47 protein-coding genes, 10 tRNA genes and 1 rRNA gene (1 of these 58 running past the window's edge) are annotated in these 57,671 nt (G+C 38.7%); 46 read left to right on the forward strand and 12 right to left on the reverse strand.

Annotated elements, in window-relative coordinates:
* Positions 1 to 99 precede the first annotated feature (99 nt).
* From rrf to GJU41_RS21345, 23 genes are all read left to right on the forward strand, one after another.
* A 5S ribosomal RNA gene (gene rrf, locus GJU41_RS21235) occupies positions 100 to 215 on the forward strand.
* 9 nt (positions 216 to 224) lie between these two features.
* A tRNA-Asn gene (locus GJU41_RS21240) sits at positions 225 to 296 on the forward strand.
* 4 nt (positions 297 to 300) lie between these two features.
* Positions 301 to 373 (forward strand) — tRNA-Thr (locus GJU41_RS21245).
* A 19-nt stretch (positions 374 to 392) separates the two neighbouring features.
* Positions 393 to 467, forward strand: a tRNA-Glu gene (locus GJU41_RS21250).
* 47 nt (positions 468 to 514) lie between these two features.
* Positions 515 to 590 (forward strand) — tRNA-Val (locus GJU41_RS21255).
* 57 nt (positions 591 to 647) lie between these two features.
* A tRNA-Thr gene (locus tag GJU41_RS21260) sits at positions 648 to 723 on the forward strand.
* Positions 724 to 732: 9 nt separating this feature from the next.
* Positions 733 to 817: transfer RNA gene (locus GJU41_RS21265), tRNA-Tyr, on the forward strand.
* 116 nt (positions 818 to 933) lie between these two features.
* Positions 934 to 1,008 (forward strand) — tRNA-Gln (locus GJU41_RS21270).
* Between the two features lie 29 nt (positions 1,009 to 1,037).
* Positions 1,038 to 1,113, forward strand: a tRNA-Lys gene (locus GJU41_RS21275).
* A gap of 5 nt (positions 1,114 to 1,118) precedes the next feature.
* Positions 1,119 to 1,193 (forward strand) — tRNA-Gly (locus GJU41_RS21280).
* A gap of 19 nt (positions 1,194 to 1,212) precedes the next feature.
* Positions 1,213 to 1,285: transfer RNA gene (locus tag GJU41_RS21285), tRNA-Ala, on the forward strand.
* Between the two features lie 647 nt (positions 1,286 to 1,932).
* Entirely contained in the window at positions 1,933 to 2,838 is a 906-nt protein-coding gene (rocF, locus tag GJU41_RS21290; RefSeq protein ID WP_154319506.1) for an arginase, read from the forward strand.
* A 188-nt stretch (positions 2,839 to 3,026) separates the two neighbouring features.
* Positions 3,027 to 3,590: an RNA polymerase sigma factor SigW gene (gene sigW, locus GJU41_RS21295; RefSeq protein ID WP_070878623.1), complete on the forward strand. Its 564-nt coding sequence runs from the start codon at positions 3,027 to 3,029 to the stop codon at positions 3,588 to 3,590.
* Between the two features lie 33 nt (positions 3,591 to 3,623).
* Complete coding sequence (rsiW, locus tag GJU41_RS21300; RefSeq protein WP_396653230.1) at positions 3,624 to 4,217, forward strand: anti-sigma-W factor RsiW; 594 nt, start codon at positions 3,624 to 3,626, stop codon at positions 4,215 to 4,217.
* A 204-nt stretch (positions 4,218 to 4,421) separates the two neighbouring features.
* The gene (gene cdaA / locus GJU41_RS21305; protein ID WP_070878627.1) at positions 4,422 to 5,243 is read left to right on the forward strand and encodes a diadenylate cyclase CdaA; all 822 of its coding nucleotides are present in this window, start codon (positions 4,422 to 4,424) and stop codon (positions 5,241 to 5,243) included.
* Positions 5,236 to 6,501, forward strand: coding sequence for a CdaR family protein (locus GJU41_RS21310; protein ID WP_154319507.1), 1,266 nt, complete (start codon positions 5,236 to 5,238; stop codon positions 6,499 to 6,501). Before cdaA ends, GJU41_RS21310 begins: the two co-directional genes overlap by 8 nt.
* A 32-nt stretch (positions 6,502 to 6,533) precedes the next feature.
* Entirely contained in the window at positions 6,534 to 7,880 is a 1,347-nt protein-coding gene (gene glmM / locus GJU41_RS21315; RefSeq protein WP_154319508.1) for a phosphoglucosamine mutase, read from the forward strand.
* Between the two features lie 592 nt (positions 7,881 to 8,472).
* Complete coding sequence (gene glmS, locus GJU41_RS21320; RefSeq protein WP_154319509.1) at positions 8,473 to 10,275, forward strand: glutamine--fructose-6-phosphate transaminase (isomerizing); 1,803 nt, start codon at positions 8,473 to 8,475, stop codon at positions 10,273 to 10,275.
* Positions 10,276 to 10,451: 176 nt separating this feature from the next.
* The gene (locus GJU41_RS21325; RefSeq protein WP_154319510.1) at positions 10,452 to 11,270 is read left to right on the forward strand and encodes a TnsA endonuclease N-terminal domain-containing protein; all 819 of its coding nucleotides are present in this window, start codon (positions 10,452 to 10,454) and stop codon (positions 11,268 to 11,270) included.
* Positions 11,267 to 13,420, forward strand: a complete 2,154-nt coding sequence (locus GJU41_RS21330; protein ID WP_154319511.1) for a Mu transposase C-terminal domain-containing protein — start codon at positions 11,267 to 11,269, stop codon at positions 13,418 to 13,420. Before GJU41_RS21325 ends, GJU41_RS21330 begins: the two co-directional genes overlap by 4 nt.
* On the forward strand, positions 13,413 to 15,017 hold the full coding sequence (locus tag GJU41_RS21335; RefSeq protein WP_154319512.1) for an ATP-binding protein: 1,605 nt from the start codon (positions 13,413 to 13,415) through the stop codon (positions 15,015 to 15,017). The genes GJU41_RS21330 and GJU41_RS21335 overlap by 8 nt, the downstream gene beginning before the upstream one ends.
* A gap of 11 nt (positions 15,018 to 15,028) precedes the next feature.
* Positions 15,029 to 16,885 (forward strand): TnsD family Tn7-like transposition protein, encoded by a 1,857-nt coding sequence (locus GJU41_RS21340; RefSeq protein WP_154319513.1) that lies wholly within the window; start codon positions 15,029 to 15,031, stop codon positions 16,883 to 16,885.
* A 12-nt stretch (positions 16,886 to 16,897) separates the two neighbouring features.
* Positions 16,898 to 18,310, forward strand: a complete 1,413-nt coding sequence (locus GJU41_RS21345) for a TnsD family Tn7-like transposition protein (RefSeq protein ID WP_154319514.1) — start codon at positions 16,898 to 16,900, stop codon at positions 18,308 to 18,310.
* Positions 18,311 to 18,755: 445 nt separating this feature from the next.
* Here GJU41_RS21345 and GJU41_RS21350 read toward each other — a convergent pair whose 3' ends face one another.
* Positions 18,756 to 20,255 carry a protein kinase domain-containing protein gene (locus GJU41_RS21350; protein ID WP_154319515.1) on the reverse strand — a complete coding sequence of 500 codons (1,500 nt, stop codon included), beginning with the start codon at positions 20,253 to 20,255 and terminating at the stop codon, positions 18,756 to 18,758.
* A 10-nt stretch (positions 20,256 to 20,265) separates the two neighbouring features.
* Positions 20,266 to 20,886: a YecA family protein gene (locus GJU41_RS21355; protein ID WP_154319516.1), complete on the reverse strand. Its 621-nt coding sequence runs from the start codon at positions 20,884 to 20,886 to the stop codon at positions 20,266 to 20,268.
* A gap of 536 nt (positions 20,887 to 21,422) precedes the next feature.
* Between GJU41_RS21355 and GJU41_RS21360 the strand changes: the two genes are divergently transcribed.
* The 6 genes from GJU41_RS21360 to mle all read left to right on the forward strand — a co-directional run bounded on the left by GJU41_RS21360 (position 21,423) and on the right by mle (position 29,013).
* Positions 21,423 to 21,977 (forward strand): recombinase family protein, encoded by a 555-nt coding sequence (locus GJU41_RS21360; protein WP_170292878.1) that lies wholly within the window; start codon positions 21,423 to 21,425, stop codon positions 21,975 to 21,977.
* Positions 21,978 to 22,395: 418 nt separating this feature from the next.
* The gene (locus tag GJU41_RS21365) at positions 22,396 to 24,129 is read left to right on the forward strand and encodes a trypsin-like peptidase domain-containing protein (RefSeq protein WP_154319518.1); all 1,734 of its coding nucleotides are present in this window, start codon (positions 22,396 to 22,398) and stop codon (positions 24,127 to 24,129) included.
* A 322-nt stretch (positions 24,130 to 24,451) separates the two neighbouring features.
* Complete coding sequence (locus GJU41_RS21370) at positions 24,452 to 25,159, forward strand: type II toxin-antitoxin system PemK/MazF family toxin (protein ID WP_154319519.1); 708 nt, start codon at positions 24,452 to 24,454, stop codon at positions 25,157 to 25,159.
* A gap of 206 nt (positions 25,160 to 25,365) precedes the next feature.
* Entirely contained in the window at positions 25,366 to 26,595 is a 1,230-nt protein-coding gene (locus GJU41_RS21375) for a hypothetical protein (protein ID WP_154319520.1), read from the forward strand.
* Positions 26,588 to 27,613: a hypothetical protein gene (locus GJU41_RS21380; RefSeq protein ID WP_154319521.1), complete on the forward strand. Its 1,026-nt coding sequence runs from the start codon at positions 26,588 to 26,590 to the stop codon at positions 27,611 to 27,613. The genes GJU41_RS21375 and GJU41_RS21380 overlap by 8 nt, the downstream gene beginning before the upstream one ends.
* A gap of 554 nt (positions 27,614 to 28,167) precedes the next feature.
* Entirely contained in the window at positions 28,168 to 29,013 is an 846-nt protein-coding gene (gene mle / locus GJU41_RS21385) for an alpha/beta fold macrolide esterase (protein WP_154319522.1), read from the forward strand.
* A 186-nt stretch (positions 29,014 to 29,199) separates the two neighbouring features.
* Here the strand turns inward: mle and guaC are convergent, their stop codons facing one another.
* Positions 29,200 to 30,183: a GMP reductase gene (gene guaC, locus GJU41_RS21390; protein ID WP_070878636.1), complete on the reverse strand. Its 984-nt coding sequence runs from the start codon at positions 30,181 to 30,183 to the stop codon at positions 29,200 to 29,202.
* A gap of 256 nt (positions 30,184 to 30,439) precedes the next feature.
* Here guaC and safA point away from each other — a divergent pair, with 256 nt between their 5' ends.
* The 3 genes from safA (at position 30,440) to GJU41_RS21405 (ending at position 33,204) form a co-directional block, all read left to right on the forward strand.
* The gene (gene safA / locus GJU41_RS21395) at positions 30,440 to 31,060 is read left to right on the forward strand and encodes a SafA/ExsA family spore coat assembly protein (protein WP_083328334.1); all 621 of its coding nucleotides are present in this window, start codon (positions 30,440 to 30,442) and stop codon (positions 31,058 to 31,060) included.
* Between the two features lie 439 nt (positions 31,061 to 31,499).
* Entirely contained in the window at positions 31,500 to 32,648 is a 1,149-nt protein-coding gene (locus GJU41_RS21400) for an AI-2E family transporter (protein ID WP_070878639.1), read from the forward strand.
* A 130-nt stretch (positions 32,649 to 32,778) separates the two neighbouring features.
* Positions 32,779 to 33,204 (forward strand): organic hydroperoxide resistance protein, encoded by a 426-nt coding sequence (locus GJU41_RS21405; protein ID WP_070878641.1) that lies wholly within the window; start codon positions 32,779 to 32,781, stop codon positions 33,202 to 33,204.
* Positions 33,205 to 33,251: 47 nt separating this feature from the next.
* Here the strand turns inward: GJU41_RS21405 and GJU41_RS21410 are convergent, their stop codons facing one another.
* Both GJU41_RS21410 and GJU41_RS21415 read right to left on the reverse strand, forming a co-directional pair.
* Positions 33,252 to 34,259, reverse strand: a complete 1,008-nt coding sequence (locus tag GJU41_RS21410) for an HAAS signaling domain-containing protein (RefSeq protein WP_070878643.1) — start codon at positions 34,257 to 34,259, stop codon at positions 33,252 to 33,254.
* Between the two features lie 4 nt (positions 34,260 to 34,263).
* Positions 34,264 to 34,593 carry a PadR family transcriptional regulator gene (locus tag GJU41_RS21415; RefSeq protein WP_070878645.1) on the reverse strand — a complete coding sequence of 110 codons (330 nt, stop codon included), beginning with the start codon at positions 34,591 to 34,593 and terminating at the stop codon, positions 34,264 to 34,266.
* Positions 34,594 to 34,789: 196 nt separating this feature from the next.
* On the opposite strand from GJU41_RS21415, the gene GJU41_RS21420 reads away from it, so the two are divergent.
* Complete coding sequence (locus tag GJU41_RS21420) at positions 34,790 to 35,719, forward strand: ring-cleaving dioxygenase (RefSeq protein WP_070878647.1); 930 nt, start codon at positions 34,790 to 34,792, stop codon at positions 35,717 to 35,719.
* A gap of 12 nt (positions 35,720 to 35,731) precedes the next feature.
* Complete coding sequence (locus GJU41_RS21425; RefSeq protein ID WP_070878648.1) at positions 35,732 to 36,340, forward strand: flavin reductase family protein; 609 nt, start codon at positions 35,732 to 35,734, stop codon at positions 36,338 to 36,340.
* A 76-nt stretch (positions 36,341 to 36,416) separates the two neighbouring features.
* On the opposite strand, the gene GJU41_RS21430 is transcribed toward GJU41_RS21425, so the two are convergent.
* Positions 36,417 to 36,914: a GNAT family N-acetyltransferase gene (locus GJU41_RS21430; protein WP_070878650.1), complete on the reverse strand. Its 498-nt coding sequence runs from the start codon at positions 36,912 to 36,914 to the stop codon at positions 36,417 to 36,419.
* 184 nt (positions 36,915 to 37,098) lie between these two features.
* On the opposite strand from GJU41_RS21430, the gene GJU41_RS21435 reads away from it, so the two are divergent.
* From GJU41_RS21435 to GJU41_RS21450, 4 genes are read left to right on the forward strand one after another with little or no spacing between them, the layout of a single operon-like run.
* Positions 37,099 to 38,847 (forward strand): PTS mannitol transporter subunit IIBC, encoded by a 1,749-nt coding sequence (locus GJU41_RS21435; RefSeq protein ID WP_154319524.1) that lies wholly within the window; start codon positions 37,099 to 37,101, stop codon positions 38,845 to 38,847.
* Positions 38,848 to 38,876: 29 nt separating this feature from the next.
* Positions 38,877 to 40,958, forward strand: a complete 2,082-nt coding sequence (locus tag GJU41_RS21440) for a BglG family transcription antiterminator (protein ID WP_170292879.1) — start codon at positions 38,877 to 38,879, stop codon at positions 40,956 to 40,958.
* Positions 40,959 to 40,970: 12 nt separating this feature from the next.
* On the forward strand, positions 40,971 to 41,405 hold the full coding sequence (locus GJU41_RS21445; RefSeq protein ID WP_070878655.1) for a PTS mannitol transporter subunit IIA: 435 nt from the start codon (positions 40,971 to 40,973) through the stop codon (positions 41,403 to 41,405).
* A 1-nt stretch (position 41,406) separates the two neighbouring features.
* Positions 41,407 to 42,537 (forward strand): mannitol-1-phosphate 5-dehydrogenase, encoded by a 1,131-nt coding sequence (locus GJU41_RS21450; protein ID WP_154319526.1) that lies wholly within the window; start codon positions 41,407 to 41,409, stop codon positions 42,535 to 42,537.
* A gap of 39 nt (positions 42,538 to 42,576) precedes the next feature.
* Here GJU41_RS21450 and GJU41_RS21455 read toward each other — a convergent pair whose 3' ends face one another.
* From GJU41_RS21455 to GJU41_RS21465, 3 genes are all read right to left on the reverse strand, one after another.
* Positions 42,577 to 43,023, reverse strand: coding sequence for a DUF4385 domain-containing protein (locus GJU41_RS21455; protein WP_170292880.1), 447 nt, complete (start codon positions 43,021 to 43,023; stop codon positions 42,577 to 42,579).
* Positions 43,024 to 43,098: 75 nt separating this feature from the next.
* Positions 43,099 to 44,064 carry a tetratricopeptide repeat protein gene (locus tag GJU41_RS21460; RefSeq protein ID WP_154319527.1) on the reverse strand — a complete coding sequence of 322 codons (966 nt, stop codon included), beginning with the start codon at positions 44,062 to 44,064 and terminating at the stop codon, positions 43,099 to 43,101.
* 3 nt (positions 44,065 to 44,067) lie between these two features.
* Positions 44,068 to 45,015, reverse strand: a complete 948-nt coding sequence (locus tag GJU41_RS21465) for an ATP-binding protein (protein WP_154319528.1) — start codon at positions 45,013 to 45,015, stop codon at positions 44,068 to 44,070.
* Positions 45,016 to 45,203: 188 nt separating this feature from the next.
* Here GJU41_RS21465 and GJU41_RS21470 point away from each other — a divergent pair, with 188 nt between their 5' ends.
* Positions 45,204 to 46,181, forward strand: a complete 978-nt coding sequence (locus tag GJU41_RS21470; RefSeq protein ID WP_154319529.1) for a ring-cleaving dioxygenase — start codon at positions 45,204 to 45,206, stop codon at positions 46,179 to 46,181.
* A gap of 217 nt (positions 46,182 to 46,398) precedes the next feature.
* Here GJU41_RS21470 and GJU41_RS21475 read toward each other — a convergent pair whose 3' ends face one another.
* Positions 46,399 to 48,114, reverse strand: a complete 1,716-nt coding sequence (locus GJU41_RS21475; protein WP_154319530.1) for an ABC transporter ATP-binding protein — start codon at positions 48,112 to 48,114, stop codon at positions 46,399 to 46,401.
* A 198-nt stretch (positions 48,115 to 48,312) separates the two neighbouring features.
* On the opposite strand from GJU41_RS21475, the gene GJU41_RS21480 reads away from it, so the two are divergent.
* A complete protein-coding gene (locus GJU41_RS21480; protein ID WP_154319531.1) occupies positions 48,313 to 49,050 on the forward strand; it encodes a YqcI/YcgG family protein in 738 nt (245 codons plus the stop codon).
* Between the two features lie 201 nt (positions 49,051 to 49,251).
* On the opposite strand, the gene GJU41_RS21485 is transcribed toward GJU41_RS21480, so the two are convergent.
* On the reverse strand, positions 49,252 to 50,502 hold the full coding sequence (locus GJU41_RS21485; protein WP_070878670.1) for an MFS transporter: 1,251 nt from the start codon (positions 50,500 to 50,502) through the stop codon (positions 49,252 to 49,254).
* A gap of 206 nt (positions 50,503 to 50,708) precedes the next feature.
* On the opposite strand from GJU41_RS21485, the gene GJU41_RS21490 reads away from it, so the two are divergent.
* The 6 genes from GJU41_RS21490 to GJU41_RS21515 all read left to right on the forward strand — a co-directional run bounded on the left by GJU41_RS21490 (position 50,709) and on the right by GJU41_RS21515 (position 56,272).
* Positions 50,709 to 51,323, forward strand: a complete 615-nt coding sequence (locus GJU41_RS21490; RefSeq protein WP_154319532.1) for a class I SAM-dependent methyltransferase — start codon at positions 50,709 to 50,711, stop codon at positions 51,321 to 51,323.
* A 252-nt stretch (positions 51,324 to 51,575) separates the two neighbouring features.
* The gene (locus GJU41_RS21495) at positions 51,576 to 52,064 is read left to right on the forward strand and encodes a cupin domain-containing protein (RefSeq protein ID WP_224771309.1); all 489 of its coding nucleotides are present in this window, start codon (positions 51,576 to 51,578) and stop codon (positions 52,062 to 52,064) included.
* 117 nt (positions 52,065 to 52,181) lie between these two features.
* Positions 52,182 to 53,561: an aldehyde dehydrogenase gene (locus GJU41_RS21500; protein ID WP_070878674.1), complete on the forward strand. Its 1,380-nt coding sequence runs from the start codon at positions 52,182 to 52,184 to the stop codon at positions 53,559 to 53,561.
* 133 nt (positions 53,562 to 53,694) lie between these two features.
* Positions 53,695 to 54,420, forward strand: coding sequence for an ABC transporter ATP-binding protein (locus tag GJU41_RS21505; protein WP_154319533.1), 726 nt, complete (start codon positions 53,695 to 53,697; stop codon positions 54,418 to 54,420).
* Positions 54,417 to 55,430: an ABC transporter permease gene (locus GJU41_RS21510; protein WP_154319534.1), complete on the forward strand. Its 1,014-nt coding sequence runs from the start codon at positions 54,417 to 54,419 to the stop codon at positions 55,428 to 55,430. The genes GJU41_RS21505 and GJU41_RS21510 overlap by 4 nt, the downstream gene beginning before the upstream one ends.
* Positions 55,431 to 55,615: 185 nt before the next feature.
* Positions 55,616 to 56,272 (forward strand): TetR/AcrR family transcriptional regulator, encoded by a 657-nt coding sequence (locus GJU41_RS21515; protein ID WP_154319535.1) that lies wholly within the window; start codon positions 55,616 to 55,618, stop codon positions 56,270 to 56,272.
* Positions 56,273 to 56,549: 277 nt separating this feature from the next.
* On the opposite strand, the gene GJU41_RS21520 is transcribed toward GJU41_RS21515, so the two are convergent.
* Positions 56,550 to 57,671, reverse strand: partial view of a Na+/H+ antiporter NhaC family protein gene (locus GJU41_RS21520; protein WP_070878681.1) — the 3' portion only. The gene runs 168 nt beyond the window's last position; the window shows 1,122 of its 1,290 coding nt (coding positions 169–1,290); its start codon lies off the right edge, out of view; it ends in the stop codon at positions 56,550 to 56,552.

Below are 57,671 nucleotides of genomic sequence, written 5' to 3' on the forward strand. Positions count from 1 at the left end.
CTTGTTATCATACGTTATTTAGTTTTGAAAGAATAACTTCTTTCGAAAAAAAAGCTTGAAATCTTCGGATTTCATAGTATAATAATTTTTGTCATTATGTCTGGTGATGATGGCGAAGAGGTCACACCCGTTCCCATGCCGAACACGGAAGTTAAGCTCTTCAGCGCCGATGGTAGTTGGGGGTTTCCCCCTGCAAGAGTAGGACGTCGCCAGGCTAGCATTATTCCGCAGTAGCTCAGTGGTAGAGCTATCGGCTGTTAACCGATCGGTCGTAGGTTCGAGTCCTACCTGCGGAGCCTTGCTTCCATAGCTCAGTCGGTAGAGCACTTCCATGGTAAGGAAGAGGTCATCGGTTCAAGCCCGGTTGGGAGCTTACATTAAACTAATAAAACGGCCCGTTGGTCAAGCGGTTAAGACACCGCCCTTTCACGGCGGTAACACGGGTTCGAATCCCGTACGGGTCACCATCTATACTTAAGTCTTAATATGTGAAACATTATACAATCTTTTATGCGGAGGATTAGCTCAGCTGGGAGAGCATCTGCCTTACAAGCAGAGGGTCGGCGGTTCGAGCCCGTCATCCTCCACCATTAAGACTTTGCAGCAATTAGCAGTTAAATAAAAGTTGTACTTCATACTATTAAAATGCCGGTGTAGCTCAATTGGTAGAGCAACTGACTTGTAATCAGTAGGTTGGGGGTTCAAGTCCTCTTGCCGGCACCACTTATGTGTGGAGGGGTAGCGAAGTGGCTAAACGCGGCGGACTGTAAATCCGCTCCCTCCGGGTTCGGCGGTTCGAATCCGTCCCCCTCCACCACTTTCATTTAGACAAACTTAACTGAATAGTTCTTGTCTAGACTGTAAATAATATGTTTAGTTAACATAAACCATTTTACGGTCAATTAGAATTTTATAGATTACATACATAATTGATGGGCTATAGCCAAGCGGTAAGGCAACGGACTTTGACTCCGTCATGCGCTGGTTCGAATCCAGCTAGCCCAGCCATTTTTATTTTAATATGCGAAAATCACTAAGTGCCATTAGCTCAGTCGGTAGAGCATCTGACTTTTAATCAGAGGGTCGAAGGTTCGAGTCCTTCATGGCACACCATTTTTGCGGAAGTAGTTCAGTGGTAGAACACCACCTTGCCAAGGTGGGGGTCGCGGGTTCGAATCCCGTCTTCCGCTCCAGAACTTCTTTTTTTATATCGGGGCCTTAGCTCAGCTGGGAGAGCGCCTGCCTTGCACGCAGGAGGTCAGCGGTTCGATCCCGCTAGGCTCCATCATAAGTACCAGTAAAAGCCGTCAGACTTCATGTCTGACGGCTTTTTTGTTGCTTGCGAATTGAAGCCAAGTCGCAAGTATTGAATCATGATTCGTTCGGGTTGCCCTAGCCTGATCAGATTTAAAATTGCCCTACAATTCAAAACAGAATAATCTAAACATGCTGCTTTTTATATTCAACCATTTTTGTTCCACAATTATGGTTATTGCGCAGAAAACTGGAATCAGCCGCATGCTATAATTCCATAATTTTAATTTTTGCGGATAAAAGTGAAATCAAAAGCACGCTATGGTTCCTCAAATCTGGCTCATGAGCTGAAAAGAGGAGTCAAACCCCCGCTATGATTCCACAATTTTGGTTATTGTGCAGAAAAGAGGAGTCAAACCCCCCGCTATGATTCCACATTTTGGTTATTACGTAGAAAAGTGGAATCAAACGCCCGCTATGATTCCCCTATTTTGGTTATCGCGCAGAAAACTCGATTCAGCTGCAACCAATGCGTATCCTATTAAAAGCTATCACCATACGACACAAATTATTTTACTGAAAACTCTGTATATATATACACGATTTTGTCGAGTTGAGTCATCACCCTTTTTATCAGTACAATAGAGACAGAGTTACTTATTAAGGGGGATGATTTACATGAAAGAGAGAATATCAATTATCGGGGTACCAATGGATTTAGGACAAATGCGCCGCGGTGTGGACATGGGGCCAAGTGCTATCAGATATGCAGGGGTTGTAGAGCGTCTTGAAGGGCTGCATTATGAGATTGAAGATAAAGGCGACATAAAAATCGGACGTCCAAATCGTGAAGAGGAGAGCTCTTCATTAAATAATTTAAGAAACTTGAAAGCGGTATCAGAAGGCAATTTGAAGCTTTCTGAACAAGTTGATGAAGTGATTAAATCAGGTTCGTTTCCACTGGTGCTTGGCGGAGACCACAGTATTGCCATCGGAACACTTGCAGGGGTATCAAAGCATTATAAAGAGCTTGGGGTAATCTGGTATGATGCACATGGAGATCTTAATACGGGTGACACTTCGCCTTCAGGCAATATTCATGGAATGCCGCTTGCTGTGAGCATTGGACTCGGCGATGAGACGTTAACGAGAATTGGCGGCTATACTCCTAAAGTAAAGCCTGAAAATATTGTGATTATCGGTGCCCGCTCTCTTGATGAGGGTGAAAAGGAATTAATCAAGGAAAAAGGAATTAAAGTATATACGATGCATGAGATTGATCGTCTTGGCATGACAAAGGTAATGGAAGAGACGATTCAATATTTGAAAGAGCGTACTGACGGTGTTCACTTGTCTCTCGATTTAGATGGACTTGACCCGCATGATGCTCCTGGAGTGGGCACGCCGGTTATTGGCGGCATCAGCTACAGAGAGAGTCATTTAGCTATGGAGATGCTTGCTGAATCAGATATCATCACTTCTGCTGAATTTGTTGAAGTAAATCCTATATTAGATGAAAAGAATAAAACAGCTACTGTAGCAGTAGCATTGATGGGATCTTTGTTTGGCGAAAAGCTTCTGTAATTTTACAAAAAGACACAGTTTTTAAACTGTGTCTTTTATTTAAGAAAAATTTAAGGTAAACATGTTGAAAAGCCATCTACAGACAACCTAAAATTTGTTAAAATATTTTTATGCGAAAAAAATGAAACCTTTTATACGGCTTATACGTAATAAGGGGAACCCGCACTTGCGCGGGGGTAAGGGGTATCATGGAGACGATCGTAAAAAATAGGATTAAACAAGTTAAAAAAGGCGACCAGAATGCATTTGCCGAAATCGTAGATATATATAAAGACAAAATTTATCAGCTTTGCTACCGTATGCTCGGGAACTCCCATGAGGCGGAAGATATAGCTCAGGAAGCGTTTATCCGGGCCTATGTGAATATTAACAGCTATGACATGGATAAGAAGTTCTCTACGTGGCTGTACCGCATTGCGACAAATTTAACGATTGATCGAATCAGAAAGAAAAAACCTGATTATTACCTTGATGCCGAAGTGACAGGAACGGAAGGGTTAACCATGTATTCTCAAGTAGCAGCTGATGTAGCTCTGCCCGAGGATCAAGTGGAAACAATGGAGCTTCAGCAAATGATTCAAAAAGAAATTTTAAAGCTCCCCGATAAATACCGTTCTGTCATCGTATTAAAGTATATTGATGAGCTTTCTTTAATTGAAATCAGTGAGATTCTTGATATGCCGATCGGTACGGTCAAAACAAGAATTCACAGAGGGCGGGAAGCACTGAGGAAGCAATTAAGGCATTTATGATTTGAGGTGATAAGGTTGAAATGTTCAGAACAAATGAAAGAACGGATCCATCACTATTTGGATAACGATATAAAGCAGGAAGATGAGCGGATCTTGAGAGATCATCTTCAGTCATGCACGGACTGCACGCAGCATTTGCATGAGCTTGAGAAGTCGATCGCCCTTGTGCAGAGCACATCTCACATTGAGGCCCCGATGGATTTTACACAAGCCATCATGGGGCGTCTGCCTAAAGAAAAGAAAACGGTTGGGGTCAACAGATGGCTGAAGGGTCATCCAATGCTTGCTGCTGCTTCTCTTTTCGTGTTATTGATGACAGGCAGTTTATTCTCTTCCTGGTCAACTGATTCTGATTTCAGTGTTTCAAAGCAGCCTAATTTGGTTGTTGAGAATAATACAGTTACCGTGCCTAAAGGTGAGACTGTTCAGGGAGATGTAACGGTAAAAGGCGGAACAATCAATATTGAAGGAAAAGTTGAGGGAAATGTCACGGTGATCAACGGAGAGAAGTATATGGCTTCTGCAGGTCAGGTGACAGGCGACGTTGAGGAAATCAATGAGGCTTTTGAATGGATCTGGTATCAAATGAAATCTCTTTCTAAAGAGGTCGTCGACATATTTAAGTAAAAGGTCGCCTTTTATTCTAAGGCGGCCTTTTTGTTCTTTCACGTGCCGCACAATGGCTTTTAAAATGATAAACCGATATGTACCCTTATATGAAGGCCTGCGCTTTGCTTATATGACTACAATACGTTTTAATTGCAGAATATATGGTATAATATCGTAGTTATAGTCCTATGCAAATGACTAAAACTGATGGAGGAAGAGAATATGGCATTTGAGGATTTCCCATTACTGCATTACCTCGGCATCGCCGTTGATATTCTCCTCGTTTGGTTCGTTATATATAAGTTGATTATGGTGATACGGGGAACGAAGGCCGTTCAGCTGCTGAAAGGCATCATCGTTATTATTCTCGTTCGTACACTCAGCCAGTATTTAGGGCTGCAGACCTTGCAATGGCTCATGGACCAAGCATTAACATGGGGTTTTCTTGCGATCATTATTATTTTCCAGCCTGAGTTGCGAAGGGCGCTAGAGCAACTTGGAAGAGGGAAATTATTCTCAAGAAGCGGAGCTCCAGAGGAGGAAGAACAACAAAAGATTATCGATGCTATCATAAAGGCGACAGACTACATGGCAAAACGAAGAATCGGCGCATTAGTTACGATTGAGAAAGAAACAGGGATGAGTGATTACATAGAAACGGGCATACCGCTTCATTCAGCTCTTTCTTCTGAGCTTTTAATTAATATCTTTATCCCAAATACACCTCTTCACGATGGAGCTGTTATTCTCCAGAAAAACCAGATTGCTGCGGCCGCATGTTATCTGCCTCTATCCGAAAGCCCTTTTATTTCGAAGGAATTAGGGACAAGGCACCGGGCAGCAGTTGGAATCAGTGAAGTAACCGATAGCATTACAATCGTTGTATCTGAAGAAACAGGCAGTATTTCTGTTACCAGAAACGGGGAGCTTCACAGGAATCTCACTGTTGAGGCTTTAAGTGAAATTTTGGTTTCTGAATTTGGAAAGCAGGCAAAGGCCACTTCCTCAAACCTATGGCAGTGGAGGGGGAAGAAAAATGGATAAGATGATTAATAATCATTGGGTAATGAGGATTATTGCTCTTTTAATGGCGCTCATGCTTTATGTATCTGTTAATATCGAAACGCCCGCTCCGAAAAAACAGCCGGGGCCAGTAACATCCGTATTTCCATCTGCGCCGTCTGAATCTGCAAAAGACACGGAAACAATTCCTGATGTTGAAGTGAAAACGTATTTGGATCAAGAAAATGTTGTGGTGACAGGAGTGCCTGAAACGGCAGATGTCACGCTGAGCGGGCCGACTAATTCATTATTGAAGGCAAAGCAGCTCAAAGATTTTGAAATTTATGCTGAACTCTCGGATTTGTCTATCGGCTCACACAGGGTTCAACTGAAGCATAAGAATATAGCGGACAATCTTGAAGTGAATTTGAACCCTTCCATTATCACTGTAAATGTGGAGGAAAAAGTTACCCGGGATTTCCCGGTTCAAGTGGATTTTATCAATAAAAACCAAATTGAAACAGGATATACCGCACAGGATCCGATTGTAAAACCGAGTGTAGTAAGAATAACCGGCTCCAAAACACTTATCGACAGTATTGCTCTCATCAAGTCGAGGGTGAATCTGCAAAATGCAAATGAAACAATTGAGCAAGAATCAAAGGTGACAGTATATGACGACGAAGGAAATATTCTGCCTGTAGAAGTCTATCCTTCGGTTGTTGATGTGACAGTGCCGATTACAAGTCCAAGCAAGAAGCTTCCTTTTAAACTTAAGAATGAAGGCGAGCTTGGAGAAGGATTAAGCATCTCAAACATTGAAGCCGTGCCGAACGAAGTGACGATATACGGACCAATGGATGTCATTGATCCGCTTGAATTTATAGATGGCGTAACGGTGGATTTGAGCAAAATCAAAGATGATACCGTACTGGATGTAGATATCCCTGTACCTGACGGAGTGACAAAAGTAAGTCCCGAAAAAATCCAAATTAAAGTTGACGTTGAAAAAGAAGAAGAAAAAGTTCTTGAGAATCTGCCTGTCAATATACGCGGTTTAGGTGATGGGAAGATTATTCAGTTCCTTGAGCCCGAATCCGAAGAGCTCGATTTAAGCGTTGTTGGAGCACCGAGTGTACTGACGAATATCAAACCGTCTGATCTTGAATTATTTGTGAATGTGACAGATCTGTCGGATGGTGAGCATGATGTTAAGGTAGAGGTGAATGGGCCCCAGGATATTAAATGGACCCTTCCTGAAGATGAAGTAAAAGTGAAAATTTCTTCTAAGCAATCATGATGATTGAAACTGTCTAAAGGAGCGATAAAAGAATGGGTAAGTATTTTGGAACAGATGGAGTAAGAGGCGTTGCGAATAGTGAATTAACACCTGAATTAGCGTTTAAAATCGGTCGTTTTGGAGGTTACGTGTTAACAAAAGATGCGAACCGTCCAAAAGTGTTAATCGGACGGGATACACGTATTTCAGGTCATATGCTGGAAGGTGCGCTAGTTGCAGGGCTTCTCTCTATCGGTGCTGAGGTTATGCGTTTAGGCGTTATTTCAACACCTGGCGTTTCATATTTAACGAAGGCACTTGGAGCACAAGCGGGTGTTATGATTTCAGCCTCACATAATCCTGTTCAAGATAACGGAATTAAATTCTTTGGTCCTGACGGCTTTAAATTGTCAGATGAGCAGGAATTTGAAATAGAAGGCTTAATGGATCAGGAGGAAGACTCACTGCCAAGACCTGTTGGATCTGATTTAGGTCAAGTAAATGACTATTTCGAGGGCGGACAGAAATATCTTCAATTCCTGAAACAAACAGTAGACGAAGATTTCACCGGCATCCACGTTGCACTTGATTGTGCACATGGTGCAACATCTTCTCTTGCAACACATTTGTTTGCGGATCTTGATGCCGATGTATCAACTATGGGTACAACTCCTAACGGATTGAATATTAATGATGGCGTAGGTTCTACACATCCTGAAGCGTTAGCCGGATTTCTTATGGAAAAAGGCGCCGATGTCGGGCTTGCTTTTGATGGTGACGGAGACCGCCTGATTGCTGTAGATGAAAAAGGTCAAATCGTTGATGGCGATCAAATTATGTTCATTTGTGCGAAATTCCTGAATGAGCACGGAAGATTGAAAAAAGAAACAGTTGTCTCTACCATTATGAGCAACCTTGGTTTTTATAAAGCGATTGAAGCAAACAACATGAAGAGTTCTCAAACAGCTGTAGGAGACCGTTATGTTGTGGAAGAAATGAAAAAAGGGGATTATAACCTTGGCGGCGAGCAGTCTGGCCATATTATCTTCCTGGATCACAATACAACGGGTGATGGTCTGCTGACAGCTATTCAATTAGTGAATATCATGAAAGTGACGGGCAAACCGTTATCTGAGCTTGCAGCTGAAATGAAGAAGTTCCCTCAATTGCTTATCAATGTAAGGGTAACAGATAAGCATAAAGTAACGGACAACATGAAAGTGAAGCAAGTGATTGCAGAAGTAGAAAGTGAAATGAATGGCGACGGTCGCATTCTTGTCCGCCCTTCAGGCACAGAGCCGCTTGTGCGCGTAATGGCAGAAGCGCCAACAGCAGAATTATGCGAGAAGTATGTTACGCGCATCGTCGCTGTTGTGAAAGAAGAAATGGGAACAGAATAAAGGAAATGAGGGGTCTGCCAATAAGGCAGGCCCTTTTTTTGACTGAAATTCACAGACATAAACGTGAGGGGAGCAAACGAATACTATAAACATACCTCATTGTTTCTTGTCTTTTTTTATCTGAATCGCAGCGAGGCAGCTGCTTGGCTGCACGATGTTTGGAAGCTGATAAAATAGGGTAACTCAGTCAAGAACAATCTTTTCAAAAAAACATATACTGAAGAGTGCATCTTTCTGTCCACATTTGCAAAGTACTGAATTGACGATTTGAAGGTTGGTATAGTATGATTACTTTTGTGTTTTTATTTTAGAATGGAAAGGGGCATTGTGAGGTTGTATTATTTATGAAAAGCGCCTGAACTAAGCGGACCGAAAACAGCTTAGTTGACGAGGATGGAGGATTATCGAAAGTTCGGCGGATGCCTCCCGGTTGATGATTATAGCCGTAAGCTCTCTCCTTAAAACAAAGAGGCAACTTTTTGCACAAAGGGAAGAACGTAATCAAACTAAAAATATAGACATGTGTGAGGGGACAGAAGAAAGTCCCCGTGGCTTGACCTGTCCCCCGCCTATTTGGGAGGATACTTTAATTATGTGCGGAATCGTAGGATATATTGGACAACAGGATACAAAAGAAATCTTATTGCGTGGACTTGAAAAGCTTGAATACCGCGGATATGACTCAGCGGGCATTGCCGTTATCAATGAAGACGGAGTGCACGTTTTCAAAGAAAAAGGACGCATTGCCATTCTTCGTGAAGAAGTGGATGCTAATGTAATGGCTACAGCAGGGATTGGACATACTCGCTGGGCGACTCATGGCGCACCAAGCAAACGCAATTCACATCCTCATCAAAGTGCATCAAGCCGTTTTACACTTGTGCACAATGGTGTTATTGAAAACTATTCAAGCCTGAAACGCGAATATCTTCAGGATGTTGCGCTTGTCAGTGATACAGATACAGAAGTAGTTGTTCAGGTTATTGAACAATTCGTTAATAAAGGAGCGGACGTGGAAGAAGCGTTCAGCCAGACTCTTTCCATTTTAAAAGGTTCTTATGCAATCGCGCTTTTAGACAATCAAAATCCGTATACGATTTTTGTTGCTAAGAATAAAAGCCCATTGCTTGTTGGTCTTGGAGAAGGCTTCAACGTTGTTGCATCTGATGCAATGGCAATGCTGCAGGTAACAGATCAATATGTAGAATTGATGGATAAAGAAATCGTCATTGTGAAACGTGAAGCTGTGACAATCAAAAACCTTCAAGGTGAAACAATTGACCGTGCTCCTTATACAGCTGAATTAGATGCCAGTGATATAGAAAAAGGAACATACCCTCACTACATGTTAAAAGAAGTGGATGAGCAGCCGCTTGTTATGCGCAAAATCATCCAAAAATATCAAAACGACCAAGGCAAGCTGACAATGGACCCAGCAATTGTGGATGCTATCAATGCTTCAGACCGCCTCTATATTGTAGCGTGCGGAACAAGCTACCATGCAGGTCTTGTCGGCAAGCAGTTCATTGAAAGATGGGCTAAAAAACCAGTAGAAGTTCACGTTGCAAGTGAATTCTCATACAACATGCCGATTTTATCAGAAAAGCCATTATTCATCTTTATCTCACAAAGCGGTGAGACTGCGGACAGCCGTGCTGTTCTTGTACAAATTAAAGAGCTTGGCTACCAGTCATTAACCATCACTAACGTACCTGGTTCAACACTTTCACGTGAAGCGAACCACACGTTATTGCTGCATGCTGGTCCTGAAATTGCGGTTGCTTCAACAAAAGCTTATACAGCACAATTAGGTGTTCTTGCTATTCTTGCAGCTGTAACAGCTGAAGCAAGAGGCGTTGAGTTAAGCTTTGACCTTGTAAAAGAGCTTGGCATCGTGGCAAATGCAATGGAAGTCCTTTGCGATCAAAAAGACGAAATGGAATACATTGCCCGCGAATACCTTTCAACAACACGCAACTGCTTCTTCATCGGCCGTTCGGTTGACTACTATGTAGGACTTGAAGGTGCGCTTAAACTGAAAGAAATCTCTTACATCCAGGCAGAAGGATTTGCCGGAGGAGAGCTTAAGCATGGTACAATCGCGCTGATTGAAAACGGCACGCCTGTTATCGCGCTTGCAACACAAGAGCACGTAAACTTAAGCATCCGCGGAAACGTGAAAGAAGTAGCAGCACGCGGAGCAAACCCATGCATCATCTCGCTTAAAGGTCTAGAAGAAGAAGATGACCGTTTCGTTCTTCCTGCTATCCATGAGGAACTGACACCACTTGCTTCAGTCATTCCTTTGCAGCTGATTGCTTACTATGCAGCTCTTCACAGAGGCTGTGACGTTGATAAGCCGCGTAACCTTGCTAAGAGTGTTACGGTTGAATAAAAAGGTAAAAACCCCTGTTCAGAAATGTTAATAAAAAATAAAGTTGTTTAAGACAAAATAAAGTTGTTTATAAAAAATAAAGTTCTTTAATTAAAAAAATAAAGTTGTTTAATTAACGCCACCTATGGATATGCTGAATTTGCATGTATAGGTGGCTTTTTTTTGGAGGGATATTAATGGGAAAAAGAAATTACTCATGGACTGAAGAAAAAATACAACGTTATTTAAAAGAAGGGCGAGGACAAGGGGAATTATCAAATTATAAACCCTGGATTACTGTTCAGGATTTTTCTTCTAAAGGAAGAGCACATCGAATAAAAGGTTGGACAACAAATCGTATGCATCAATTTTTTTCAGATCACGAAAGAAACTGTTTCTATTTGTTAGATTGGGCTGAAGATGTAATTGATATTAGAGAACAATTTCCTTTGGACAGAGAAATAACCACCCAAATAGCAGAAGAATTTAGGATAAATCATTCACATGATAATATTACAAAGGTCCCATATGTAATGACTACGGACTTTTTAGTAACTGTAAGAAAAGGGAATAAAATAATCGATGTTGCAAGGACAGTAAAGCCTTCCAAAGAATTAGAGAAAGAATCAGTAATCTGCAAGTTTGAAATTGAAAGAGAGTATTGGAGACAGCAAAATATTGATTGGAAGATTGTTACTGAAAAAGAAATGGATAATAAGATTGTGAATAATATTAAGTGGGTTCATTCATCATTCTTTCCCTATGAGGGCATAAATGATAGAGAAATTTATCTTTTGAGCGAATATTTAAAAAAACACAACGCTCCAATTATTAACTTGCTTGTTCAGTTTGATGAAATATATAACTTAGACAAAGGAAATTCTCTTTCCATTTTAAAGTATCTAATTTCGAAAAAAATTATTCAAATAGATTTAAAAGAAAAATTTGAACTGACATCTATTTCTAGTCAATTAGTCTTTAATAATGATGACAAAAGTAGAAGGTTTGCAACATGAATTTTTATATAAATGAATTATTAGAAGATATCGAACTTAAAACATGTTATAGGATTTTATGGATAGATGAAGCCAATATCATAGCTTATTTAATTGATATATACAGTCCCAACGCTATTCCGTTTAAAAGAAGTATTTCAGAGTTAAGAGGAGATATGCTGCAAGACACTCTGATGAAGACAAAAGATGACCCTTTTCACAATTATATATCTGAAAATTTAGAAGATAAACACAAAATGATTCGAGATACAGCATGGGATGTAATAAATAGCATGGTAAAGGATGTTCCTGGAATATTTGATAAAAAATTAAGAACAAAATATATTGAAGAAGCTATTGCTAAACATAACATATCCTACCCTACCGTAAGAAAATACTTAAAGAAATATTGGCAACGTGGAATGACTATCAATGCTTTACTTCCAGATTATAATAATTCAGGTGCTAAGGGAAAAGAAAGACAAGCTGGAGACAAAAAAAGAGGAAGGCCAAGAAAATATAATACTGTTGGAATAAATGTTGATGAGAGAACTAAAAAAATATTTAGGTTAGCATTAGAAAAATATTATTTAACATCAAAAGAAAATAGTCTTACTGATGCTTTTAAAATGATGATTAGAGAGTTCTATGCTGTAAATCATTACTACGAGGAGGGGGTTAGAAAAGTAATAATTGATGATGAGAATAAGCTACCTACAATAGGACAATTCCTTTATTGGCACAACAAAGAATACAATGTTGTTGAATCTACAATTGCTAGAAAAGGACGTAAAAAGTATGAAAAAGATTTTAGGGCTGTATTGAATAATTCTTTATCAGAAGTAGACGGTCCTGGATCACGTTTTCAAATTGATGCTACTGTTGGAGATATCTTTTTGGTTTCAAAGCATAATCCAGATTGGATTATAGGAAGGCCAGTAATTTATTGGGTAATGGATGTCTTTAGCAGAATGATAACAGGTATGTACATTGGATTAGAAGGTCCTTCGTGGTTGGGTGCCACCATGGCCATTGCTAATACAGTATCAGACAAGCAGAAATTCTGTGCCGAATATGGAATAAATATAAATAAGGAGCAGTGGCCAACAGAACATTTACCTGAGGTTATATTGGCAGATAACGGAGAATTTAAGGGATATAATGTAGAACGCTTAATATATGCATTTAATCTACATGTTGAAAATGCTGCGCCATATAGAGCTGATTGGAAAGGATTAATAGAAAAAAATTTTAATACTACTCAAAAACAAGTAAAACCTTTAGTGCCTGGATATGTTGATAAAGACTATCAAGAAAGAGGAGCAAGGGATTATAGAGAAGATGCGACATTAACACTAAAAGATTTTACAAAAATTATGATTAAATTAGCCTTAAAGTATAATCAAGAACATTATTTGGGTGGATATATTCGAAACGAGCAGATGATAAAGGAGAATGTAGTTCCAAAACCTCTTAATATTTGGAATTGGGGTATTCAAAATGCTTCTGGAAAACTTCGATATTATCCTGAAGACGTAATTAAAGTCCATTTACTACCTAAAGAAAAAGCTACTGTAACCTTTAAAGGATTAAACTTTAAAAACATTTATTATAGTTGCGAATTAGCAATCAGAGAAATGTGGTTTGAATTAGCAAGGCAAAAAGGATCGTGGAAGGTTAATATATCATATGATCCAAGAAACATGTCAAAAATATACTTAATTCATGATAATCAAAAAGAGATTGAAGAATGTTATATATTGCAACCTTATGAGCGTCTTAAAAATATTAGTTTAGAGGAAATAGTATATCTTATAGAACAAGAAAAATTTATGAGAAGCAAAGAAACTCACAACCAGTTACAAGCTGATATTGATTATATTTCAGATGTACAAGATATTGTAGAATCTGCTAAACGGGAAAAGAAGGAAAAGAGTGATAAAACATTAAGTAAGGGGGAAAAAGTTGGAACAATTAAATTAAATAGAATGTATGAGCGAGAAGAAAATAGAAAAGAGGAGGCATTTAAATTTGGACGAGAAAAAATTCAGGATACCAACATAAATAGTAATGTTATTTCAATCACGAATACAGAAAAAAAAGACGAGAATGAACAGGGCTCTATTCGAGAGTTGTATAAAAAAAGAAAGGAGTTAAATAAAGATGAATAAAGGAACTGGAGAGAAGATGCCTTATCCAGCAGTTTATAAAAAACAAGTAGTGTTTGATTTTCAAGATAATCCCTTGATAGAAGCACTTCCTGAAATCTTATCACAAGAAGAAGCATTTAATAGCATGACGTATTATCCTAATTTCATCGAAAATGAACGTGAATTGCCAGATCATATAAGGTTTCACTCTATATCAAGATTAAATAGATTTTTTCAACCAGTAACACAGCATTTAGACTTGGAACAGCGATTTTCTAGGTTACTGAGGTTTGGCTACGTTAGTAGAAACCCCGAAAAACCTGAATTTAAAAAAGGGTTATCATTTGCATATGAAAAATTAAATGGAAATAAAATACTTTGCAATCACCATACAACTGCTTCAAGTTTTACGTTAATGGGGTTTTCAGGTATTGGAAAAACGACTGCAATAGAGAGAGTGTTATCTTTATATCCACAATCTATTTTACATAAATCACCGTATAATTTAACTCAAATTGTTTGGATGAAATTAAATTGTCCACATGATGGTTCAATCAAAACACTTTGTATAAATTTCTTCTTAGAAATGGATAGGTTGCTGGGGACTAAGTATTACGAAAGGTATGGTCAAAAACGCAATTCAATAAGTTCAATGGTCATTCAAATGGGCCAAATTGCAAGGGTACATTGTTTAGGTGCTCTAATAATAGATGAAATCCAGCATCTTTTAGCTACTAGAGATAATAATTCAGAGAAGATGATGAATTTTTTTGTCACATTGGTCAACGAAATTGGTGTACCTGTTTTAATGATAGGAACGATGAGAGCAAAAAGTATTTTGCAAAGAGATTTTAGGCAAGCAAGGCGAGGTAGCGGTCAAGGTGATATGGTATGGCAACAGATGGAGTTAAATGATGATTGGGATGTCTTGATAGAGAGTATGTGGGATTATCAATGGACCAAGCATAAAGCTCAACTTTCTGATGAACTAAGAGAAACAATATTTTTTGAAAGTCAGGGAATAGTCGATATAGCTATTAAGTTATTTGCGTTGTCCCAAGGAAGAGCAATTTCAGAAGGGAGTGAAAAGATCTCAAAGCAGTTAATACAGAAAGTAGCAGAACATGACTTGAAGCTTGTCCAACCAATGTTGAAAGCTCTAAAAAACGGTCGCATGTCTGAGCTTGAGAGATATGAGGATATTATGCCTATTAGCATGGAAGAGTACATGCAAAAAAGTCAATCTACAATTGATCTTAGAGGCACTATTCAGAAGAAAAAAGAACTTCAAGCAGCAAAAAAAAATGAAATGACTAATTCAAAACTTACTAAACTGATGTTAGTTCTAATTGAGGTGGATATTGAATCTGTACTTGCAGAACGTATTGCAAAAAAAATTATTAATGACTATCCAGACGAGGATCAAACTTTTCTAACAGAAGCAGCCCTTAAGTTATATAGAGAAGAAAAAGGAAAACCTAAAAGGATTGAACAAATAAGAAAGCCTATTATATTAAAAGAGATTATCTCAAAGGGATTTAAACGTAAACAATCAGCCTATGAGTCATTGCTACAAGAAAATTATATTCTTTCACCTGTAAAAGAATTTAATATTTAGGAGTTGATTGGATGCAGCATGCTTACTTTCCAAAATTATATAATGATGAATTATTATATAGTTGGTTCGCGCGATATCATGAGCTTACATGTAATTTTAATAATAAACAAACTCAAAGGGATCTTTTTAATAGTAACTCTTCATTGGCTGTACCCGATCTTCCTACTAATTTAGATTATTTCTATGGGACTATCAAGCACTTTAATGGATCGTCATTAACAACCTTAATTCACGAACATACTTTATTTAGATACTATACAGCTTTTACATCAGATGCGGTTAGAAAGATAGTATTTGAAGCTATGAAAACTAGAAAATATCCACGATTAATACATAATATTACAGGAATAATGGCAAGCTCAATTAAAGAGTGGACTTACTTTAGGTATTGTCCAAGATGTGTTGAAGAGAATATGAGTTTAAGTGGCGAAATTTATTGGAAATGTTCTCAACAGTTGCCAGGAGTATATGTATGCATAAAACATAAGGCATTTCTATTAGACTCAACTGTGAGGTTTCGAAATCAAAGACGAAATGAATTTAGAGCTGCCAAATATACGACTTTTTCTAAATTAGAGAAAATTCAAGATTACTCATTAAAAACGAACGATTTTTTTTATATTTTGGCTAGAGAATCCAATGATTTAATAGAAAATAATTATTATTTCTCTCTAGAACAAGTCAAATCCCTCTACAAAGACCTGATTATGGAAAATGGGTATGCAACAATTTTTGGAACTATTAATCAACAATCATTAGGTGGCGAATTCATTCATTATTATGGAGAAGAATTTTTAAAAGCCGTTCAATCAATGGTATATCCAGAAAACCAAAACTGTTGGTTAAAAGAAATCACTCGTAAGCACCGAAAGGTCTTTCATCCAATTAGACATCTGTTATTACTGCATTTTTTTGGTATCAAGGCAAATAGCATTTCATCAACAAAAAAAAGAGAAGTGTATGCGCCCTTTGGAAAAAGTCCTTTTGTTTGTTTGAATAAAGCCTCAGATCATTATAAGAAAAGTGTAGTAAAAAATGTTGAAGTTAAAATGTGTAAAGAAACCAAGAGACCATTGGGGATATTTCAGTGCGATTGTGGATTTGTATACTCCAGAAAAGGACCAGATCCCCACAAGTATAATCAGCACGAGATAGGACAAGTAAGAAAATTTGGTGATGTCTGGATAGAAAAACTAAAGCTCTGTATTTTTACTGAAAAAATGACTTTTGCTGAAACAGCAAGAGTATTAAATTGTGATGTTGGAACTGTTAAAAAGTATATTAATTTGGATGATAATCAGAAAGCAGCTCCAAAAAAGCTGGATGATATAGAAAGAAAGAAACAAGAATGGCAATTTTTGATGAATTCAAATGTAGAATTATCTATTACAGAAATCAGAAAGGAAAATCCAGCATTATATGCCTACTTATATAGAAATGATAGAGCATGGCTAATGTCGAAATCACCCAAAAAAAGTTATAAGAGACAAATACGAAACAGAATTAATTGGGAATATAGGGATGCAGAAATAGTCGGTTTGATTAATGAAGCAATTAAGTCTCTATTAAAAAACAATAAACCTGTGTACATAAGTATATCTCGTATAGGGAAAGAAATAAGTAAATTGGCCTTACTGCAAAAGCATTTAGACAAACTTCCAGATACGAAACAACTTTTATCAGAAATAATAGAAACTCGTGATGAATTTCAAGTTAGAAGAGTGCAATGGGCTTGTAATCAAATTATAGATAAAGGAGATAAGCTAATTGAATGGAAAATTAGAAGAATTGCTGGGCTTAATGATAAAACCTCTAAAAAAGTAAATCAAGCAATTTTGAATCAAATCAATCAACAAAATACTTATTAAGGGGGTATCCTATTGGTTACTTTTTTTCCAACACCGTATAAGGATGAACTTTTGTATAGTGTCATTGCTAGGTATCAACGTTGGTCATGTAATAAAGATGAACATACAATATCCGATTTATATGGTGATACTGAAAGTATTAACCAAGGATATTTTTTTTTAATGAATTCTTGCCTTAGCAAGTTATCGAATAAACTCAAGAAATTTGAATATCCCTCTAAAAATATTCTTCTGAACAACCATACTATGTTTAAATATTATAATGCTTTTTATATTATAGAAAATCAACAATTACTTAAAGAGGTTATATATGGTAAGAATTCATTCAGTATAAAACAGTTTATTAAAAATAATGAAATCGACATTTTAGGGGGTTACAGAATAAAATATTGTAATTTATGTTTTGAAGAGGAAAGAGGTAAAGGTGAAGCTTATTGGCATATTAGCCACAATCTTCCTGGTGTGTATTTTTGCTTAAGACACAATGAAATTCTTTGCTACGGTCCTGTATTCAGTAATTTACATCGGTATGTAGCTGCTAGTAACGAAAACTGCTTTCCGTATGAAAAAATTGATCTTCAAAACAATCAAGATTTGTTATTAAAGGTTGCAAAAGAATCTATTTTGCTTATGAATATTGAAATTGATCAAAAGTCAATAACAGATAACTATATACAATTACTTTGGAATAGGGGTTATTTTAAAAAAAATGGTAAGTTAAAAATAAAAATATTGAGAAGGGATTTTAAAGATTATTTAGGCGAAGAATTAATTCTGTTATTAAATATTCCTTTGAGGAAGTTGGAAACTAATATAAAAAACATATTAGAGAGATCAAAACCTGTACATACTTTATATCATATATTGTTTTTGCTATTTTTAGATTCGTCCGTTCAACATCTAAAAAATATAAGCCGTGTTCCACTCAAAAAGATATTGTTTAATTGTTTAAACACTAATTGTTATAGGAATACTCATGAAATCACAAAAGATATCAAATGGAACCTGGTAAGGTATGGTGATATTCATCAAATATTATTACTAGAAGGTTCATATTGCTGTATATGTGAGTGTGAATATTTAATAACTCTAGATTTAGAAGTGGTTGAAATTTCAAAGTACAGCGAAACTTTGAGGGATAAACTATATCATTTAGCTTATATCGATGATTACTCATTATTAGAAATTTCAAGTGTTTTGAATATCGACTATTTAACAATTAGAAGTCAGTTATCAATCCCTTTTAAATGCGAACTAGTTAATATGAGTGATATAAAAAAGCACCGTCAACAGTATAAAGGAGAAACCGAAGACATTTACGTCAATGATAATATGGAAAAAGTTAGATCTTGGTTAGAAAGAAATGATAAAGAATTTTTTAGATCTAATCAATTATGTCACTTTCAATCATACAGTCTCATTTAGACCAAGAGTAGGATAGTATAATACTAGAGTTCTGTTTAAGAGAAAGATAGGTAAAACTTTAATTTTGGAAAGGAATTTTTAAAAAAGGAAATCAGAAAGTGAAAATTAATAGCCTCTATCTTATGTATGCAAAAGTAAAAATGCTATTGATTAATCTATCTTTCAAAAAATCATCTTGAGATACTATTCTGTCACTTTGACCGATAATTTGTACTTATTTTAAGTGTTATTTTGCGCATTAACCTTAAGACCCAGCTACCTTCAGATAGAAGAATACCTGGGCTTCTTATTTATATCCAATAATTTATAAAATCGTTAAAATATGGTTACTAAAAAGGTTACTGCTCATTGTTCAGCAATCTGCGCCAGATTGTTGAACATCACAATAGGTAAGAAAAATATTTAAATCCTATATATAGTGGCTTATAATGATCCCTCGACTTCACTATATCAACATGTCCTCGATAGTAGGGTCTACTCCTGCGTCTATCAGTTTATCAACTAACCGTTTCATATTAAAACGATTCTTGTTATACGATACCTCATACAGTATTTTTGCTGATATTTCTTGTGAAACATATGTAAGGTTGTCACTAATTACATTGTACGCAACCTCTCCAAAATTATCATAATCATCCCAATGACGACATACGTTTAAGTATTCATTCTCTATCATCTTGAGAGTCTCAATTGCCCTTTTCTCATCAGTTTTTATGAATGTTATTATTGCAGATACCATGTTTGGAATTTCAAGAATTGCTTGACAAAGATTAATCGCATTCAGTCCATAAATATAGTTTTCTACATCATCATCATAAACTCTATTATTAATTTTTGTAGATACTAATTCCTTACGTTCCTTGTTTTGATGATAGTCAATTGCTTTTTCAATACCTTGTAGTAAATGCCCTGCATCTGAATAACGTACACTAGGATTTTCATTTTTCGCTTTTTCCACAGGATTCCTTAAGAAATGCTTACTATCTCTTGGATCCCCAGTCATAAGGAAGTTAATCAGACTACCAAGTGAGTATACATCACTTCTCTTATCTCCCTCTTTTAGCTGCATGAATTGCTCAGGTGCACAGTAATAGTATTGTCCCATTGAATGAGTTCTCATAGTCCTATGCGAGTGAAACATATCCAAATCTTTACCTAAACCAAAGTCTGAAATTTTAAGTTGTCCATGGAACAACAAGACATTATTGGGACTGATATCACGATGAATGATATTGCGGTCATGAACTGTCTTCATAATGTATAATATCTGACGAATCATTACCAACTTTGTATTTTCGTTATGTTGATTATTTATTACAAATTCTTCTAAAGTTGATTCAGCTTCTTCCATAGTGTAGGAATAGTCAGACTCATTGAATTCATTTACTTCAATCACACCTACTAAATCTGATAAACTTCTTGTCAAATCAAACTCTCGCTTAAATCTATGTCTAATTCCAATAAAAGCCTTAAAATCATCTTTCAATTTTTTTACAATTAGTCCTGTTGAACGAGACTTGTATACGTTTGCAAAACCGCCTTCACCTATAAATTTCAAGTCGTTATCCTCAGAAATTAAAATATATTCATTTCCACGCTTATGAAGTTTATATCCCTCAACACTTAACTCATTGTTTAGGTAGGTGACTATTTCATTTATTTTCTCAAGCGCCTGAACTTCATTTAATCCATTATCAACCATTACAAAGCGCTTTGAAAGGATTAAGTTTAGGAACTCATCTAACCTATTATTATTCCATAGAATCTTTAAATTCTCTACTGTATGGAACCATCGGGATGGAAATCCCTGACGGTAGACATCAGTAAAACCAAAATTTGTATTAAAAAAATGAACTATCTTTCCACCTGACTTATACGAGTAATAACCTGGAATGTCACCAATCAGTACTTCTGCTAGAGTTCTAATTCCTGCTTCACTTAGCATATAGCCCTCCTTATACTGATTGGGCAACAGACTGAAGTCTGTATGTATTAAAATATTTACTAACAATATAATCAATATTATCAAGCACAACTCCTGAGTATTCAGCAATCAATTTCATTATCTCAAGCGTGCCATGTGATTCACCTTCCATAATATATTGACCGATAGATTGACCCATAACTAACTGAGCAGTAGCATCTAAATATTGTGATACCCCGTATTGATATTCGACTTGCTTTCCTGTCACTACCGACTTGCCATATAGTACAGGTGGGAATTTAAAACCATCTTGTAGTGTGTTCATAATTGCAACATCTATTACCTCACCATCTAACTCAATCCATGAATGGTCAAATACATAGTCACCAACTTGAACTTCACCAAGTCTCACAACTGGATTATAACCCTTCTCAGTTAGTAGGATATGCACAATTGCAGATACTAAATGACAACCCCCTTGATAATCATGCTTTGCTATAAAATCAAAAGTACCTCTAATTATGTCTTTAACTTGTTGCTCACACTCATGATTATCGATACCTACTGCCCAGTTCTTGCGCCAATTCAAACAGCACTTTTTATATTTCTTTCCACTTCCACATGTACAAAGGTCGTTTCTACTTACCCTCATATATCTCATCTACCTTTCTAATTTAAATCCTCTTTAAATATAGAAGCATATTCTAGCTTATGTAGTACATCTATCTTTTCCGCTAACCTAAATCATGCTATTGAAAGTATCATTAGGTTTTAATTTGGACCAGCCAATCATGGATATTCTCCAGATTATTATACTATGATTTTATCATTTTTATTTTGAAGAATTAGAAATTAAAAGGAAATAATTACATTTTTTATAATAGTTTCAATATACAGGTCGTTTATGAAATAAGGTTTATGCAACAATCTGGCCTAAATGCTGAACAAAATTAAAATACACAGATTAGCTATCTGTTATTTTAGTTCATGATTCTTATTTTAAAAGGTATTATTATTTGTTCCAAAACTCGTCCTATTCTGAACACGCATCTTTTTGATTTGAATGAGACGTTTTTTATTGTTATAAATGAAATAAAACCCTGTTCATTATTCTATGTTCATTAACCCGTTTGGATTTATGTTATGTTACAATTATATCAGTTTGAAAAATAGAAAGAGTGATAATTGGTGTTAATTGGATATGCGCGTGTGTCGACAGGCTTGCAAAATTTAGATTTGCAAACAGATGCGTTAATGCAACATGGTTGTACGAAAATTTTTCACGATAAGATGAGTGGGACAAAAAAACAACGTCCTGGTTTAGAGGAAGCACTTCAGTATGCACGTGAAGGAGATACAATTGTCGTTTGGCGATTGGATCGACTAGGACGTAACATGCAAGATTTGATTCAAATTGTGAACAGCTTAAATGAACACGGTGTTGGCTTTCATAGTCTTCAAGAAAACTTAACTATGGATAAAAGCAATGCAACGGGGCAATTGATGTTTCACTTATTCGCAGCGTTTGCTGAATTTGAAAGTAACCTGATCGAGGAACGCTCGGTTGCAGGACGAGCAGCTGCAAAAGCGCGTGGACGTCTAGGAGGGCGCCCGGAGAAGTATGGACCAAAAGATATTGAAATGATGAAAGCTTTAATTGAAAGTGGTACACCTATTAAAGATGTTGCGGAAAAGTGGGGCATATCTCGCACGACGATTTATCGCTATTTAGAAAAACTGTAAATCGGAAGAAATAAAGAAACCCAGCTAATCTTTTACTAAAAGATATCTGGGTTTAAAAGTTGGATGTGCAAAATAACACTTAAAATTAGAGTAAAATATCTTCGAAAAAATCACATTTTAAGTAATAAACAGAAGAACTAGAAGAATGTTGAGATTTCTATGTTTTTTAAACTATTTAATAGAGATTTTAAATGAATGTTGCAAGAATATATATTATAATAAATATTGGAAAAGTAGGTTGTAATTGTTTTTTCGTGGTGAAATCGCTGCGATAATATTACAAAGTATAATATAGGCGCTCTGTTGCCTCTGCTCATCTACTATTATTATTTTCACGTTATTTATCGTCTCTTTGCGCTTAATTAAAGAGGTAGAATTACACCTGCTTTTCCAACGTTAAAATAGAGGGAAGTTAACAATGCTTAATAGAATGAAACCTGAATTGGTTTGTGAAGACGATGCTATAAAAAGGAAATTTAAAAATTTAGAAAATTTTGAAGATGTCGCCCGCATGTTGGAGATACCTGTAAAAAAATTGAGGGAAATTATAGTCCTCTCAAAAAAAAATAATTATATAACATTTAAGATAAAGAAAAAAAACGGGAATGATAGAACAATTCATGCTCCGAATAAGAACTTATCGATTTTACAAAAGAAATTTTCTTACATTTTATCCTTGGTCTATAATAATCATTTAAGTGCACATGGTTTTATCAAAGATCGTAGTATTGTATCTAATGCTACTCAACATATAAAACAAAGATATGTATTGAATTTCGACTTAGAAGACTATTTCGAAAACATAAACTTTGGTCGTGTAAGGGCAATGTTTATTCATTATTTCGGTTTCAATGAAGCTGTTGCTTCTACTTTATCAAATATATGTTGCCACCATGATGGTTTTTTACCTCAAGGTGCAGCAACTTCTCCGGCAATATCTAATATTTTATCATTTAAATTAGATAAAGATCTTACTAAGTTGGCGAGAAAGCATCACTGCATTTATAGTAGATATGCAGATGATATTACTTTTTCGACTAAAAAGAATCAGTTTCCAAAGGATATTGCATTTATTGAAAACTCTTCAGTCCAACTTTCAAATGAAGTAATCAAAATTGTCAAAGGCAATGGTTTTTTCATAAATGAGAATAAAACTAGATTAAATAATAATAAAGAACATCTATCTGTTACTGGAATTACAGTTAATGAAAAATTAAACGTTGAGAGAACATACATAAGAAAAATAAGGTCTATATTGCACTGTATTGAGAAAAACATTGATGATATCGAAGTAGCCAAAACAATGTTTAATGAAAAGTATAAGTTCCGCCAAAGGAAAGAAAATAAGAATCCTGATATGTTTGATGTTTTACGAGGAATGATCTCATATGTAGGTCAAGTAAAAGGAAAAGAAGATGAAGTTTTTTTGAAGTTAGCAAATAGGTATAATCGAGCAATAGAATTTTTTGATTTACCTTTAATAAAAATACCAGTTCCGAAGAAGAAATTTCAGGAAGATAACACTTACGTTATTGAATCTTTAAATTATGATTATACATTTGGTGGAGAACGTCATTACTCTCTTGTTTCACAAGGGACAGGATTTATTTTAAAGGGTATTGGATTAATAACAAATGAACATGTCTTGAAAGAATATATTGAAATGTTAGAATTGGGAGTTCAATATGACTCATCTGAAAACATTGTAATTCACAGATCAAAATATTCTCACGAAAAACAGTATGCTAAATTGCTTTGTTATGACAAAATCAAAGACATTGCGATATTAAGCATAAAAGGTTTGGATATAAAAAAAGTTGGATTTGATTACAATGTATCAATTGAACCAGATCAAGAGATTCAATTAGTGGGTTATCCGAATTTTAGAGAGAATATGGATATTAGTATAAAAAACGGAGTTATACTTGGAGAAAGATATACTGATAAGACTGGGTTTGTTAGCGAAAAACGTTTTGAGACAAGTGCTCACATATATGGCGGTAACAGTGGAGGCCCAGTTGTTAATATGGCAAATGAAGTAATAGCTGTTGCAGTAAAAGGCGCCACTGAAAATGGTGTTGTACCAAATGAAGTAATACCAATAAAAGAAGTTATTGATTTAGCAAAAAAGAACAAAATAATTACCACATAAATTCAAAACAATAATTAAAAGCGTACGATAAAATCAAATGAATTAAATGTTTAATACTGAGATAAATATCAATCGAAAAAAGGTGGTTTTCTTCCACTTTTTTTTATGTTCAAATTTCGAGTTTATAATTGGAAAACTATTATAATACTTATTCTTGGAATATTCTAGCGATATAAGAGAAAAGGAATATTAACTCAGTAAAAAATTAAAATGCTTGTTAGCGTTACTAGGAAATTCTAAATATATGATAATTTCCCTAATATTGTATTCATATCATATACATTAAGATAAAATAGAATAATATTAATAAGGGGGAGCAGGAATGAAGAAATTAAATAAAAAAGAATATAAGATACAGTTGGATGAAATAAAAGATATTAGTCCTATTCCACAGCTTAAAAGTGATCCAAATAGATTATTAGAATTTAAATTGTTATTAGATCAATTATTTAAAATAATGGTAGATTACAAATTAGATTATGGTATGAAATGGTTACTAGGATTGGAAAGCTATATTCATGATAAAGAGAATAGGCCAACAAAATTCAATAAACATTTGGAAAGAGGTCATGTAATTCTAGTTGAGTTATTTGGTCATTATAATAGAGAGCTCACTTTTGAGCATCCTGCGGTTGTTTTATATGATGAAATGACAGATGAGGGAAAAGGAGAAGGGTGGATTCTAATAGCACCCATTTCAACTCCATCATATGGTAATAATAATCCTTTACATATCGATTTAGATGAAAACGATGGCTTAAAACATGAATGTGCAGCTAGAGTTGATTCAATTAAAGTAATTGATAAAAGAAGAGTTCTATATCAATATTCTAAAGATGAGCAGAATGTGAAGATAAGACATAATAAATTAGATGAGATTGATCAAGCAATATTAGAGAATTATTTACCGAATACATTCACCAAAAATAAAGATTTAAAAATTGCATTAGAAAATGAAAGGAACAATCATAACAAAACTAAAGCTGAGCTAGAATTGTTAAAACAACAAGTTAGAGTACCAACCACTTAAAAATACTTGATTTTTAGTGTTAAAAGATGTATAATTTAGCCAATAAGTCATATAATTACTTTGGGCCATAGCGCCCCGCGCAACTGAGCGCAGCTTCAAGCGAAAAGAGTTTTGGGTTGTAAACGCCCCGCGCAACTGAGCGCACATAAAAGTCCTCACTACTAAAGTGGGGACTTTTATTTTACTATTTAGGAGTTGAGAACACCTTGCACAATTGGAAGTCTAGAGATAAGGTTTTTGGATACTTAGAAGATTATACAAATGTTGTTAAGGATCAAATTGATTCAGGTAAAACCCAAAATACTCTATTGAAGTCTTATGTATTTGAGAATTTTAATGAGAACTTAACTGAGCCTAATAAGAATGAAAATAAAAATAACTTATTTATAGATAATTTCGTTTTATCTAATTATATTGAGCATGAACAAATTGATGAAAACTTATATTCATTATCGAGATTAAAAGAAACTATTGGTTTCGTTGAAAAAATAGATAGTAGATTTTCTGTGATTTATTCAATAGATAATGCACGTAAATCTGATGCACTTGCAAATTCTTTAATCAAAAAAAACCCATCATTAGATTCTCTTTGGATTTCTGGAAGAATGTTCGATTCGTTTTTAAATAAAATTAGAACGATGCACTCACCTAATCGATACATAAAAATGAAATTTGAATTTGATGCTTTTTTTGAAATTCCTCAGTTAAATAATATAACAAATGACAATATTTTGTTGGACGATGCTTTCTTTGATGAAAAAAGAGTTACTACTATTACGATTAATAAAGAAGCACGTGAAATGGACGTTAATATAAAAAAAATAAGAGATATTTTCCCTGAATTTTACTCTGTTTCTCTTTTAAAGCTTCCAAGTTTAATAGGAAAAGGTGGTCATGAATTTTATCAAAATGGAAAAGTTACTAACCGATCAAATAGCTTTAAGGATCACCGTACTCAAATTATAGATGTAGTAAGAGATTACAAAAATGTAACTGAAATTTTAGAAGATAATGTTTGGATAAATTTTGAAACAATTAAGACTATAGATTCAAAACAATCCATAGGGTTTCAAGGAACTCCAGTTGTTTTTAAATTTAGCAATCCATTAAAAATAACTACTTTTTCTAATTTTGTGAATTATACTTTTGAAAAAGGAAAACCTCCATTTAGGATATTAGGTAATCCTATCTGGATAAATGAACAAAGAGTTCACATATACGGTTTAGATTTACATATCTGGCAAGAAGTTATGTTAGATATGTCACCTGATGAATTTACAGTATTTATCCCTAGAGGAACTTGTGGAAATACGATACACCGTTTAGTTACTAATATACAAAGGTTTTTAGATCCAGGTGTGCAAGTGTTTGTTGGAAATAAAAAATACGACGATTTTATTTCAGATGTTATACAAGGAAGTGGTTTAAATGAGTGATCATATCCTTACACCTTTGCAGCAACTGAATCTATTTATTCATATGAGTTTAGATTACCCTGACGATTCTTTATTTTATCCTTATCTGCAAAGAAAAGGTATTAAAATTAAAGTGATTGGACAGCAAGTGCCTGTACCATCATTAGTACGAACAAAATTTAAAGAAAAATATAATACTAAGATAAATCAAATTGTAGAACCTGAAATTATATTCGAGAATACAACAACGGGTGACATTATTCTTTTAGAGTGTAAGACATCTTCATTTTCTAACAATTTAGAAGACAGAGGTGCAAAACAAGCATTAGGTTACCTAAGTCTCGAAAATAATACTTTGAGACAATATTTGGGTTTAAGTACGGAATCAACTAAAGTTAATGATTTAAAGGTCTTGTATTCAACAAATAATAAATATATTGAAGAATTAGATATTGTCCTTGATAATTTAAATCAAAAATTAATAGGGATTACTGGTAATCTGGATTATGAAGTAATAGGTATAGAAACAAATAGTAATGGTATTTATATAAATCTCAATGAGAACCAAGGAAGTAAGAAAATAAAAATTTCTAAAATTGCACCTGGAAACATAAATGGTTCTGTAATGTATATTATTCCATTAGATCCAAGTATAAATTTTAAAGATGAATACGGACTAAAGGTTATTGAGGAGAAGATAAAAACTACTCTTCTAATATCAATGGGGAGAATGGCTGGTATAAAGGATTATCAATTTTCAGTGTCTGATGTATGTAATAGAATTATACCAGTGTGGGATATTTGGTCACCAAAAGCTAAAAAAAAGGTTAAAAGGCTAGTAATTAGATTTCTTAAACGAATAATTGGTGAAATGAAGGAAAAAAAGTTAAATGTTGATTTTGATGGAGTATATGTAAAGGTATATAAATGTGATCAAAATACAGCAGATAAATTAAGAATATATTTAAAGTCAATCCAATTCAATGATGTCTTTAACGAAACTGAACAAATAGAGATGGGAGAATTTATTGATTTATAGTTTTTTATTTCTTTTAATAATTACACTATGTTTTTAAAAGTGTGAAAAATATCAAGTGAAAAAAGTAAAATAGGAAATCAAACATCTTTGTTTTTAAAATTAAACATCTTTATTTTTAAAAGGTCGAGTTATGTGCTACAAATCTTTGTGGGAATTAAACGACTTTATATAATCGAAATAGTAAATTGGAACGTTGTTATGTTGTATTGCGCAACTATTTTTAAACATCTTTATTTTTTTTACTCAAGAAATGAATAGGGGTTTTTTGTAACCTTCCTAAGAGTGGGGGAGCTGAGTATGAAGGAGGATAGATAACCATCTCGCATAGTAAAATACCTCCGACTAAGGATTCATGTAAAATTAAGGAAAAAATCGTAAAATTAATGTGTGGGTAATGCCATAAATCAATGATGAAAAGGAGGCCGTCACGCCATGATTATCAAATGGATCAAACAAAGATAATTCAAGGTGCAGGCCAAAACTCCGTTGAGAGGTTATTGATCTGCGCCTCACAAAGCGCTAAGTAAAAATAAAAATAACGGAGGATTTAAAACATGAACGAACAATTGTTGAATATAAACCAGGTCGAAATTTATACAGAAAGCTTTGGAAACCCCGGTGACCCTGCGGTACTTTTGATTATGGGGGCTATGTCCTCACTGGACTGGTGGGATGAGGAATTTTGTCAGCTTCTTGCTGAAGAGGGGAGATTCGTCATCCGATACGATCATCGTGATCTTGGAAGATCAACGGTTTACGAACCAGGGACGTCCCATTATACGATCACAGATCTGGCAGATGATGCCATTGGTATCCTGGATGCCTATTCGATCGAAAAGGCTCATATCACAGGCATGTCTCTAGGCGGGATGATTGGCCAGATTATGGCTGTAAAGAATCCGGAACGTGTCCGGACTCTGACGATCATCGCATCAAGTGTATTCGGAACAGAACAAGCGGAACTTCCGCAGATGGATCAGCGCATTTTGGATTATCATGCAAAAAGTGCATCAATCGACTGGTCAAACCGGGAATCATCCATCTCTTATCTCGCAGAAGGATGGAAGGTACTCTCTGGTGCCAAGTCTTTTGAAAAAGAAAGAATGTATCTTCTGGCGGAAAGAGAGTACAGCCGCGCGAAACAAATACAAAGCCGTTTCAATTATGTTCTCCTTGGCGGCGGTGAGGATTACTTGGATCGTATGGGAGAGATAGACGTACCGTCTGTTATCATTCATGGAACAGATGACCCGGCCCTTCCATTTGAACATGGCCTGGCTCTTGCAAAAGCCATTCCACATGCAGAAATTGTGACGCTTGAAGGAACAGGGCATGAAATTCATACGGAAGACTGGGGCAAAATCATTGAGTCAGTCATAAAGGTCAGTTCCACCCAATAAAAGAATGAAGGAAATGAAGCAGCCGTAGTGGAAAGATGACGTCTGCTGCTTTTTTTTTGCACGCATGAATTTTAATAAAGCTTTTCCATCCGGTCTTTGTATAAGGAAATCGCAAGAAAAACGTGTAACTGAGATACCCGGCTAACAGAAAAAGGAGCAAGGCTTCGAAGCCTTGCTCCTTTACTATTAATAAACCTTGTCCCCATTAAAAATCGAGTTCTTAACTACTACATAATCAACTGTACGGATAGCATCGAGTTTGTTTCCGCCTGCATAAGAGATGGATGATTGAAGATCCTGCTCCATTTCAGTCAGTGTATCTTTTAAAGCGCCTTTATGTTCCACGTACATTTTCTTGCCTTCTACGTTTTTCTTTTCGCCTTTTTGGAACTCGGAAGCTGATCCGAAGTATTCTTTGTAAAGCTTTCCGTCCATTTCAATTGTTTCACCAGGAGATTCCTCGTGGCCTGCGAACAGGGAACCGATCATCACCATTGATGCTCCGAATCGAACAGACTTCGCAATATCTCCATGAGTGCGGATGCCGCCGTCAGCAATGATTGGTTTCGTTGCTGCTTTTGCACACCAGCGAAGTGCAGCTAATTGCCAGCCGCCTGTACCAAAGCCAGTTTTTATTTTCGTGATGCATACTTTACCAGGTCCAATGCCTACTTTTGTTGCATCTGCACCGGCATGCTCAAGCTCTCTTACCGCTTCTGGAGTGCCGACGTTTCCAGCAATAACAAAGCTTTCAGGAAGATGTTTCTTGATGTGCTTGATCATTTCAATAACCGCATTTGAGTGGCCGTGGGCAATGTCGATCGTAATATAGTCCGGCACTAGGTTTTCAGCAGCTAATTCCTCTATAAAACCATACTCTTCTTCTTTTACACCAACACTGATCGAAGCGATTAAGCCGCGTGATTTCATATCTTGAATAAATGAGCTTCTTTTCTCCGGCTGGAAGCGGTGCATGATATAGAAATAACCATTTTCCGCTAAGTTCACAGCAATTCTTTCATCTATAATCGTCTGCATATTGGCAGGTACAACTGGCAGCTTGAATGTATGTTTTCCTAAAGCAATCGTTGTGTCACACTCTGAACGGCTGTTTACTACACATTTTGCAGGTATTAACTGAATATCTTCATAATCAAATACGTTTTCCATCTAAAATACACCCCTAAATACGAATGTTATTGTTAAATACTAATTTAATTGTTCGTCCATTTGGTACTTTACATCATTTGTATATGAATGTCAAAGATTTTTGCAGAAAAAAACGAAGAATAGTGATTTATCTTTTTCTTTTTAAGAAAGCCTTTTCAAAAAACAGACAGATCTATTTTGGAGAAAAAGTCAAACGCTTTTTTTCGGTAAATACTACCGCTATTCTTCTAATCTAGTATTCGTATAAAATAAAACTATGAAAACATTAAAATCTTTTTCAGTTATGTTGTTGGTTGTCGCTCTAGCCTTTGGATTCAGCAGTCAAGCAAGTGCTGCAAGTACATATACCGTTAAAAGCGGTGACACGATGTGGAAAATTGCATCGAAATATCAGGTTGGCGTTCCTGAATTGATTAAAGCCAATCCAAATGTTAAGAATGCTAATATGATCTATCCTGGCCAATCTCTTAACATCCCTTCTGGAAGCGCTTATCAAAGTATGGAAAGCGAAGTGGTCACGCTTGTCAATAAAGAGCGTGCGAAATACGGTTTAAAGCCGCTTACCGCTAACTGGGAAGTTGCCCGTGTTGCAAGATACAAGTCAGAAGATATGCGTGACAAAAACTACTTCAGTCACACATCGCCTACATACGGTTCTCCATTTGATATGATGAAGAGCTTTGGCATTCAGTACAGCTATGCCGGAGAAAATATCGCAGCCGGTCAAACAACTGCACAAAGCGTTGTAACAGCCTGGATGAACAGTGAAGGACACCGCAAGAACATTCTGTCTTCTAATTTCAAAGAAATTGGCGTAGGCTACGCTAAAGGCGGATCTTACGGCCATTACTGGACGCAAATGTTTATCAGCAAATAATAAGAAGGAGGATCAGGGACAATCCGGACTGGATTGTCCTTTTTGCTGTCTTTGAAAAGTGCTCTGAGTATAATTTGGGGCTGTCTTGGTGATCAAAAGTGAGCGTCGATATGGAGTTTGGAGTTTGCAGCAGCAAGAAAGCAGACACGCTGCAGGGAAGTGCGACAAAATAGAGTTTGCAGCAGCAAGAAGGCTCACCCACTGCAGAGAAGTGCGACAAAATAGTGTTTGCAGCACCAAAAGACCCTTCCGCTGTAAAGAAGTTGAGTGAACGATCAGATATTATGGATCAAAGGAGCCCAATAAGTCCTCAAAATCAGTAAAAGATCGGTTTTATGGAATCAACCGCTGGTCCTATTTTCATTTTTCAAAAAAAGCCTCTATAATAAGCTTAGATAGTGTTTCTATCTGAGTGCATAGAGAGAAAAGGAGGACACTCATGAAACCGGTAAATCCCAGAGTAGGGACGTTTAAAAGGTTTATCCTTAATAATAGATTTGTTCTGTTTCTTCTGATTTTGCTTCTGATCGGATTGAACATTCTTGTCTTTATGAAAGTATCTTTTATTTTCACACCGATTGAGGTATTAATTAAAACGATTCTGCTGCCGATTATTCTTGCAGCCATTGTTTATTATCTATTAAATCCGGTTGTCGATTTTTTTGAAAGAAGAGGCATTAGAAGAATCTATACAATCCTGGTCCTTTTCATTGTGATTATTGGATTGCTGACCATTCTGATTGTGTCAGTTATCCCGTTTCTTAAGGAACAGGTAATGAGTCTGATAAAAAGCTTTCCGCAATATACAAGCGATGTTGAGCAGCTGGTGAAAGATGTTGTCGGAAGTGACTTTGTAAATCAGGCGCAGAAGACACTGAACATCAACGTTGCAGATCTATCCAAGCAAATTTCTGATCAGGCCTCAACCATTATAGATAATATGTTTGCTGGCATCGGGAATATCGTTGGAATCGTAAAGGATTTTATTCTTGCGCTTGTCACGCTGCCATTTATTTTGTTTTATCTTTTGAAAGACGGCAAAAAGATTGGACCGTATGTTCTTAAGTTTATGCCGGTTACATTCCGGGGCTCAACATATAAGGTCATGCATGAAATGAATAATCAAATCAGTTCTTATATTAGAGGACAGATCATTGTGAGTTTTTGCATCGGTGCCCTGATGTACATAGGGTTTCTGATTATTGGCATGGAGTATGCCTCGCTTCTAGCTCTAATTGCAGCTTTTACAAGCGTTGTTCCATACTTAGGACCGGCGATTGCAATCACACCTGCATTCATCATTGCGCTTGTTACATCACCATTTATGGTGCTCAAATTGATAATTGTGTGGACAATTGTCCAATTAGTAGAAGGTAAGTTTATTTCCCCTCAAATCATGGGACGGAATCTGCATATTCACCCGATTACCATCATTTTCGTGATTCTGACAGCAGGAAATTTATTCGGAGTAGTCGGCATTATTCTTGCTGTGCCGGGCTATGCGGTATTGAAAGTGATCGTGACTCATCTTTTCGAATGGATGAAGATCCGCAGCAACATGTATGAACAAAGAGATCAAAAAAGCTGATGGACAGGCATTTCTTCATGAAGAAGGAGTGCTTTTTTAGTTCATAAACCCATTTAGACGCATATTAAGGTGAAAACAGGGTAAATAAAATAGAGCAAGAAAAATTTACATATGAAAGGGAGTATGGACCATGTCAGAAGCATTATTTACTACATCTGTTACAGCAGTAGGCGGAAGAGAAGGGAAAGTCCACTCATCAAATGACGTCATCAACATGGATATTGCTATGCCGGGTTCGCCGCGAGCGGAAAAAATGCCTCAAGCTACAAATCCGGAGCAGCTGTTCGCAGCTGGATATGCCGCATGTTTTGATGGGGCCCTGCAGCTTATGGCCAGAAATGAAAAAGTGAAATTTGAATCTGAGGTAACGGCTAATGTAAGCTTTCTAAAAGATGAGGCTGACGGCGGCTTCAAATTAGCCGTAAAACTAGACGTAAAAGGGACAGGCATTGAAAAAGGTCAATTAGAAGACCTTGTTCACAAGGCTCACGAGTTCTGCCCTTATTCTAAAGCAACAAGAGGGAATATTGATGTGACGCTTGAGGCGATTGTTTAAATAAGAGGTAAAAAGGTGTTTACCACAGGGTAAACACCTTTTGCTTGTTAAAGAATATTCTTTCGGCTGTTTCTGAACCCTTTTGCCACATCCACTATTGAATAGAGAATGACGATGGCAGCTGAAGCCCAGATCCATTGGGACCAAACCTCATCGTAATTATCAGGCTGTACTCCAATTAAACCCATCGACAGGCTGATAAAATCTTGATTGAAAAGCTCTGGATTCAGGAGCATGATGCAGTAAAAGCTGCAGAAAACGAGATTGCTGAGAGCATTGATCCAAGAGAGCCCTTTGTTCCATCTGCCTGAATAAAGCTTGTAGATTGCTATAAACATTTCTATTGCAAATATGACAGCAATGCCGGGGAGATACATTTTAAGAATATCTGCTTGAAATAGAGGGGCTGCAAGTTTAAGGTCTTCAAGACCTGTTCCCGCCTTTGTATACCAGCCAAGCAGATTCGATGCGTTCAAAAAGATTGAAGCCCACAGTACCGTAAAAAACAATTCGAAAATGGGTTCAGACCTGGGAATCGTTCTTTTAGGAGTATGGGTCAAAGCAAGTAAATCGTCAGGTGTCCATTTATTGCTTTTTACATGATCACATTTAGTTACAGCGCGTTCCATAAAGGCGTAGGTCAGAGTTACCCATGTAAAAACTTGAAAGCTTACCAGAAGGGAGCCGATAAGAATGTCCAGGAAAATAGTCAGCATGAGAGAAAAAATGGATACTTCACTCTGATGCTGGATGATGCCATCAAAAAATCTGGATAAAAAGGTGATGCACAATGCAGCAACAAGGGAGATTTTCATGACGTACAGATAGGAATTATACAAAACAGGGCCGATTAAATAATTAGGTTTATCTGAGTATTTTTGTGCCATGTCAGAGGGATTTCCAAGTTTAGTCAGTACCTTTTTTACATCTTCTTCGGAATAGTCCTCCGGTAGCATATCTTCAATATTTGAGCGCAGCTCAAGGGCAATATCTTCTTGAGACTTAGCGGGAAGCCTTCTTGTAACCTCATTAATATATAGATGAATCAGATTCACTGAATCATTCCTCCTCTAAAAGCTTTTTCATTTGAGTGGAAGTTCTTAGCCATTCCTCTTTTAGCTGTTCGTACACCTCTCTTCCAAAATCGCTCAGTTTGTAATACTTTCTTGGCCGAGTCTCTGTCAGTTCCCATTCACTTATAAGGAGTTCTTGTTTTTCCAGTCTGCGGAGTAAGGGGTAGAGAGTGCTTTGATCGATGATAATGTTATTTTTTTCAAGAAGCTGGACGAGAGAATATCCGTATTGAGGTGATTGAAGCTTGCTGAGGACTGCGATTGTAAGGGTTCCTCTTCTTAGTTCAGTGGTTAACGAGTTCAGTAATTCATTCATATGACACCTCCAATATTATAATAGTGTGCGACGTACAGTATTGTTAATAAATTAGTATAAAATTTTGGAAAATGGGCAATTCATTGACATGTGTAATCAAATGAATTAAAATTATCTTGAATTCGAGATATTTATGAGCATAGGTTTTATATAGATGATTTGTGAGAAGATACAACTTAAAAAGGAGAGATTTTCAATGACTATGAAAACAGCAGGCATTCACCATATTACGGCAATCGTTGGTCATCCCCAGGAAAATGCGGACTTTTATGCAGGAATTCTTGGCTTGAGACTGGTAAAGCAAACAATCAATTTTGATGATCCCGGCACGTATCATCTTTATTTTGGAGACGAAGCTGGTAAACCTGGAACGATTATTACGTTTTTTCCTTGGCCTGATGCATATCAGGGGAAAATCGGTGACGGTCAGGTTGGAGTCACTTCATATGTTGTTCCAAAAGGTGCATTGAGCTTTTGGGAAGCAAGACTTGAAAAGATGAATGTATCATTTTCAAAAATGGAACGGTTCGGTGAGCAGTATCTGCTGTTTGATGATCCGCATGGTCTGCACCTTGAAATTGTTGAGCGGGAAGAGGGAGAACCAAACACGTGGGAGTTTGGCGGGGTTACATCTGATGTTGCGATAAAAGGGTTTGGTGGAGCAACTCTCTTATCTGCCCAGCCTGAGAAAACGGCGGAACTGCTGGAAACCATCATGGGATTTGAAAAAATCGGCCAGGAAGGAGATTTTACCCGTTTTCGCTCAACAGGTGAGATTGGAAATGTGATTGATTTAAAAATGAGTCCAATCGGCCGCGGGAAAATGGGAGTCGGAACGGTGCATCATATTGCGTTCCGCGCAAAAAATGATGAGGATCAGCTTCAGTGGCAAAAGCATGTAGCTAACGGCGGATATCAAGTCACTCCTGTACAGGACCGTCAATATTTTAATGCGATCTATTTCAGAGAACACGGCGAAATCCTGTTTGAAATTGCGACAGATCCTCCGGGTTTTGCACATGATGAAGAGACGCTTGGAGAAAAGCTGATGCTGCCAGAATGGTATGAGGCGCAAAGAGAAAAAATTAAAAAAGTACTTGCTCCATTTACAATTAGAGAGCTGTAAGGAGGAATGACAGTGCTGAGCATTGATCCAGCTGCCAATACAGAGAGGGAAAATTATAAACTTTTAACCGGAAGCATTATTCCAAGACCGATTGCATTTATCACTTCACTTGCAGAAGACGGAACATTAAACGGAGCACCGTTCAGCTACTTTAATATTGTTTCCGCCAATCCTCCGATGATTTCAGTATCTGTTCAAAGGAGCGGGGGAATTCAAAAGGATACTGCCAGAAATATCAGAAGCCTGAAAGAATTTGCCGTTCACATTGTGGATGACGGCAATGTTGAAAAAATCAATATCACGGCAGCCAGCCTCAAGCCGGACCAAAGTGAGGTAGAGTTAGCGCAATTAACGCCTGTTGAAAGCAGCAGGATTGCTGTACCCGGTATCAAAGAAGCCAAAGTGCGCATGGAATGTGTACTCGAACAAGTGATTGAGCTCGGCGGGGACGATTTGCCAGGATGCGATTTGATCATCGGGAAAATTGTTCAATTTCATGTTGAAGACAGCATCTATGAAAAAGGAAGAATTGATCCTGAGGGACTTAGAGCTGTCAGCAGACTTGCGGGAAATGACTATGCAAGAGTCGGAGAAGTATTTTCAATTGAACGGCCAATATGAAAAACGGACCAAATACTGGTCCGTTTTTGTGTTGGCAAATACCTTGATTTAGGCGGAGAAACAGAAAAAAGCCCGTTCATAAAAATAAAACCATATGATCCTCATCATAATAAATGCCATCAGCTTTCAGCGCTCTTTTTTCATGCCCATAAACCGTGAAGCCAAATGAAATGTACAGCTGCTTGGCTGACTGATTTGTGCTCACTACAGATAACTGAAGCTGCTCTGTATCCTCAAGCGCCTGTGCTTTTATTACCACTTCAGACATCAGCTTTTTTCCGATGCCGCTTCCGCGATATGGAGGAGAGACATACATCGCAAAAATTGAAGCTTTATGCTTAAGCTTGACCTTCATTTCTTTTACTAATGAGACGACACCGGCAAGTTCGTCATTTTCAAAAGCGCCAAATGTAAAGGCAGTATCTGATTCAAGTCTCGATTTGAAAAGATCAATCGGATAAAGATGTTCTTCCTCATAGCTTGATCCAAATGCTTCAGGATTGTTTTTTAAGCCTTCCAGACGAATGTTCCGGTAAAGGTTTGCATCATGTCTGTTCAGGAGTCGGATGTTCATGGGCACCTCCAGAATTGTTTTCTTATAGTTTACTAGTCAGTAAGCGTTTGTACCAATCTTTTTATTGTTGGCAACAGTACATATGACAAAGTTGGGTTTTCTTTAAATTGTAGGGAGAAGGGATGAGTCGTAAGATAGAGATATAAAGTTTAAACGCTTTCAATTCAGCGGGGAGGTTAACGATATGTCAAACCAAAACAATTCAGATATAAAGGTTCGCATTCAGCGCTTTGGAAGTCACTTAAGCGGAATGATTATGCCGAACATTGCAGCATTCATCGCTTGGGGGCTGATCACAGCTCTATTTATTCCAACAGGCTGGTGGCCGAATAAGGAATTGGCAGAGCTTGTAGGACCGATGATCACTTATCTCCTGCCATTGCTGATCGGATTTACCGGCGGTCGCATGGTTTATGATCTGCGCGGGGGTGTCGTTGGTGCAACGGCAACTATGGGGGTAATCGTAGGTTCAGAAATCCCGATGTTCTTGGGAGCCATGATTATGGGTCCTCTTGGCGGGTATTTAATTAAGAAAGTGGACCAGATGTTCAAGGACAAGGTCAGATCTGGTTTTGAAATGCTTTACAATAACTTTTCAGCAGGGATTTTAGCCGGTCTGTTAACAATTGTGGCTTTTAAAGCCGTTGGACCGCTGGTTTCTGGATTAACGAATATTCTTATCGGCGGAGTAGAAGCAATCGTTTCGGCCGGTCTTCTGCCGCTTGCAAGTGTTTTTGTAGAACCGGCAAAGGTATTGTTCTTAAACAACGCCATCAATCACGGTATTTTCAGCCCGATTGGCATTGAGCAGGCATCCAAAGCAGGCAAATCAATCTTATTCCTGATTGAATCCAACCCTGGACCAGGACTTGGCATTCTGCTTGCCTATATGGTATTTGGAAAAGGCAATGCGAAACAGTCTTCACCTGGTGCAGCGATCATCCATTTCTTTGGGGGAATTCACGAAATCTACTTCCCATACATTTTGATGAAGCCATTGTTAATCTTAGCGGCTATTGCCGGAGGAGCAAGCGGTGTCATGACGTTCATGCTGTTTGATGCAGGACTTGTAGCCACTCCTTCTCCAGGAAGCATCTTTGCTCTATTGGCAATGACACCAAGAGGGAACTTTGCAGGGGTGATTTTAGGGGTAGTGGTTGCTACAGCGATTTCATTCTTAGTAGCGAGTGTTATTTTAAAATCATCAAAATCATCTGATGACGAGAGCATTGAAGCAGCAACAGAGAAAATGCAGCAAATGAAAGGCAAGAAAAGCAGTGTTGCAGACTCACTAGTTGCTGAAAAGAAACCAACTGCAGTAAACGATTATCAAAATGTGCAAAAAGTTGTCTTCGCATGTGATGCAGGCATGGGTTCAAGTGCAATGGGTGCCTCTGTTCTGAAAAATAAAATGAAAAAAGCAGAGCTTGATGTTGATGTTACAAATACAGCAATTGCCCAGCTGCCAAATGATGCAGATGTGGTCATTACTCATAAGGATTTAACAAGCCGTGCAAAAGAAAAATTGCCTAATGCGATTCACCTTTCAGTAGAAAATTTCTTAAACAGTCCGGTTTATGAAAAATTGGTTGGGGATCTGAAGGAAGCCAAGCAGCCGGAGACAGCATCATCTCAAACCGTACAAACACCTGGTATAAATATTGAGAAGGTCATCTTCGCATGTGATGCAGGAATGGGATCGAGTGCAATGGGAGCTTCTGTATTAAAAAATAAGTTCAAAAAAGCAGATCTTGATATTCATGTGACAAACTCGGCGATAAATAATTTGCCAAGTGATGCGGATATTATTATTACGCATAAAGACTTAACGGACCGTGCAAAGGCTAAAGTTCCTCAAGCTGAACATCTTTCAGTTGATAACTTTTTAAACAGCCCTAAATATGATGAACTGGTTCAGCGATTAAAGAAGTAATCCGTTTGCTTAGATAAGCAGGGATGGTGATGAATGTGTATATTACGGCCAGAGAACGGGATATTTTAAAGCAGCTTTTTGAACATCCTGACTTCATTACGGTTCACAAGATTGCTCTGGATGTCGGGGTGAGTTCAAGAACCATTCACCGAGAAATGAAAAAGCTTGAAGATACGCTTGCGAATTACCGGATTGTGATCGAGAAGAAGACAGGGCAAGGAGTGAAGCTGACTGGTCTAAAGGAAGATATAGACCGGCTGCGGAGTGACTTGTCCTCGCAGTCTTCCTATGACTATCTTCAAGATGAGCGGGTGTATTTGCTGATAAGCGAATTGATTCAATCCAGGGAGCAAATGAAGCTCTATGCGCTTGCGTCAAAGCTGCTTGTTTCTGCAGCAACCATCAGTCATGATTTAGACCGGGTGGAGGAAAAAATCAAACCTTATCAGCTTGAATTAGTAAGAAAAAGAGGATTCGGGGTTCAGCTTACAGGGGAAGAAACAGCAAAAAGAAGATTGCTTGAAGCGCTGTTGCTTGAGACGATTGATGAGCAGGAGTTCATTCAGGTTATTGAGAAGGATCCTTTAAGGGAGCCTGAAAGCCAGACGTATTTAGGCTTTTTAAACAGCTGTGATCTTAATAAGGCAGATGATGCATTGAAGCCGATCATCGAAATGATGCCCTATGAAATGGCGGATAACGCTTATTTTTCCCTATTGATTCATTTAAGTGTTGCAGTGAAAAGGCTGACGCAGCAAGAACCAGTGTCGTTCGTAAAAAGTGATGTGCAGGATGTGCTTCAATCTGATGAATTTCAAATGGCAGCACGGATCGGGGAGCAATTAACGAAAGAGTTCAGCGTCTCTATTCCAGAAGAGGAAATCACGCAGATTGCCGTTCATCTTCGAAGAGCGAGAAGACAGAATGAAGATTTCAACTTTGAACAAAGGAATTCTTTAATCTCCCTGCATGTGAAGCAGCTGATTGAATATGTTGCGGATGAACTCGGCACTCCGCTTAGAAACAATCAATCTCTTTACAATGGACTGATTTCACATCTTGAACCGGCATATTACCGGATGAAAGACGGGATCTACACACATAACCCGTTTGCCAAAGAGACAAAGGAGAACTATCCGAAGCTCTATGAGGCTGTAAAAAAAGGACTGGAGCTCGTTTTTCCTTCGCTTGTCTTTCCAGATGATGAAACGGCTTTTGTCGTTCTGCACTTTGGTTCAAGCCTTGAGGAAAGACGACAGGTCTTTTCATATAAAGTATTAATCGTCTGTTCAAGCGGAATTGGCTCCTCCAAGATGCTTGCAACAAGGATACACAAAGAAATACCTGAAATTACGGAAACAGCTTTATCATCGCTGATTGGCTTAAAAAAACTGAATTTGGAAGACTTTGATTTAATCATTTCAACCGTCAGTCTGCCGCTTGATTCTTCTGATTATATTCAGGTCGGACCGCTGCTCTCGGATCATGAAGCTGAAAAAATCCGCGAACGATTAAAAAGCACGCCCAAATCTAAAAAGATGACCAGACATCCAAGCTATGCAGAGGCTTTAGGCGACGTCAACCTGCTTGAAAAAATTGAAGTCTTTGATGAAGCAGCAAAAACCGTTAAAGAGATTCTCAGACATTTCAGAGTCTACCATTTTTCGAATCATGGCAGCCACCGGGACGTTTTATTTTCAGCAGCAGAGGTATTGAAGGAACAAGGTCTCATTACAGATTCGGAAACACTGACATCCGAGCTTTTAAAGAGAGAGGAGCTTGGGGGACTCGGTATTCCGGACTCTTCGGTGGCACTTTATCATTGCCGGGATGCCTGCAATGTTAAGCCGGTTTTCGTTATTTTTAACCTTGAACATCCTTATAAAGTTCCTGGAATGGATAACGGAGAAATTGACATGAAGACCCTTGCGCTGCTGCTTGCACCAAATGATTTTTCTCATACAGGGCTTGAGGTTTTAAGCCTGATCAGTGCGACATTGATCGAAACAGAAGAAAACCTTCAGCTTTTTCAATCAGGCAATGGAACAAAAATGACAGCCGTATTAAATGAAACTTTTCACAAATGGCTTGCACAAAAATTTATAAAATAGGAGAGTGCGACAATGAAAAAAATACTGGACGAGGCAAATATCCTCCTAAATCAAACAATTGGATCAAAAGAAGAAGCGATTCGTTTAACTGGAAAACTGCTGGTTGAGAACGGATATGTAAATGAAGACTATATAGAGAAAATGCTTCATCGTGAAGAGTTATCAACAACTTATATGGGAAATGGCGTTGCGATTCCGCATGGCACGGAAGATGCTAAAAAAGAAGTCAATTACTCTGGAATCTCGATTGTTCAAGTTCCTGAAGGCGTAGACTTCGGTACTGGAGAAGATGCGAAAATTCTGTTTGGAATTGCCGGCAAGGACGGAGAGCATCTAGAGCTTCTTTCTCAAATTGCGATTCTGTGCTCAGAAGAAGAAAATGTTCACAAAATGCTTGAAGTTACCTCAAAACAAGAGCTGATCGCTTTATTTGAAGAGGGGAATTAAGATGATTGCCGTACATTTTGGAGCAGGAAACATCGGCCGCGGATTTATTGGAGCTTTGCTAAGCGGAGCAGGGTATGAAGTTTATTTTGCTGATATCAATAAAGAAGTTATTGACGCTTTAAATGAAAAAGGAAAGTACGAGGTCAGATTAGCTTCTGATGAAAATGAATCCTTTATTGTTTCAGGCGTAAAAGGAATCAACAGCAATGAGAATGCAGAAGAAATCATTGCGAAGATTGCAGAAGCAGACTTGATTACCACGGCAGTGGGACCAAACATACTGAAGTTTGTTGCAAAAACAATCGCTCTTGGCCTCAAAGAGAAAAAGACAGAAGCCAATGTGATTGCCTGTGAAAATATGATTGGCGGTACGGATCATTTGAAGAGTGAAATCTTTAAACATCTAAATGAAGAAGAGCAGCATTCCATTTCAGAATGGATTGGCTTTCCTAATTCTGCCGTTGACCGTATCGTGCCTATTCAGGAAAACGCGGATATTCTAAGTGTATCAGTGGAACCTTTCTTTGAATGGGTGATTGAGCAATCAAAGGTAAAGGGAAGTATGCCTTCCATTCAAGGAGTTACTTACGTTGATGATTTGATTCCTTATATTGAGCGCAAGCTTTTCACTGTAAATACAGGTCATGCTGTGACAGCATATGCCGGGTATCAAAAGGGACTGGCTACCGTTAAGGAAGCCATTGAAGATGCAGAGGTTCGAAGTCTTGTTGAAGGTGCTCTGAGTGAGACAAGCACGCTGCTTGTAAAAGAGTATGGCTTTGACGAGGGAGAGCATTTGAACTATGTGAAAAAAATCATCGCCAGATTTGAAAATAAACACATTTCCGATGAAGTCACTCGAGTCGGACGATCACCTAAACGCAAGTTAGGCTTTGATGACCGTCTTGTAGCACCTGCAAGAAGGCTGCTTGAAAAAGGAATCACACCTGATGATCTTGCGGCTGGAATTGCAGCAGGTCTGAAATATGACTTTGACAAAGATGAAGAAGCGGTTGAAATTCAGCAGCTGATTCAGGAAAAGGGCATTTCGGGTGCATTGCAGGAAGTTTCACAGCTTCCTGAAAATCATCCGCTGATCGGCCTGGTTGAAGAGAAATATCATAAGCTCTAAAGTAAAAAGCCTATCATTGTCTGACAATGATAGGCTTTTTTATCCATACTTTTTCTGGTGCTCTTTCTTTAATTCCAAATATTCCTCGTCTTCTCTGACGGCAATCCACATTTCTTTAAAGATGGCAGCAGACTTTGCTTTTTCCTCGTCAATTTCCCGTTTATGGATGTTTCCATCTTCTTTATACTTACGTCCGCCTTTATAATTGGCATATCTTCTTGCGCGTGTATATCCCATTTGAAGAAACTTCCGCGCCATGTCCATACCGACAAAGTCATCATTATCTTTGTATTCCAGAAACAGATGATAAATCTTTTCCGAGGATTCCTTTGCGATCTCAGGCGTCTTAAAGCGCCAATGAGGCAAGATTTCGCTTTTGTAGGGCTCTACAAGCAGGACACCCTGTTCGCCTCTGCCTACGCGGTATTTTTCTGGATTCTTTCGGAAATCCGTGTTTTCAAAGTCTTCATCATAATTAAATGCCACACGAATCACCTCTCTTTTTTTACCATACCCTGATTCACAAAAAAGTGAAACGGCTGAATGTGCTGAAAAAGGTACTTATTTCATGAAGAATGATACGGCTCCCATTCCAGCCAATACAATGAATAATCCAGTTAGAATGGCAGTTGAAATGCTGGCCTTCTGTTTCCTTCGGGTAATGCCGAGCTTCCGTCTGACAAGCAGTCCTGTTATGAAATTGCTGAAATAATAAGGACACAGTACGCATAACAGGTACAGCCAGAAGAGCGGGTTTAAGACAAAAAAGATAAACATCATAACAATCCATAATAAGACCGCTGATTTTCTTCTCAAAAAGGAATTAACCTGTACAATACGCAGGAAGAATGTATGAATCGGATAGGCTGTTTTCAATAATTCCACGTATTGCTCTCTGTATGCTTCTCCCTCAGGCTCTATTTCGGCAGCAAGACGGCTCAGCTCTCTGGCCTGCTTGTAGTCCCCGCGATTAAAAGCAGTACCAGCCAAGGAATAGAAGACGTGCGGATCATTCTCATTTTTTTCTAAGGCAATGCGTTCGATTTCCCTGGATTCTTTTTTCTTGTTGGCAAGGAGAAGGAAGTCACTGTAAGCTGCAAGGTAAACAGGATCTTCACTCTCATACGCAAGAGCGTTCTCCATCAGCTTAAGTGACTCCTTGACCTTGTTTTTTTGAAAAGCTCTCATGGCTTTTAAATAATAATAATGTGCTGTGTCCGGATACAATCGCAATCCGTCTTCAACCGCAAGATCGAAGGCCTTCATATTACCGGTCTGATAATAAGAACTGACGAGCAGGAAGTTGCCGGTGTAGTCCTCAGGGTCTTTTTTTAATGCTTCTTTTGAAAAGTAAATCGCTGATTCAAAGTCTTCTTTATGAGAATAAACGTGTGCAAGGATTGAATAAGATTGGGCAATTTCAGGGTCTAATGAGATGAGATTCTGAGCTTCTTCAATCGCTTCATCGTATCTTCTCCAGTCTCGGAGCTTTTGAATGCGCTCGATATGAAGATGGAAATTTATCATATCCTACCGGATTCCGTGTGTCTTCATATAGTGAAGCACATTCTTGTAATCTTTATTTGTATCGCTGAAAGTAGCGTAATTTTTTGCGGTGGCAAACCATTCAAGGGTTGTGGGACTCCGATCTTTGGCTGATTTCATCAAATCGGTATTGGACATTGGCTGAAGGGATCCCTGTTCAAGAGAACGCTCAATCGCTTTGGATATGGCATCATCGATTACCTGCGTTAAATCAGCCCCTGAGAAATGGGTGGTAACCTTTGCGATTTTAGACAGTTCAAGCTTATCCTGCGGCTTATCTTTTGTTTTGATGGAAAGAATCAGCTCACGTTCTTCTTCAGACGGCGGTGGAATAAACAGCAGCGAATTGAATCTTCCTGGACGGCGCAGGGCAGGATCAAGGTACCAAGGGGTGTTAGTAGCTCCGATAATATACACCTGATCGTTAAAAGACTGCAGGCCGTCAAGCTCAACTAAAAGCTGGTTTACTAGCACACGGTCATGATGCTGGTTCATGCGGTGGCGATTGCCTCCGAGCGCATCCAATTCATCAATAAACAGGACGCATGGTTTTTGCTCACGAGCCTTTTCAAAAATATCATGCAGATTGTGCTCGCTTTGTCCTACATACATAGAGAGAATGGCCTGCAGCTCCAAGTGAATGAAGCTTGCATCAATTTCACCGGCAATCGCTTTAGCAAGGAAAGTCTTTCCGCATCCCGGAGGACCATACAGCAGCAAGCTTCCTCCGCCTGTTTTTCCGTATGCCTGAAAAAACTCAGGAGATTGGATGGGCATAATAAAGTCCATGCGGATCCTCTTTTTGACGTCCTCAAGCCCACCGACATCCTCAAACGTTTCCTTAGGCTGCAGCGTTTCAATTAAACTGTTTTTGTCCTTATCAAACTGAATGACTTTTAAGTTTTTCCGTCTCTTGTCATCTCCAGAGCTCATGAGATCCCTCCTATAAAACATTCCTCTTTGATACTAGCAAAATATGAAAGTTTTTCCAACAGTTAAAAGGGTAGAAGAGGGAATGCTTAAAAAACACAGCAGCCTTTATTTGACATCCCAAATCAGAGCGTGTATATTGTAAGTATAGAAAATATCTCGAATTCAAGATAATATTTGGAGGGATAAACATGCAGCCGCTAAAAGGGATTCATCATGTATCGGCCATCACAGCTAAAGCACCTGAAAACTACGAGTTTTATACAAAAACGTTAGGCTTAAGATTAATAAAGAAAACCGTTAACCAGGATGATGTATCTGTTTATCATCTATTTTATGGGGATGAGAAGGGAAATCCGGGGACGGAGCTTACTTTCTTTGAAATTCCAAATGCAGGACGAGTACATGAAGGGGTTAACAGTATTTCTGCAATATCCCTGCGTGTGCGGAATGACGATGCCATTGGATATTGGAAACAAAGATTTGAAGAATACAATGTGGAACATGGTGATATTGTTCAAGCGGGAAACCGCCAGACTTTGTCATTCAGGGACTTTGAAGGACAGCGTCTGATCTTGGTTTCTGATGAAAGGAATGCTGGAGTTGCTGGAGGAGAGCCTTGGGATAAAAGTCCGGTTCCAGCCGAATTCGCCATCATTGGTCTTGGACCTGTTAAGTTAACAGTTGCAGTGCCTGAGAGAACCATTGAAATTCTAACGGATATTCTCGGATTTAGAGCGAAGGGGAGTTATCCATCTGACGTGCCCGGACAGCCCGATATTTTAGTGTTTGAAACAGGCGATGGCGGGTCAGGAGCAGAGGTTCACATTGAAGAGCGCCTCGACCTTCCTCAGGAACGTCTTGGCCGCGGCGGCGTCCATCACGTTGCATTCCGTGTGGATAATGAAGAAGAAATGCATAAATGGATTGAAAAACTCAAATCTGAGAGAATTCCAAGCTCAGGATTTGTAGACCGCTTTTACTTCCGTTCTCTATACTTCAGAGAACCGAATGGCATTCTGTTCGAGCTTGCAACAGACGGACCTGGATTTGATACAGATGAAGAACTGAATCATCTAGGCGAATCACTTGCCCTTCCGCCGTTCCTTGAAAATCGCCGTGCGGAAATTGAAGCTAAATTGAAGCCTTTGAATACGAAGTTGAACTAAAAAAAAGCTGATCCGGTGACGGATCAGCTTTTTGTCTTTATTTTGAGCCTGAAAGAAAAAATATCGGCCTAAATTTGAGTCTTATCGGTATAACTTGACTGTCTATCAGTGAAACCTCGGTTTGTATCAGTGGAATCCGTCCGACTATCAGTAACCACTCTATATTTATGTTAAGCCAATCCGTCCTTTCATCTGAAATTCACCAGCGTCAAGCGGTTCAAGACTGAAACTGCGCCTCATAAAGCCTGCGGTACCCTTTCCCTTCTGCCATCAGTTCATCATGTGAACCCTGTTCAGCAATGCCTTCTTTATTGACCACAATGATTCTGTCAGCGTTTTTGATCGTTGCGAGCCTGTGGGCAATGACAAGGGTTGTCCTGCCTGCAGACAGCTTGGCCAGAGATTCCTGAATGGCTTTTTCCGTCTCGGTATCAAGGGCAGAGGTAGCTTCATCAAGGATAAGGATCGGCGGATTCTTAAGGAACATTCTTGCAATGGACAAGCGCTGTTTTTGCCCGCCTGATAATTTGACGCCCCGCTCTCCAATGACCGTATCAAGTCCCTTCGGAAGAGAATAGATCAGCTCTTCTAACTGTGCATGCTTCGCTGCCTGCCAAATGTCTTGCTCTGTTGCATCAAGCTTGCCGTAAGCAATGTTTTCTCTCATCGTTCCGGAAAAAAGGAACACATCCTGCTGGACAATGCCGATTTGCCTGCGCAGAGAGCGCAGCGTTAAGTCGCGGATATCCGTGCCATCGATCGTAATCCGGCCATCGCTTACTTCATAAAAGCGGGGCAGAAGACTGCATAATGTTGTTTTCCCGGCGCCGGATGGACCTACGAATGCAATCGTCTCGCCTGCATGGATGGTTAAATTAATTTCATTTAATACTTTGTCCTCATTCTGATAGCCAAAGGATACACCTTCATAGCGGATATCACCTGTTAACGATCCAGCGTCAGCTGCATCCGGTTTATCTTCGATATCAGGCTCAATATCAATCAGTTCAATATAACGCCTAAAGCCTGCAATTCCTTTCGGATAGCTTTCGATGATAGCGTTGATTTTTTCAATCGGACGGAAAAGAACATTCGTTAACAGGACAAAACCGATGAATTCACCGTAGGAAAGCTCATTTTGAATCACGAACCATGTGCCGCACACTAAGACGAAAAGAGTGACAAGCCGCATCAGGAAATAGCTGATTGATAAATTCATAGCCATAATTTTATAAGCAAGCAATTTTGACAAGCGGAAGCGCAGGTTGTTTTCCTGAAACTGAGCTTTCTCGAATCTTTCATTCCCGAAAGCCTGCACAACACGGATTCCGCTGACGTTGTTTTCAACACGCGCGCTGAAATCAGCAACGTCTGTATAGAGCTGATGAATCGCGCCTGTCATTTTATTATTAAAATAAACGGCAAGGAAAAGCAGGAATGGAATCACCAAAAACGTAAGCAAAGCAAGTTTTACGTTAATGACCATCATCACAGAAAAGGCGCCTATTAACGTCATCACTGCAATAAATAAATCCTCTGGGCCATGATGGGCAAGTTCTCCGATTTCCATTAAATCATTTGTAAGGCGTGAAATTAAATGACCGGTTTTCGTATTATCAAAAAAGCGGAAGGAAAGCTTTTGAATATGCTCAAACAGCTTTTTGCGCATATCGGTCTCAATGTTGATCCCAAGCATATGCCCCCAGTAGGTGACGACGTATTGAAGGACTGTGTTTAATATGTACAGCAGCAGCAATCCTGCGCAAGCCCAGATAATCAGGTTCCAGTCTCCGCTTGGAAGGAGACGGTCAATAAAGGCATTAACGACAAGCGGGAAGCTGAGCTCGAGAAGTCCGGCGATCACCGCGCATGAAAAATCAATCAAAAATAACCCCTTATAAGGGTGGTAATAGGCGAAAAAACGCTTCAGCATGCGACCACTCTTTCCTTTTCCATTTTCTATGATAAGTATAGCGACTGTCACCCTGTAAAAACAACGAAATTTTTATCTTATGGCACCTAGTCTTAATTAAACGTTTGTTTAATAAATATAAAAAGGGTTTAAGCGGTTGTTTGCAGGGTATTTAATGAGGTATGAATGCTTTCTCACAATCTCTCAAGGAGTGAAAAGATGATAACAAAACCTAAGTTCCTTTTAGAAAAAGAAGATATGACAAACCCTGAAATTGTCCCTGAATGGGTCATTCGGGAATATAAAAATTTTCATAATGTCGTAACAGATAAAACCTTTCCATGTTATTTCGGGATGGCAGCCGAAAAAAAGGGAGAGCTCAGATATGCATACGTTTCAAAGGAAGACTGGTCAAATCTGCCTGAAGCGCTGATTGCATTCAAGCAATTATTTGATGATGCGAAAAGACTGATCCGCCACGGATTATTTGTTTTCATAGAACCGGAGGAAGACGAAAAATCAATTCCTTATTACCGTGAGTACTTCTGGAATGTTCTTCAATATCTCCATGATAATGACAAAGAACCATGGCCGGAAGATTATCCACACGATCCGGATCATCATCTTTGGGCTTTTTCTTTCGCCAATGAGCCGTACTTTGTTTTTGGAAACGCTCCAGCCTATAAACAGCGGAAAACGAGAGATTTAGGAAACAGCTTAGTGCTTGGTTTTCAGCCTCGCCGCATTTTTGAAGGGCTAGAAGGAACCTCAGAAGGCGGCAGCATGTCCCGCGAAAAAGTGAGAGAGCGCGTAGAGAAGTGGGATCAGCTTCCGAAGCATCCTAACATCAGCCATTACGGAGACCCTGACCACAGGGAGTGGAAGCAATATTTTATCGGGGATGACATCGAGCCGATCGAGGGGAAATGTCCATTCAGGTCACGGAAACATGAATAAATAAAAGACAGCTGCTTGTTGATCAAGCAGCTTTTTTAAGAGATAAGAAAGTATAAAATTTTGCGCTTCGATGGCGAGCGGAATCTCTCAGGCTCCTCGTCCAGAACGGATCCGCAAGTATTGGCAAAAAGCGCCTTTTCTGTCGGATCCTTATCTGACATGCCTGCGCTAAACGGGCGCTTGCGCTTTTCTTATATGCACCTATTTATAATTCTTAATATCTTTTAAAAGCACCCAGCAGACAAGCCCGATTACAAATAGCGAAAGACCGCAAATAAACAGGACCCGTCCTCCGCCAAACTCATCTGTGAAAAAGGAAGCAACAGCTAATCCTGCCGGCGGCAGAACACTTGTGAATGCCCCGATCATACCAAATACTCTGCCCTGAAGCTCACTTGAGACTTCTAATCTAAGAATGACATTTACGAGCAGTGTACAAAAAGAAAACATAAAGCCAACCAATAGAATAAGCGGGATGCTCCATGCAGCGGAGTTTATCCCTCCAAGCAGCATGTAAAGCGGTCCAAGTCCAATCATGCTAGAGATAATGAGGACACCGCGGTGCACCAGTTTTTTTCCTAAAAACATAATGAGTCCTGCACCTGCCATGTATCCAAGCGGGATGCTCGCTTCAATCAGTCCAAACTCGATCGGGCTTGCTTTCCATTCTTTGATTGCCATGACCTGAATAATCATAAGAGTGGTTGTGAAAAACAAGATAAGAGTAGGAGAGAGGATTGTAATGGCTCTTGCAAACGGCTCTTTCCATATATAAGTGAAACCAGTTATAAAATCCTGCTTGAATGTAGTTTTTGCTGCAAACGATGCCCGATGTTCAGGAAAATCCTTTACGATGACGACAAGAATGACTGATAAAAGAAACATAAAAGCATCAATTAAAATAGCGGTGACCCCGCCAAAAGCAGCCACAATGACTCCGCCTGCTGCAAACCCGAGAGTTCTTGCAATATTGTCTGCAAGACTCATGGCTCCTGTAGCGGTTTGGATGTTTTCCTTCCCGACTACATCGATGAGAGAAGCGTTAAATGCTGGAGCTTTAAATAACCCCGATAACGCAGTTAAAGCGGTTAAAAGAATGATGACCCAAAAAGGAGTCTGCACAGAAATCGCAGCGGCAAGCCCTACTACGAGCACGCACCGGATCATGTCAGCGATCCACATCATTTTTTTTCGGTTCATCCGGTCAGCTGCCGTCCCTGCAATGGAGGCAAAACATGTGCTGACGAGGAGATGAGTAATTAAAATCGCTGACATCAATGTCGCACTGTCATACGTCTTCAGCACCCAAATATTCAAGGCAATCGTGTGAAAGGTGCCTCCAAAAATCGAGAGAGTGTATGCTGCAAAAAGAGATAAAAATGTACGGTTGCGCCACAAGCTTAACGGCTTACCAACTATTGATTCTAATTGAACGGACTGGGGACTTTCCATGGCAGTCAACCCCTTTACTTAATCGTTTAAGTGTTAATGAAGATATAAAATTCAGAGGGATATAGAACAGCAACTTAAACGTTTAAGTTAAGTTTACGTTCAACCTGCAATCCTGTCAATACAGCAAATTTCTTTCAGGTAGAGTTTAACAAGCTGTGTTTGGTGATAAAGATAAGAACAAGACGAATCCGTAAGAGGTGTCAGACATGTTTTCAGCATTCACAAAAAATTTCAGCAAGCCAAAAGGTTTTTTTGGAATCATTGCCGGCAAAATCATGGCACTTGAAAATCAAACGATCAATAAATGGACGATTTCAAAATTACGCATTAAGCCAGGTGATCATATTTTAGAAATTGGATTTGGCCCTGGTTACAGTATGGGCTACATGCTTAAGAACTACCGCAGAATTAAAATTGATGGCGTGGATGTATCAGAAACAATGAAAGAACAGGCTGAGAAGCATTTTGCATCTGACATTGAAGAAGGGAGAGTAAAGCTCATGAAAGCTGACGCAGAGAAGGTTGATTTACCGCATCGGACCTATGACCGAATCCTTTCCGTAAATAACTACACCATTTGGAATGATCCCCGCGCAGGACTAGAAAACATCACAAGATCTTTAAAGCCGGGCGGAGTAATCGCCATCACAATGCAGCCAAGGGAAGAGGATGCAAGTGCAGAAAAGACAAGAATGTTCGGCCGCCAAATCCACGATGACATGCTTGCATGCGGGTATGAAAATATAAAAGTCTCGTATAAAAAAGTTCGTCCTGAGCTTACGGTTTGTGTAACTGCCAGAAAAAAGACGACTCAGGTTTAAGATAAATTTAAGATAAGAGATTCGTCCATCCTTGTCATAATGAAAAAAGGAAAAAAAAGGATGGTGATTGTGTGATAAACCGTAATAATATCGGTATAATTCTCTTTTTGACTGCTTGTGTCATAGCGTTATGCTATGTATTTATCTTTAAAGATACATCCTATGGAATCTACATCAGAAGGTTTGCCAGTATCCTCGGGTTGGCAGGCTGTCTGCTCATACCGGGATCGATAAACAAAGGAGTGGAAAAAAGTGAACGTTAAAACATTCATGTTCAAGGACGACGGCAGCATCCCAAATAACCCGAATCTGCCTCTTCTCATTTACGAAGGAGCCTTTCCTTCAACAGAACAGTTCGAGTCAACGATTCTTGAGCACGGCTGGTCGGGAACTTGGGTAGACGGTGTATATGACTACCATCATTATCACAGCACCTCCCATGAAGTATTAGGGGTAGTCAGCGGCACAGCAGAAATCCTTTTCGGCGGCGAAAATGGGACGGCCGTTGCGGTTAAACAAGGAGATGTCGCAGTTATTCCGGCTGGCGTTGGACATAAATGCATCGGAAAAAGCTCAGATTTTCAAGTGATGGGAGCCTATCCAGACGATCAGGAAATGGATATGTGCACCGGAAAGAAAGAAGAGCGGCCGCAGGCATTAAATCGAATTCAAAACGTACCGCTGCCTGAACACGATCCTTTATTAGGCAAAGGCGGACCAATGTTTGATTATTGGAAGTGAAAGCAGGCTGGTTTGTCCTGCTTTCACTTCCATATTAATTGACATCTAATCCTATCATCGTGTAATATATGTTTATAAGATTAAACATATAAACACTTTAAGAGGTGGATGAAATAAATGACTGCTCAAGAACAAATACAAGCTCTTCTCTTCAATCAAAGAGCCTACTTTTTAAGTGGAAACACTAGAAGTGTGCAAGGAAGATATGATCAGCTCGGCAAGCTTCGTCTAGCTATAAAGAAAAAGGAACGTGCGATCATGGATGCATTGAACAAGGATTTAAACAAATCCGAGTTTGAAGCCTATTCAACCGAGATCGGCATACTTCTCGAGGAGATTTCTTTCTCACAAAAGAATCTTAAAAAATGGGCTGCTCCTAAAAAGGTGAAAACAGCCATGACCCACATCGGTACAACTGGGAAAATTGTTCCGGAGCCTTTTGGAACAGCGCTTATTATTGCACCTTGGAATTATCCATTTCAGCTCGCAATATCTCCGCTTGTCGGCGCGATTGCCGCAGGAAACACAGCGGTTCTGAAACCATCTGAATTTGCACCGAATGTATCAAGTCTTCTGAAAGACCTTGTAGAAGAAATCTTTCCTTCAGAACTTGTCGCAGTGGTTGAAGGCGGTATTGAAACAAATCAACTGCTGCTAGACCAGAAATTCGATACGATTTTCTTTACAGGAAGTGTGCCCGTCGGAAAAATCGTGATGGAGGCAGCATCCAAGCACCTTACACCCGTCACATTGGAGCTTGGCGGAAAAAGCCCGTGTATTGTCCACAAAGATGCTGATTTGAAGCTCTCTGCAAAAAGAATTGCCTTCGGAAAGTTTACTAATGCGGGTCAAACCTGCATAGCACCAGACTATCTGCTTGTTCACAGTGACGTAAAGAAAGAATTTCTATCGCTGCTTCAAGCTGAAATCACGGAAATGTTCAGTGAGAACCCGCTTTTGAATGAAAATTACAGCAGAATGATCAGTGAGAAGCACTTTGAACGTTTAACGGAATTTTTCTCAGACGGAAAAGCTATTTTAGGCGGAACAGCCGATCGTAATTCTTTGAAAATTGCTCCAACGATTTTAGATGAGGTAAAGGCGGATGCAGCTGTTATGCAGGAAGAGATCTTCGGTCCGATTTTACCGGTTATGGAATATGCCGATTTAGATGAGGCCATTACCTTTATTCAAGCTCGCCCTAAACCACTTGCTCTCTACCTGTTTACTGCAAGTAAACAGACGGAACAGCAGATCATTGGACAGGTTTCCTTTGGCGGAGGATGTATAAACGATACGCTCATGCACATTGCAACCCCGCATCTTCCATTTGGGGGAGTAGGGGAAAGCGGTATGGGCAATTATCACGGCAAGTACAGCTTTGAAGCCTTTTCTCATTACAAAAGTGTTCTCCACCAAACAACAAAATTTGATTTCAGCTTCAGATATCCTAACGCAAAAAACGGACTGAAATTGATAAGAAGATTGCTTAAATAAAAGAAAGCAGCGGACTGCACAAGGTTCGCTGCTTTTTCAGCGAAGAAAAAAGTGATTACTCACTTTACAAAAGAATATACATAGCTTAAGGTATAAATGAGTGATTACTCACTTTTATTTAGGAGGTTTTCATATGAGTGAAAAGAGCATCGTACTCCAATCAGTTTCAAAATCATTCGGTAAAAAAGAAGTGATAAAAAATGTTTCATTTTCAGTAGGAAAAGGGGAAATCTTTGGCCTGCTGGGACCTTCAGGGTCAGGAAAAACAACGTTAATTAAAATGATAGTTGGCATTGATGAAGCAAGCACCGGGGAAGCAAGCGTGTTAGGGGTGAAAATGCCGGACTTAAAATCTCTGAAAACGATCGGATTCATGGCACAGTCAGATGCTCTTTACGGAGAGCTTACCGGAAAAGAAAATATAGCTTTTTTCGCCGCTCTCAGCGGTCTAAAAGGAAAGAAGAAAAAAGAGAGAATTCAGTATGTGATGGATCTTGTTAACCTTTCTGAGCATGCGGCGAAACGGACAGGAGACTATTCAGGGGGAATGAAGCGCCGTCTGTCACTTGCGATTGCCATGCTTCATCAACCGCAGATCCTTGTTCTCGATGAGCCGACGGTGGGGATTGATCCAATCCTGCGCCAGTCGATTTGGGAGGAGCTTGAAAACATCAGGCGTACAGGAACGACGATTGTTGTGACAACGCATGTAATGGATGAGGCTGAAAAATGTGACAGGATTGGCTTCATTCGGGAAGGAATCCTTATCGCTTCAGGAACTCCTGAACAATTGAAATCAGACTCTAAGTCAAACACCATTGAAGAGGCCTTTTTAGCTTATGGAGGTGCAAAAGAATGAGAGTGCTTGCGATTGTGATACGGATCATTCAGCAATTTGTCCGGGATAAGCGAACGCTGGCGCTGATGCTTATTGCCCCGCTGTTTATCCTTACTTTAATGAACTTTATTTTTGACAGTGAGGCCTATTCACCTAAAATTGGCGTCCATGGAGCCCCGGAGCAATTGATGACTATTCTAGAGGAGAATGATAGCAAAGTCATAGAATACGATGAAAATGCACCTGGAAAATGGGTGAAAGCAGACAGTCTGGATGCTTTTGTTTCTTTTGATAAAGGGGAAACAGAGATTACATTAGAAGGCTCTGATCCGAGTGTAAGCCGGGCGGTGCTTGGTCTTATGCAAAAAGGTGTAAAACCGGATCAGCAAGCAGAGCCAGCTGTGACCTACCTGCACGGATCAAGTGATATGACATCCTTTGATAACATCGGTCCAATTCTTATCGGCGTATTTATCTTTTTCTTTGTTTTCCTGATTGCAGGTGTTTCTTTTCTGCGTGAAAGAACAAGCGGAACATTGGACCGGATTATGGCGACACCGCTTAAACGCTTTGAACTGGTTCTTGGGTATGTGATCGGATTTGGTATTTTTACTACATTTCAGGCCATTTTGATATCGGCATTTTCCATAAGTGTGCTGGACATGATGATGGAAGGACCTTATTTCTATGTTCTTCTTATTACGTTTCTGCTTGCAATGACCTCTTTGACACTAGGCACCTTGCTGTCTACATTTGCAAATAACGAGCTGCAGATGTTTCAATTCATACCGCTTGTTATTGTGCCGCAAATTTTCTTTTCAGGTCTTTTTAAATTGGAAACGATGGCGGATTGGCTGCAGTCCATCAGTTATGCCATGCCGCTTAAATACGGTGCGGATGCTCTGCAGGGGATTATGATTAAAGGATATGGATGGGGCGATATTGCACAGGATGTCTATATTCTGCTTGGATTTTCCCTCGCTTTCCTGATTCTTAATATCTTCGCGCTGAAAAAGGTGAGGAGGCTGTAATGCCGGTGTTCTCTTTTTCATTTAGGCTGTTTTCGCATAGGTTGTTGTTTTCGATTATAAATCTTGCCCGTTATTTTCCGCTGCAATCCACTAAATGTTTTAACATTTAGTCAAAAAACAACATGGTTTACGAATAGAGCCTTCATTTATAATAAGGACTATAGATAAATGAGGAGTTTTAAAAAATGAGCAATCAATTTTCCATTGAAGAGCTGCTTAAGCTTACAGATGAAGATGTCAAGATGAGTGAAAAACAAAAAAAGGTAGTGGAAGCTGCCATTGAAATATTTGCAGACAAAGGGTTTGCAGCGGCATCTACCAGTGAAATTGCTAAAAAAGCGGGAGTCGCAGAGGGTACGATTTTCCGTCATTATCAAACGAAAAAAGACCTGCTGTTTTCGATTGTCATGCCGACCATAACAAAATTCATTGCCCCGTTTTTAGTGAGGAATTTTCTTCAGGATGTGACAAACCAGAATCATCAGGACCTTGAACAAATGCTGAGATTCATTCTTGAAAACCGCTATGAGTTTATCAAGAAAAATCATCCTGTGATCAAGATTTTACTTCAGGAAGTTTTTTTTCATGAAGAGTTCAGGGGGGAGCTCCGCAAGGTCGTTCTGGAACATGCAGTTGAGAAGCTGAAGCAGCTGATCAAGCACTTCCAGGAAAAAGGCGAGATGGTTGAAATGCCTCCTGAAACGGTTCTTCGAATGATTATCACCACCATTATGGGGTTCCTGATTGGAAGGTTCATCATCCTGCCGGATCTGGACTGGGATGATGAAGCGGAAAAAGAATATACGATTCAGTTTCTTTTGCATGGATTGATGAAAGAGTAGAAAACAGTGACCTTGATTGTGGGCACTGTTTTTAGCTCTTAGAATGGTTTTACCTAAAAAGGGCAATTTCTTGTTTTCAGGGTATCAAAGAGCGTCTATGAGTACATAAAATGGTCCAGATCCCGATTTAAGGGAATCAAATAGAAGTACGAGTACTCCGCGTCGTCCAAATCCAGCTTTGAAGGACATTAAAGCAAATCACAGACCATCAATACCCAGTTACATGACTCAGGTTCCATACAAAAAACAGTGCCCATAAGGACACTGTTTTTTGCATTTAAGCTGCATTTCGTTTAAATCTAGGAAACTGGATCAAAATCGCCGCAATTCCGCAGAGAGCAATCAGAATCGGATAGAACGAATACGGGAGGATGCTTGTCGGTGAGACAGAAGCGAATTCTGCTGCGGCAAGCATTTGTGCGCCGTATGGAATCAATCCCTGAATGCTGCACGAGAAGATGTCCAGGAGACTTGCTGATTTTCGTTTATCAATTTCATACTTATCAGCCATATCTTTCGCAAGTGGGCCAGTTGCAATAATGGAAATCGTATTGTTCGCTGTTGCAAGATTTGTTGAACTTACAAGGCCTGCAATGGCAAATTCTGCGCCTTTTTTAGATGAAATACGCTTTGTCATTGATTCTAAAATAAAGTGGATGCCGCCATTTCTCTTGATCAGCTCAACCATGCCGCCAATTAAAAGCGAGAGAATGACGAGCTCAGCCATGCCCATGATGCCATCTGTTATTTTTTGCAGGAAGGCTGTCAATGTATAGGTGCCGTCCATCATGCCAATGACTCCGCCAATCACAATGCCGCCAGTTAAAACCACGATCACGTTCATTCCAAGCAGTGCAGCTGTAAGAACACCGATATAAGGAAGCATTTTAATCCAGTTGAATTCACCAGGTGAAACAGGTGATTGTCCGCCGAGTGTCATCACGATTAAGACAACGCATGTGATGATGGCTGCAGGCAAAACAATAAAGAAGTTTGCTTTGAACTTGTCTTTCATTTCCGTTTGCTGTGTGCGGACAGCAGCGATTGTCGTATCAGAAATAAAGGATAAGTTATCTCCGAACATCGCTCCTCCAATGACAGCTGCCATAGCAAGAGCAACCGATACATCAGCCTGTGCACTGATTCCTACTCCGATAGGAGCAAGAGCTGCAATCGTACCTGTTGACGTTCCCATCGCCAGGGAAATGAAAGCCCCAATGATAAATAACCCAACAATCAAAAAGCTTTGCGGCAAAAAGGTAAGAGCAAGATTAACAGTTGATTCAACTGCACCCATTCCTTTGGCCACTTCTGAGAAAGCCCCAGCCAATATAAAAATAAACACCATGATCATTAAATCAGGATGACCTGCCCCTTTAGCAAAGCTCTCCACTTTTGA

Origin of the sequence: Metabacillus idriensis, from assembly GCF_009674765.1 — a bacterium.
Classification (GTDB): Bacteria; Bacillota; Bacilli; order Bacillales; family Bacillaceae; genus Bacillus_P; species Bacillus_P idriensis.

Coding starts and splice junctions, on each gene's coding strand:
- rocF (WP_154319506.1), top strand. CDS start 1,933: ATGAAAGAGAGAATATCAATTATCGGGGTACCAATGGATTTAGGACAA.
- sigW (WP_070878623.1), top strand. CDS start 3,027: ATGGAGACGATCGTAAAAAATAGGATTAAACAAGTTAAAAAAGGCGAC.
- rsiW (WP_396653230.1), top strand. CDS start 3,624: ATGAAAGAACGGATCCATCACTATTTGGATAACGATATAAAGCAGGAA.
- cdaA (WP_070878627.1), top strand. CDS start 4,422: ATGGCATTTGAGGATTTCCCATTACTGCATTACCTCGGCATCGCCGTT.
- GJU41_RS21310 (WP_154319507.1), top strand. CDS start 5,236: ATGGATAAGATGATTAATAATCATTGGGTAATGAGGATTATTGCTCTT.
- glmM (WP_154319508.1), top strand. CDS start 6,534: ATGGGTAAGTATTTTGGAACAGATGGAGTAAGAGGCGTTGCGAATAGT.
- glmS (WP_154319509.1), top strand. CDS start 8,473: ATGTGCGGAATCGTAGGATATATTGGACAACAGGATACAAAAGAAATC.
- GJU41_RS21325 (WP_154319510.1), top strand. CDS start 10,452: ATGGGAAAAAGAAATTACTCATGGACTGAAGAAAAAATACAACGTTAT.
- GJU41_RS21330 (WP_154319511.1), top strand. CDS start 11,267: ATGAATTTTTATATAAATGAATTATTAGAAGATATCGAACTTAAAACA.
- GJU41_RS21335 (WP_154319512.1), top strand. CDS start 13,413: ATGAATAAAGGAACTGGAGAGAAGATGCCTTATCCAGCAGTTTATAAA.
- GJU41_RS21340 (WP_154319513.1), top strand. CDS start 15,029: ATGCAGCATGCTTACTTTCCAAAATTATATAATGATGAATTATTATAT.
- GJU41_RS21350 (WP_154319515.1), bottom strand. CDS start 20,255: ATGCTAAGTGAAGCAGGAATTAGAACTCTAGCAGAAGTACTGATTGGT.
- GJU41_RS21355 (WP_154319516.1), bottom strand. CDS start 20,886: ATGAGGGTAAGTAGAAACGACCTTTGTACATGTGGAAGTGGAAAGAAA.
- GJU41_RS21365 (WP_154319518.1), top strand. CDS start 22,396: ATGCTTAATAGAATGAAACCTGAATTGGTTTGTGAAGACGATGCTATA.
- GJU41_RS21370 (WP_154319519.1), top strand. CDS start 24,452: ATGAAGAAATTAAATAAAAAAGAATATAAGATACAGTTGGATGAAATA.
- GJU41_RS21380 (WP_154319521.1), top strand. CDS start 26,588: ATGAGTGATCATATCCTTACACCTTTGCAGCAACTGAATCTATTTATT.
- mle (WP_154319522.1), top strand. CDS start 28,168: ATGAACGAACAATTGTTGAATATAAACCAGGTCGAAATTTATACAGAA.
- guaC (WP_070878636.1), bottom strand. CDS start 30,183: ATGGAAAACGTATTTGATTATGAAGATATTCAGTTAATACCTGCAAAA.
- safA (WP_083328334.1), top strand. CDS start 30,440: ATGAAAACATTAAAATCTTTTTCAGTTATGTTGTTGGTTGTCGCTCTA.
- GJU41_RS21400 (WP_070878639.1), top strand. CDS start 31,500: ATGAAACCGGTAAATCCCAGAGTAGGGACGTTTAAAAGGTTTATCCTT.
- GJU41_RS21405 (WP_070878641.1), top strand. CDS start 32,779: ATGTCAGAAGCATTATTTACTACATCTGTTACAGCAGTAGGCGGAAGA.
- GJU41_RS21415 (WP_070878645.1), bottom strand. CDS start 34,593: ATGAATGAATTACTGAACTCGTTAACCACTGAACTAAGAAGAGGAACC.
- GJU41_RS21420 (WP_070878647.1), top strand. CDS start 34,790: ATGACTATGAAAACAGCAGGCATTCACCATATTACGGCAATCGTTGGT.
- GJU41_RS21430 (WP_070878650.1), bottom strand. CDS start 36,914: ATGAACATCCGACTCCTGAACAGACATGATGCAAACCTTTACCGGAAC.
- GJU41_RS21435 (WP_154319524.1), top strand. CDS start 37,099: ATGTCAAACCAAAACAATTCAGATATAAAGGTTCGCATTCAGCGCTTT.
- GJU41_RS21440 (WP_170292879.1), top strand. CDS start 38,877: ATGAATGTGTATATTACGGCCAGAGAACGGGATATTTTAAAGCAGCTT.
- GJU41_RS21445 (WP_070878655.1), top strand. CDS start 40,971: ATGAAAAAAATACTGGACGAGGCAAATATCCTCCTAAATCAAACAATT.
- GJU41_RS21450 (WP_154319526.1), top strand. CDS start 41,407: ATGATTGCCGTACATTTTGGAGCAGGAAACATCGGCCGCGGATTTATT.
- GJU41_RS21460 (WP_154319527.1), bottom strand. CDS start 44,064: ATGATAAATTTCCATCTTCATATCGAGCGCATTCAAAAGCTCCGAGAC.
- GJU41_RS21465 (WP_154319528.1), bottom strand. CDS start 45,015: ATGAGCTCTGGAGATGACAAGAGACGGAAAAACTTAAAAGTCATTCAG.
- GJU41_RS21470 (WP_154319529.1), top strand. CDS start 45,204: ATGCAGCCGCTAAAAGGGATTCATCATGTATCGGCCATCACAGCTAAA.
- GJU41_RS21475 (WP_154319530.1), bottom strand. CDS start 48,114: ATGCTGAAGCGTTTTTTCGCCTATTACCACCCTTATAAGGGGTTATTT.
- GJU41_RS21480 (WP_154319531.1), top strand. CDS start 48,313: ATGATAACAAAACCTAAGTTCCTTTTAGAAAAAGAAGATATGACAAAC.
- GJU41_RS21485 (WP_070878670.1), bottom strand. CDS start 50,502: ATGGAAAGTCCCCAGTCCGTTCAATTAGAATCAATAGTTGGTAAGCCG.
- GJU41_RS21490 (WP_154319532.1), top strand. CDS start 50,709: ATGTTTTCAGCATTCACAAAAAATTTCAGCAAGCCAAAAGGTTTTTTT.
- GJU41_RS21500 (WP_070878674.1), top strand. CDS start 52,182: ATGACTGCTCAAGAACAAATACAAGCTCTTCTCTTCAATCAAAGAGCC.
- GJU41_RS21505 (WP_154319533.1), top strand. CDS start 53,695: ATGAGTGAAAAGAGCATCGTACTCCAATCAGTTTCAAAATCATTCGGT.
- GJU41_RS21510 (WP_154319534.1), top strand. CDS start 54,417: ATGAGAGTGCTTGCGATTGTGATACGGATCATTCAGCAATTTGTCCGG.
- GJU41_RS21515 (WP_154319535.1), top strand. CDS start 55,616: ATGAGCAATCAATTTTCCATTGAAGAGCTGCTTAAGCTTACAGATGAA.